Origin of the sequence: Hamadaea sp. NPDC050747, assembly GCF_040654195.1 — a bacterium.
Lineage (GTDB): Bacteria > Actinomycetota > Actinomycetes > Mycobacteriales > Micromonosporaceae > Hamadaea.
On sequence record NZ_JBFAHM010000017.1, the window covers coordinates 106,486 to 160,583 of the forward strand.

General features: G+C 71.5%; 57 protein-coding genes and 2 pseudogenes (1 of these 59 running past the window's edge). 35 read left to right on the top strand and 24 right to left on the bottom strand.

All coding sequences use genetic code 11. The features are described 5' to 3' along the window. Positions 1–101: 101 nt before the first annotated feature. Together AB0H43_RS34085 and AB0H43_RS34090 are read left to right on the top strand one after the other, a co-directional pair. On the top strand, positions 102–833 hold the full coding sequence (locus tag AB0H43_RS34085; RefSeq protein ID WP_360006277.1) for an ABC transporter ATP-binding protein: 732 nt from the start codon (positions 102–104) through the stop codon (positions 831–833). Then, positions 830–1,849, top strand: a complete 1,020-nt coding sequence (locus AB0H43_RS34090; RefSeq protein WP_360006279.1) for an ABC transporter permease subunit — start codon at positions 830–832, stop codon at positions 1,847–1,849. Before AB0H43_RS34085 ends, AB0H43_RS34090 begins: the two co-directional genes overlap by 4 nt. A 32-nt stretch (positions 1,850–1,881) precedes the next feature. Here the strand turns inward: AB0H43_RS34090 and AB0H43_RS34095 are convergent, their stop codons facing one another. Further along, complete coding sequence (locus AB0H43_RS34095) at positions 1,882–2,058, bottom strand: hypothetical protein (protein ID WP_360006281.1); 177 nt, start codon at positions 2,056–2,058, stop codon at positions 1,882–1,884. 125 nt (positions 2,059–2,183) lie between these two features. Between AB0H43_RS34095 and AB0H43_RS34100 the strand changes: the two genes are divergently transcribed. Together AB0H43_RS34100 and AB0H43_RS34105 are read left to right on the top strand one after the other, a co-directional pair. Next, positions 2,184–3,053 carry an SDR family NAD(P)-dependent oxidoreductase gene (locus AB0H43_RS34100; protein ID WP_360006283.1) on the top strand — a complete coding sequence of 290 codons (870 nt, stop codon included), beginning with the start codon at positions 2,184–2,186 and terminating at the stop codon, positions 3,051–3,053. A gap of 23 nt (positions 3,054–3,076) precedes the next feature. Then, complete coding sequence (locus AB0H43_RS34105; RefSeq protein ID WP_360006285.1) at positions 3,077–3,550, top strand: MerR family transcriptional regulator; 474 nt, start codon at positions 3,077–3,079, stop codon at positions 3,548–3,550. Here the strand turns inward: AB0H43_RS34105 and AB0H43_RS34110 are convergent, their stop codons facing one another. Continuing rightward, positions 3,551–4,576: an acyl-CoA desaturase gene (locus AB0H43_RS34110; protein ID WP_360006287.1), complete on the bottom strand. Its 1,026-nt coding sequence runs from the start codon at positions 4,574–4,576 to the stop codon at positions 3,551–3,553. Positions 4,577–4,746: 170 nt separating this feature from the next. On the opposite strand from AB0H43_RS34110, the gene AB0H43_RS34115 reads away from it, so the two are divergent. From AB0H43_RS34115 to AB0H43_RS34130, 4 genes are read left to right on the top strand one after another with little or no spacing between them, the layout of a single operon-like run. Further along, a complete protein-coding gene (locus AB0H43_RS34115) occupies positions 4,747–5,493 on the top strand; it encodes a GvpL/GvpF family gas vesicle protein (RefSeq protein ID WP_360006289.1) in 747 nt (248 codons plus the stop codon). Between the two features lie 15 nt (positions 5,494–5,508). Further along, the gene (locus tag AB0H43_RS34120; protein ID WP_360006291.1) at positions 5,509–6,462 is read left to right on the top strand and encodes a zf-HC2 domain-containing protein; all 954 of its coding nucleotides are present in this window, start codon (positions 5,509–5,511) and stop codon (positions 6,460–6,462) included. A 2-nt stretch (positions 6,463–6,464) separates the two neighbouring features. Continuing rightward, positions 6,465–7,022 carry a sigma-70 family RNA polymerase sigma factor gene (locus tag AB0H43_RS34125; protein WP_360006293.1) on the top strand — a complete coding sequence of 186 codons (558 nt, stop codon included), beginning with the start codon at positions 6,465–6,467 and terminating at the stop codon, positions 7,020–7,022. A 10-nt stretch (positions 7,023–7,032) separates the two neighbouring features. Then, positions 7,033–7,581 (top strand): pyridoxamine 5'-phosphate oxidase family protein, encoded by a 549-nt coding sequence (locus AB0H43_RS34130; protein WP_360006295.1) that lies wholly within the window; start codon positions 7,033–7,035, stop codon positions 7,579–7,581. A 7-nt stretch (positions 7,582–7,588) separates the two neighbouring features. Here the strand turns inward: AB0H43_RS34130 and AB0H43_RS34135 are convergent, their stop codons facing one another. Continuing rightward, entirely contained in the window at positions 7,589–8,080 is a 492-nt protein-coding gene (locus AB0H43_RS34135; RefSeq protein WP_360006297.1) for a GNAT family N-acetyltransferase, read from the bottom strand. Between the two features lie 41 nt (positions 8,081–8,121). On the opposite strand from AB0H43_RS34135, the gene AB0H43_RS34140 reads away from it, so the two are divergent. Then, entirely contained in the window at positions 8,122–8,646 is a 525-nt protein-coding gene (locus AB0H43_RS34140; RefSeq protein WP_360006299.1) for a hypothetical protein, read from the top strand. A gap of 6 nt (positions 8,647–8,652) precedes the next feature. On the opposite strand, the gene AB0H43_RS34145 is transcribed toward AB0H43_RS34140, so the two are convergent. Further along, entirely contained in the window at positions 8,653–9,072 is a 420-nt protein-coding gene (locus tag AB0H43_RS34145; RefSeq protein WP_360006300.1) for a MarR family transcriptional regulator, read from the bottom strand. A gap of 48 nt (positions 9,073–9,120) precedes the next feature. Between AB0H43_RS34145 and AB0H43_RS34150 the strand changes: the two genes are divergently transcribed. Continuing rightward, positions 9,121–9,987: an NAD(P)-dependent oxidoreductase gene (locus AB0H43_RS34150; protein ID WP_360006302.1), complete on the top strand. Its 867-nt coding sequence runs from the start codon at positions 9,121–9,123 to the stop codon at positions 9,985–9,987. Positions 9,988–9,991: 4 nt separating this feature from the next. Here the strand turns inward: AB0H43_RS34150 and AB0H43_RS34155 are convergent, their stop codons facing one another. Beyond that, on the bottom strand, positions 9,992–10,297 hold the full coding sequence (locus AB0H43_RS34155; protein ID WP_360006304.1) for a hypothetical protein: 306 nt from the start codon (positions 10,295–10,297) through the stop codon (positions 9,992–9,994). A 141-nt stretch (positions 10,298–10,438) separates the two neighbouring features. Between AB0H43_RS34155 and AB0H43_RS34160 the strand changes: the two genes are divergently transcribed. Then, on the top strand, positions 10,439–11,098 hold the full coding sequence (locus tag AB0H43_RS34160; RefSeq protein WP_360006305.1) for a DedA family protein: 660 nt from the start codon (positions 10,439–10,441) through the stop codon (positions 11,096–11,098). Here the strand turns inward: AB0H43_RS34160 and AB0H43_RS34165 are convergent. Both AB0H43_RS34165 and AB0H43_RS34170 read right to left on the bottom strand, forming a co-directional pair. Further along, the gene (locus tag AB0H43_RS34165; protein ID WP_360006307.1) at positions 10,983–11,684 is read right to left on the bottom strand and encodes a response regulator transcription factor; all 702 of its coding nucleotides are present in this window, start codon (positions 11,682–11,684) and stop codon (positions 10,983–10,985) included. The two genes, AB0H43_RS34160 and AB0H43_RS34165, sit on opposite strands and share 116 nt — an antisense overlap. Continuing rightward, positions 11,681–13,192, bottom strand: coding sequence for a histidine kinase (locus AB0H43_RS34170; protein WP_360006308.1), 1,512 nt, complete (start codon positions 13,190–13,192; stop codon positions 11,681–11,683). The genes AB0H43_RS34165 and AB0H43_RS34170 overlap by 4 nt, the downstream gene beginning before the upstream one ends. A 146-nt stretch (positions 13,193–13,338) precedes the next feature. Between AB0H43_RS34170 and AB0H43_RS34175 the strand changes: the two genes are divergently transcribed. From AB0H43_RS34175 to AB0H43_RS34185, 3 genes are read left to right on the top strand one after another with little or no spacing between them, the layout of a single operon-like run. Beyond that, complete coding sequence (locus tag AB0H43_RS34175) at positions 13,339–14,304, top strand: MEDS domain-containing protein (protein WP_360006310.1); 966 nt, start codon at positions 13,339–13,341, stop codon at positions 14,302–14,304. Then, the gene (locus AB0H43_RS34180) at positions 14,291–14,719 is read left to right on the top strand and encodes an ATP-binding protein (protein WP_360006312.1); all 429 of its coding nucleotides are present in this window, start codon (positions 14,291–14,293) and stop codon (positions 14,717–14,719) included. Before AB0H43_RS34175 ends, AB0H43_RS34180 begins: the two co-directional genes overlap by 14 nt. A gap of 51 nt (positions 14,720–14,770) precedes the next feature. Continuing rightward, the gene (locus AB0H43_RS34185) at positions 14,771–15,358 is read left to right on the top strand and encodes a TetR/AcrR family transcriptional regulator (protein WP_360006314.1); all 588 of its coding nucleotides are present in this window, start codon (positions 14,771–14,773) and stop codon (positions 15,356–15,358) included. Positions 15,359–15,395: 37 nt separating this feature from the next. Here AB0H43_RS34185 and AB0H43_RS34190 read toward each other — a convergent pair whose 3' ends face one another. Together AB0H43_RS34190 and AB0H43_RS34195 are read right to left on the bottom strand one after the other, a co-directional pair. After that, positions 15,396–16,127 (bottom strand): ABC transporter permease, encoded by a 732-nt coding sequence (locus AB0H43_RS34190; RefSeq protein WP_360006315.1) that lies wholly within the window; start codon positions 16,125–16,127, stop codon positions 15,396–15,398. Further along, positions 16,124–17,077 carry an ABC transporter ATP-binding protein gene (locus AB0H43_RS34195; protein WP_360006317.1) on the bottom strand — a complete coding sequence of 318 codons (954 nt, stop codon included), beginning with the start codon at positions 17,075–17,077 and terminating at the stop codon, positions 16,124–16,126. The genes AB0H43_RS34190 and AB0H43_RS34195 overlap by 4 nt, the downstream gene beginning before the upstream one ends. A 133-nt stretch (positions 17,078–17,210) precedes the next feature. Between AB0H43_RS34195 and AB0H43_RS34200 the strand changes: the two genes are divergently transcribed. Then, entirely contained in the window at positions 17,211–19,181 is a 1,971-nt protein-coding gene (locus AB0H43_RS34200) for a sensor domain-containing protein (RefSeq protein WP_360006319.1), read from the top strand. Beyond that, on the top strand, positions 19,121–19,771 hold the full coding sequence (locus tag AB0H43_RS34205) for a response regulator transcription factor (RefSeq protein WP_360006321.1): 651 nt from the start codon (positions 19,121–19,123) through the stop codon (positions 19,769–19,771). Before AB0H43_RS34200 ends, AB0H43_RS34205 begins: the two co-directional genes overlap by 61 nt. Here AB0H43_RS34205 and AB0H43_RS34210 read toward each other — a convergent pair. Then, a complete protein-coding gene (locus AB0H43_RS34210; RefSeq protein ID WP_360006323.1) occupies positions 19,768–20,550 on the bottom strand; it encodes a methyltransferase domain-containing protein in 783 nt (260 codons plus the stop codon). The genes AB0H43_RS34205 and AB0H43_RS34210 overlap by 4 nt on opposite strands. 146 nt (positions 20,551–20,696) lie before the next feature. On the opposite strand from AB0H43_RS34210, the gene AB0H43_RS34215 reads away from it, so the two are divergent. Genes AB0H43_RS34215 through fxsT form a run of 3 tightly spaced genes read left to right on the top strand, consistent with a single transcriptional unit; the run spans position 20,697 to position 25,173 of the window. After that, the gene (locus tag AB0H43_RS34215; protein WP_360006325.1) at positions 20,697–21,020 is read left to right on the top strand and encodes a CU044_2847 family protein; all 324 of its coding nucleotides are present in this window, start codon (positions 20,697–20,699) and stop codon (positions 21,018–21,020) included. Continuing rightward, positions 21,017–21,937 carry a trypsin-like peptidase domain-containing protein gene (locus AB0H43_RS34220; protein ID WP_360006326.1) on the top strand — a complete coding sequence of 307 codons (921 nt, stop codon included), beginning with the start codon at positions 21,017–21,019 and terminating at the stop codon, positions 21,935–21,937. The genes AB0H43_RS34215 and AB0H43_RS34220 overlap by 4 nt, the downstream gene beginning before the upstream one ends. Before the next feature lie 2 nt (positions 21,938–21,939). Continuing rightward, positions 21,940–25,173: an FxSxx-COOH system tetratricopeptide repeat protein gene (gene fxsT, locus AB0H43_RS34225; protein WP_360006328.1), complete on the top strand. Its 3,234-nt coding sequence runs from the start codon at positions 21,940–21,942 to the stop codon at positions 25,171–25,173. On the opposite strand, the gene AB0H43_RS34230 is transcribed toward fxsT, so the two are convergent. The 5 genes from AB0H43_RS34230 to AB0H43_RS34250 form a co-directional block, all read right to left on the bottom strand. Further along, positions 25,160–26,197 (bottom strand): HEXXH motif-containing putative peptide modification protein, encoded by a 1,038-nt coding sequence (locus tag AB0H43_RS34230; protein WP_360006330.1) that lies wholly within the window; start codon positions 26,195–26,197, stop codon positions 25,160–25,162. The genes fxsT and AB0H43_RS34230 overlap by 14 nt on opposite strands. After that, complete coding sequence (locus AB0H43_RS34235; RefSeq protein ID WP_360006332.1) at positions 26,158–26,355, bottom strand: hypothetical protein; 198 nt, start codon at positions 26,353–26,355, stop codon at positions 26,158–26,160. The genes AB0H43_RS34230 and AB0H43_RS34235 overlap by 40 nt, the downstream gene beginning before the upstream one ends. 120 nt (positions 26,356–26,475) lie before the next feature. Beyond that, the gene (locus tag AB0H43_RS34240; protein WP_360006334.1) at positions 26,476–27,402 is read right to left on the bottom strand and encodes a hypothetical protein; all 927 of its coding nucleotides are present in this window, start codon (positions 27,400–27,402) and stop codon (positions 26,476–26,478) included. Positions 27,403–27,479: 77 nt separating this feature from the next. After that, entirely contained in the window at positions 27,480–28,220 is a 741-nt protein-coding gene (locus AB0H43_RS34245) for an ABC transporter permease (protein ID WP_360006336.1), read from the bottom strand. Further along, positions 28,217–29,044, bottom strand: a complete 828-nt coding sequence (locus tag AB0H43_RS34250) for an ABC transporter ATP-binding protein (RefSeq protein ID WP_360006337.1) — start codon at positions 29,042–29,044, stop codon at positions 28,217–28,219. The genes AB0H43_RS34245 and AB0H43_RS34250 overlap by 4 nt, the downstream gene beginning before the upstream one ends. 48 nt (positions 29,045–29,092) lie before the next feature. Between AB0H43_RS34250 and AB0H43_RS34255 the strand changes: the two genes are divergently transcribed. Beyond that, positions 29,093–29,719, top strand: coding sequence for a TetR family transcriptional regulator (locus AB0H43_RS34255; RefSeq protein WP_360006339.1), 627 nt, complete (start codon positions 29,093–29,095; stop codon positions 29,717–29,719). A 9-nt stretch (positions 29,720–29,728) separates the two neighbouring features. Here the strand turns inward: AB0H43_RS34255 and AB0H43_RS34260 are convergent, their stop codons facing one another. Both AB0H43_RS34260 and AB0H43_RS34265 read right to left on the bottom strand, forming a co-directional pair. Next, complete coding sequence (locus AB0H43_RS34260) at positions 29,729–30,397, bottom strand: O-methyltransferase (RefSeq protein WP_360006341.1); 669 nt, start codon at positions 30,395–30,397, stop codon at positions 29,729–29,731. 141 nt (positions 30,398–30,538) lie between these two features. Next, complete coding sequence (locus AB0H43_RS34265) at positions 30,539–31,366, bottom strand: alpha/beta fold hydrolase (RefSeq protein ID WP_360006343.1); 828 nt, start codon at positions 31,364–31,366, stop codon at positions 30,539–30,541. Between the two features lie 120 nt (positions 31,367–31,486). Here AB0H43_RS34265 and AB0H43_RS34270 point away from each other — a divergent pair, with 120 nt between their 5' ends. Further along, on the top strand, positions 31,487–32,296 hold the full coding sequence (locus AB0H43_RS34270) for an MOSC N-terminal beta barrel domain-containing protein (protein WP_360006346.1): 810 nt from the start codon (positions 31,487–31,489) through the stop codon (positions 32,294–32,296). Here AB0H43_RS34270 and AB0H43_RS34275 read toward each other — a convergent pair. From AB0H43_RS34275 to AB0H43_RS34285, 3 genes are all read right to left on the bottom strand, one after another. Continuing rightward, positions 32,278–32,964, bottom strand: a complete 687-nt coding sequence (locus AB0H43_RS34275; protein WP_360006348.1) for an HAD-IA family hydrolase — start codon at positions 32,962–32,964, stop codon at positions 32,278–32,280. The two genes, AB0H43_RS34270 and AB0H43_RS34275, sit on opposite strands and share 19 nt — an antisense overlap. Positions 32,965–32,969: 5 nt before the next feature. Then, positions 32,970–33,212, bottom strand: a complete 243-nt coding sequence (locus AB0H43_RS34280) for a hypothetical protein (protein WP_360006351.1) — start codon at positions 33,210–33,212, stop codon at positions 32,970–32,972. Positions 33,213–33,298: 86 nt separating this feature from the next. Further along, a complete protein-coding gene (locus AB0H43_RS34285) occupies positions 33,299–33,826 on the bottom strand; it encodes a methyltransferase domain-containing protein (protein ID WP_360006354.1) in 528 nt (175 codons plus the stop codon). Positions 33,827–33,875: 49 nt separating this feature from the next. Between AB0H43_RS34285 and AB0H43_RS34290 the strand changes: the two genes are divergently transcribed. After that, a complete protein-coding gene (locus AB0H43_RS34290) occupies positions 33,876–34,907 on the top strand; it encodes a helix-turn-helix domain-containing protein (RefSeq protein ID WP_360006356.1) in 1,032 nt (343 codons plus the stop codon). Further along, a complete protein-coding gene (locus AB0H43_RS34295) occupies positions 34,904–35,473 on the top strand; it encodes a hypothetical protein (RefSeq protein WP_360006359.1) in 570 nt (189 codons plus the stop codon). The genes AB0H43_RS34290 and AB0H43_RS34295 overlap by 4 nt, the downstream gene beginning before the upstream one ends. Positions 35,474–35,628: 155 nt before the next feature. Here the strand turns inward: AB0H43_RS34295 and AB0H43_RS34300 are convergent, their stop codons facing one another. The 4 genes from AB0H43_RS34300 to AB0H43_RS34315 all read right to left on the bottom strand — a co-directional run bounded on the left by AB0H43_RS34300 (position 35,629) and on the right by AB0H43_RS34315 (position 42,791). Next, positions 35,629–37,725, bottom strand: a complete 2,097-nt coding sequence (locus AB0H43_RS34300) for a trehalase family glycosidase (RefSeq protein WP_360006361.1) — start codon at positions 37,723–37,725, stop codon at positions 35,629–35,631. After that, complete coding sequence (locus tag AB0H43_RS34305; protein WP_360006364.1) at positions 37,722–39,479, bottom strand: beta-L-arabinofuranosidase domain-containing protein; 1,758 nt, start codon at positions 39,477–39,479, stop codon at positions 37,722–37,724. The genes AB0H43_RS34300 and AB0H43_RS34305 overlap by 4 nt, the downstream gene beginning before the upstream one ends. Before the next feature lie 20 nt (positions 39,480–39,499). Continuing rightward, positions 39,500–41,659, bottom strand: a complete 2,160-nt coding sequence (locus AB0H43_RS34310; RefSeq protein ID WP_360006367.1) for an exo-alpha-sialidase — start codon at positions 41,657–41,659, stop codon at positions 39,500–39,502. A 169-nt stretch (positions 41,660–41,828) separates the two neighbouring features. Beyond that, positions 41,829–42,791: a dihydrodipicolinate synthase family protein gene (locus AB0H43_RS34315; RefSeq protein WP_360006370.1), complete on the bottom strand. Its 963-nt coding sequence runs from the start codon at positions 42,789–42,791 to the stop codon at positions 41,829–41,831. A 198-nt stretch (positions 42,792–42,989) separates the two neighbouring features. On the opposite strand from AB0H43_RS34315, the gene AB0H43_RS34320 reads away from it, so the two are divergent. From AB0H43_RS34320 to AB0H43_RS34375, 12 genes and pseudogenes are all read left to right on the top strand, one after another. Further along, positions 42,990–44,093: a LacI family DNA-binding transcriptional regulator gene (locus AB0H43_RS34320; protein ID WP_360006373.1), complete on the top strand. Its 1,104-nt coding sequence runs from the start codon at positions 42,990–42,992 to the stop codon at positions 44,091–44,093. Further along, the gene (locus AB0H43_RS34325; RefSeq protein ID WP_360006376.1) at positions 44,090–45,019 is read left to right on the top strand and encodes an ABC transporter permease; all 930 of its coding nucleotides are present in this window, start codon (positions 44,090–44,092) and stop codon (positions 45,017–45,019) included. The genes AB0H43_RS34320 and AB0H43_RS34325 overlap by 4 nt, the downstream gene beginning before the upstream one ends. Then, positions 45,016–45,900, top strand: coding sequence for an ABC transporter permease (locus AB0H43_RS34330; RefSeq protein WP_360006378.1), 885 nt, complete (start codon positions 45,016–45,018; stop codon positions 45,898–45,900). Before AB0H43_RS34325 ends, AB0H43_RS34330 begins: the two co-directional genes overlap by 4 nt. Positions 45,901–45,932: 32 nt before the next feature. Next, a pseudogene (locus tag AB0H43_RS34335) lies at positions 45,933–46,688 on the top strand (ABC transporter substrate-binding protein); the annotation flags it as partial. A gap of 73 nt (positions 46,689–46,761) precedes the next feature. Next, positions 46,762–47,472 (top strand): annotated as a pseudogene (locus AB0H43_RS34340) (ABC transporter substrate-binding protein); the annotation flags it as partial. Continuing rightward, positions 47,469–48,530: an ABC transporter ATP-binding protein gene (locus AB0H43_RS34345; RefSeq protein ID WP_360006446.1), complete on the top strand. Its 1,062-nt coding sequence runs from the start codon at positions 47,469–47,471 to the stop codon at positions 48,528–48,530. The pseudogene AB0H43_RS34340 and the gene AB0H43_RS34345, both read left to right, overlap by 4 nt. Further along, positions 48,517–49,281 (top strand): ATP-binding cassette domain-containing protein, encoded by a 765-nt coding sequence (locus AB0H43_RS34350; protein WP_360006381.1) that lies wholly within the window; start codon positions 48,517–48,519, stop codon positions 49,279–49,281. The genes AB0H43_RS34345 and AB0H43_RS34350 overlap by 14 nt, the downstream gene beginning before the upstream one ends. Positions 49,282–49,348: 67 nt before the next feature. Further along, entirely contained in the window at positions 49,349–50,926 is a 1,578-nt protein-coding gene (locus AB0H43_RS34355; protein WP_360006384.1) for an FAD-dependent oxidoreductase, read from the top strand. A gap of 188 nt (positions 50,927–51,114) precedes the next feature. Next, positions 51,115–51,900 (top strand): TrmH family RNA methyltransferase, encoded by a 786-nt coding sequence (locus tag AB0H43_RS34360; RefSeq protein ID WP_360006385.1) that lies wholly within the window; start codon positions 51,115–51,117, stop codon positions 51,898–51,900. 79 nt (positions 51,901–51,979) lie between these two features. Next, entirely contained in the window at positions 51,980–52,513 is a 534-nt protein-coding gene (locus AB0H43_RS34365) for a VOC family protein (protein ID WP_360006388.1), read from the top strand. Positions 52,514–52,618: 105 nt separating this feature from the next. Further along, entirely contained in the window at positions 52,619–52,966 is a 348-nt protein-coding gene (locus AB0H43_RS34370) for an Hsp70 family protein (protein WP_360006390.1), read from the top strand. A gap of 45 nt (positions 52,967–53,011) precedes the next feature. Further along, positions 53,012–54,098 carry the 5' portion of a class I SAM-dependent methyltransferase gene (locus AB0H43_RS34375; protein ID WP_360006393.1) on the top strand. Its footprint extends 419 nt past the window's final position, so the window shows 1,087 of its 1,506 coding nt (coding positions 1–1,087); the start codon lies at positions 53,012–53,014; the stop codon falls past the right edge of the window.

A 54,098-nucleotide genomic window follows, 5' to 3' on the forward strand; every position in this document is an offset into this window, starting at 1 on the left:
CGTGAACTGCGCCGTCACCGCCGAAAGTAGGGTTCGCCGCTGGGCGTACCCCTTCTTCGGGCCGATGCGCGCGGACCCGGCGGCGACCCAGGCTGGGCGGCATGTCATCAGCAGCACAGCCCCCCGAGGCATTGCGGGCCACGGCCCTCACCAAACGATACGGCCGGCGAACCGCGCTGGCCGATTGTCACCTGGCCGTCCCGGCGGGCCGCATCGTCGGCCTGGTCGGCCCGAACGGCGCGGGCAAGTCCACGTTGTTGCAGCTCATCTGCGGGTTGATCGAGCCGAGCGCGGGCGAGCTGACGGTGCTCGGCCGCCGTCCGGGCGCGGACCCGGCCGCCGTCGGCTTCGTCGCGCAGGACACGCCGGTCTACGCGGGTCTGACCGTCGGCGAGCACCTGCGGCTCGGCGAGCGGCTCAACCCGCGCTGGGACGCGGCGCTGGCGCGGCGGCGCATCGATCAGCTCGGCCTGAACCCGGCCCAGCGCGCCGGTCGGCTGTCCGGTGGTCAGCGCGCGCAGCTGGCGCTGACCGTGGCCGCCGCCAAACGGCCCGACCTGCTCGTGCTCGACGAACCGGCGGCGGCGTTGGATCCGTTGGCCCGCAACGCGTTCATGGCGAGCCTCGTGGAGTTCGTCGCCGACCTCGGCGCGAGCGCCGTGCTGTCCTCACATCTGATGTCCGATGTGGAGCGCGCTTGCGACTATCTGGTGCTGCTGCGGGACGGCCGGGTCCAGCTCGCGGGCGAGGTTCGCGACATCCTCGCGCAGCACGGCCGCGGCCCCGGCCACCTGGAGGAGATCGCGCTCGGTTACATGGGAGGAACCCGATGATCTGGCTCAGCTGGCGGCAATTCCGGACGTCCGCGCTGGCCGGGCTGATCGCCCTGGTCGCGGCCGTGGTCCCGCTGCTCCTCCTGGGGGTACGCCTTCGGCAGTCCCGTCGTGCGTACCTCGCGACCTGCGCCGACGCGGCCGGATGCGCCGACGCGCTGCGGCAGTACGCCGCCGAGCACATGAACACGTTGCTGTTCGTCGACGCGGGCGTGCTGCTCGTGCCCGCCCTGATCGGCATGTTCTGGGGCGCGCCGCTGATCGCCCGGGAGTTCGAGGCCGGCACGCATCGGCTCGTGTGGAGTCAGAGCATCCGCCGGCGGCGGTGGCTCACGGTCAAGCTGCTGGTGGTCGCGTCGGCCGTCGTCGTCACCGCCGGCCTGCTGACGCTCGCGTTGACCTGGGCGGCGAGCCCGGTCGACACGGCAGCGGGGGACCGGTTCACCACGATCGTCTTCGGGGCGCGAAACCTCGTGCCGATCGCGTACGCCGTCTTCGCCTTCGCCGTCGGAGCGGTTCTCGGGCTGCTCGTGCGGCGTACCGTGCCCGCGATGGCGCTGACCGGGCTGCTGGTGATCGTCACGCAGTTCGTGCTGGCCAACGGCGTACGCCCGCATCTGATGCCGCCCATGACGGAAAGCCGGGCGATGACCGTGCCGGCCATCAACGAACTGCGGGGATTAGGCGGTTTGACCAACCGGCCGTCGGTACGCGGCCTGACGGTGCCGGACGCCTGGGTCACCTCGGTCACCGATCTGCGTACGCCCGACGGCAGCACGCTCGACCCGGGCGTGTTCGGCGACTGCATCGCGCCCGGCAAGGCGGACGCGGTGGGCAGCGGCGGCACCTTCGGTGCGGCGGCCGACTGCCTTGCCGCGCACAACCTGCACGTCGACGTGGCGTACCAGCCCAATCGGCGGTACTGGCCGTTCCAACTGCTGGAGTCGTTGCTCCTGCTGGGACTGGCGGCGCTGACGGCCGCGGTGGGCTGGTGGCGGATCGGCCGCCGCGCCTGACTGCTCTGATGTCGCGCTCCGGCGGCGCCGGGTCAGGTGAGACCGACCTGGTGCCGCCCGGAGCAGTCCTGGTCCGTGTGGTTCAGGGTGTGGCAGGGCGACAGGTGGTCTCCGGCGTCGGCGACCTCGGCGAAGTCACGAGGCCGCTGGTCAGTGGAGTCGTTCCGGGGTCGGTCGGCGACGATGGTCTGGCCAGGCTCGGGGATCATGGCCCGTCCATACCCGGGGCGGGCTTCGCATAATCGTGCAAGATCGCATTTTCGGGTGGTCCTGGTCACAATCGCCCCGCTGGAGGTTTGCGTTCGAGCGCGCTCGAAACCATAGCGTCGCCCTCATGACACAGACGCAGAGCTTGACCTGGATCATCACCGGCGCCTCCCGCGGCTTCGGGCGGTCGCTCGCCGAGAAGGCGTTGGCCGACGGAGACATCGTGGTCGCGGCCGTCCGGCGGCCGGACAGCCTGGCCGACCTGGCGGCGAAGTATCCGGACACGTTCGTGGCCGAGAAGTACGACGCGCGGGACGTCACCGCCGCCGCCGGGCTCGTCCAGGCCGCCGTCGAGCGGTTCGACCGAGTCGACGTGCTCGCCAATAACGCGGGCCGGGCCGTCGTCGGTGCGGTCGAGGAGGTCTCCGACGCCCAGCTGCGCGAGCTGATGGACCTGCACCTGTTCGGCCCGGCCGCCCTCGTCCGGGCGGTGCTGCCGGTCATGCGCCGCCAGGGCTCCGGTGCCATCGTCCAGATGAGCAGCCAGGGCGGCCGGACGTCGTTTCCCGGCGTGGCGGCGTACTCGGCGTCGAAGTTCGCGCTGGAAGGCTGGTCCGAGGCGCTGGCGGGCGAGGTCGCGGCGTTCGGCGTACGCGTGATGATCGTCGAACCGAGCCGGTTCCGGACCGACTTCAATTCCGGCGACACCCTCGAATTCGCCGGCTCCTCCAACGCGTACGCCGAGGTCCTGGCGGCCGTCCGCGCCGACATGGCCGGGGCCGACGGCCGTCAGGAGGGCGACCCGGATCGGGCCGCCGAGATCATCGTGTCGCTCGTGCACGGCGGGCCGCTGCCGCTCCGGCTGCCGCTGGGACGGGAGGCGGTCGAGCGGATCTCCGGCGCCTACCGGCGCGGGCTGGCCGAGGTCGACCGCTGGGCGGACACCGCCCGCAGCGCCGACTTCGCCGACGTCCCGCTGTCGACCCGTCCGGTCTGAGCCGTCGGACTAGGCTTTCGATCATGGCTACCGAAGACCTCATGACGCGGGTGCTGGAGACTTTCGGCGAGGACGACCCGCTGTCGGTCGAGGCCATCCACCGGCTCACCGGCCCCGGTGACGTTCCGGCGGCGATGGCGATCACCGAGGTGGCCGAGTTGCTGGACATCTCGCCGCACACCCTGCGCTACTACGAACGGGCGGGCCTGGTCGAGGTGGCCCGCGACGCGAACGGCTACCGCGTCTACGACGCCGAGGCCGTCCGGCGGCTGGTCTTCCTGACCCGGATGCGGCTGTCCGGCATGCCCATGCGCGACCTGCAGCACTACATCGAGCTGGTCGACGCCGGACCGGACACGGTGCCCGAGCGGCTGGACATGCTGCTCGAGCACCGGGACATCATCCGCCGCCGCATCCGGGAACTGCACCTGTCGCTGGCCGCGACCGAGTACAAGATCGCGACCTACGGCGGTGAGACCGGTCCGGCCGAGGTCTGATCAGGCCTCGCGGAGCGGCCGGCCGACCGCGTGCAGGTGGCGCAGCGCGATCGCGTAGGAGCGGAACAGGCCGCACTCCTCGTAGGGCACGCCGCTCTCGGCGCAGAACCGGCGCACGATCGGCTTGGCGCGCCGCAGGTTCGCCGACGGCATGCTCGGGAACAGGTGGTGCTCGATCTGGTGGTTCAGCCCGCCGAGCACGACGTCGAGCACCGGGCCGCCGGTGACGTTGCGAGAGGTCAGCACCTGCTTGCGCAGGAAGTCGAGGTCGTCGGTCGCCATCGGCATGCCCTTGTGGTTCGGGGCGAACGTGCAGCCGAGGTAGAGCCCGAAGGCGGCCTGGTGGATCGCGATGAAGGCCAGCCCCTTGCCCAGCGGCAGCACGGTGAACACCGCGCCCAGGTACGCCGCGAAGTGCACGACGAACAGCACGATCTCGGCCGCCCGGTGCCGCATGCCGCCCTTACGCAGCGCTCGGGCGCCCGAGACGTGCAGGTTGAGCCCTTCCAGGAGCAGCAGCGGGAAGAACAGGAACCCCTGGATCCGCCCGACGAAGCGGGCCACGCCGCGGGCCGACCGCGCCTGATCGGTGGACCAGATGAGGATGTCGGGGGAGACGTCCGGATCGTGATCCTCGTGGTTCGGGTTGGCGTGGTGGCGGGTGTGCTTGTCCATCCACCAGCCGTAGCTCATGCCGATGCCGAGGTTGCCCGCGAGCAGACCGGCGACCTCGCTCGCCCGCCGGGTGCTGAACACCTGGCGATGGGCCAGATCGTGGGCGACCAGGGCGACCTGGGCGAACACCGCGGCGAGGGCGACCGCGACGAGCAGCTGGAGCCAGGAGTCGCCGAGGACCGCGAAGGCGGCCCAGGCGCCGGCGTACGCCGCGATCACCAGCCCGATGCGCAGGGTGTAGTAGCCGGGTCGCCGATCCAGCAGACCGGCCCGTTTGATCCGGTCGGACAGGCGGGCGAAGTCACTGCCGCGGAAGGTGGCCGGACGGGCGGGGGCCGTCGTGTCAGTCATGATCCCAGCCTCGTGGGCGGGCGCTTCCGGCAGAATCCCGCTGACCCCCGGACCCGGGGTGGGGCTGCCCCCAGTCTGTCTGCTCGTGCTCGCTGCAGCTTCATCCGCTCGCCTGCGGCGTGCGTACCAGGTGTAGGTGGGGCACGGCGGGACGCTGGAGGGGAGCGGTCATGAACGTGGGGTGGTACCTGTACGCATTCGTGAACCCGGCGGACGCCGGTGGCCTGGTGCTGCCGCCGGGCATCGACCGGACGCCGGTGCAGATCGTCCGGGACGGCGAGTACGCGGCGGTGGCGTCCGAGGTGGACACGGCGCCCTTCGACCTGGCGCTGTCCGGCGCCGACTTGACCGAGGACGGCTGGCTCGCCCGCGCCGTGCGTACGCACGACCAGGTCGTGCACGCGGTGTTCAACCGGGCCCCGGTCCTGCCGATGCGCTTCGGCGGGTTGTACGCGACCCGGGCCGGGCTGGTCGGCATGCTCCGGGCCGAACGGGCGTGGCTCGCCGACGCCTTCACCCGGATCCGCGAGGCGACCGAGTGGCAGGTGCGGATCGCCGAGGACCGGCTCTCCTCAGCGGAACCGGTCCGGCCGGTGAACGGACCGGGCCGGCTCTGCCGCCGCCGTCCGGAACGGCCCCGGGGCGAGCTGTGGACCCACATGCACGCGGAGCTGGCTCCGCACGCCGTACGCAGCCATCAGCGCCCGGCCGCCATGGGGCAGGCGTACCTGGTCCGGCGGGAGCGCGAACGCGACTTCATCCGGACCGCGGCCGGGCTCACGCGGCTCGTCACCGGACAGCGGCTGCGGATCGAGATCGTGGGGCCGCTGCCGGCGTACCACTTCGTGGACGTGGACCCGCACCGGTTCGCCTTCGCGACCCGATCGGCGGTTGGCCCCGATCGGGCCGGACGGTAGCCTCCGGGGGTAGCCATGGATGCACATGTAGCTGATTCCCTCGGGGCGTGGGCGCTCGATGCCTGTGACGGCGACGAAGCAGCCGCGATCGAAGCGCACCTCGCCCGGTGCGCCCCTTGTTCGGCGGCGGCCTGGCAGCTGCGCGCCGCCTCGGCCTGGCTGGGAATCGAGCACGTCATGGAGCCACCCCCCGGACTACGTGGACAGATCCTCGACCGTGCGCGCAGCCGCCGCCCGCCGGTGCTCCTGCGGACCCTCGTCGAGGCGTACGCGAGCCAGGTCGCGCTGCTCGACCGGGCGCTGCGCGGGCTGAACCAGGCCGACTGGCGTACGCCCGACCCCCGGCACCACGACCTCGCCGGGCTGATGGTCCACCTGACCCGCAACGACGCCATGCTCGCCACCGATCTCACGCTGCCGGTGACGAAGCTGCCCGAACTGTCTCGCCGCCACGAGACGGCCGCCGGGGCGGCTGTCCACGAAGCTTGGCGGGCCCAGGCCGACACCCTGGTCCGTGGTCTCACCTCCGAGGAGGACCTGGATCGGGACGTCTCCCTCGCCGGGCGGGACGGCCCCGGGCGCGGTCCGCTGCGCGACGCATTGGTGCAGCGCGCCTTCGAGACGTGGATCCACCTCGACGACATCAGCGAGCAGGTCGGCCGCCGGCTCAGCCAGCCGCCGCCCGAGCAGGTCCGGCGGATCGTCTCGCTGGCGGTCGGGCTGCTGCCTGGAGCCCTGGCGGCGCACGGCGTGGACCAGCCGGGAACCGGCCGGCTGGTGCTCACCGGGCCGGCCGGGGGCGAATGGGAGCTGCCGCTGGGTCCGTTCACCGTCCAGGCCGACGCGGTCACCTTCGCCCGGCTCGTCGCCAACCGCCGCCCGCCGGAGACCGTGGCGTCCGCGATCGAGGGCGATCATCGCCTGGCCGGACTGGTCCTGCGAGTCGCCGCCACCCTGGGATGTGACTGACGGTGCGGACGGGGGACTCGGACGCACGACTGCGTGAACGACTCGTCGGCGGGGACGACGACGCGCTCGCCGAGATCTACGACAGCTGGTCGGCGCTGGTGTACTCCATGGCGGTCCGGATCACCGGCGACCGGTCCGGGGCACAGGACGTCACCCAGGACGTCTTCGTCCACCTGTGGGAGCGGCCGGAGGCGTACGACCCCGGGCGCGGATCGCTGCGTACGTGGTTGTGCGTGACCACCCGGGGCCGGGCGCTCGACTGGATTCGGCGTACCGAGACAAGGCGGCGCTACCAGACCGCGGCCGCCTCTCCGGAAATCGCCGAAGCGGCGGTGGACGAGGGCATCCTGTGGCAGACCGAGGTGAAGGCGGTACGCGCTGCAGTCCAGGCGTTACCCGCCCCCCAGCGGGAGGCCGTGACGTTGGCGTACTTCCACGAGCGCACCTACCGCGAGGTGGCCCGCGACCTGAGCATTCCGGAGGGCACTGCCAAGTCACGGCTGCGCGTCGGACTCGCCCACCTCGCCGACCTGCTCAAGGCCGAGGGGATCATCGACTAGCGTCTGGCTCATGAGCAGCCCGGCCATGAACGGTGAACCGGCTCCGGCGGACACCGCCAACCTCGACCGCTACGGCAGCCCGCCGCTGGACTGGGCACGCGCCCGGGACGCATTGGCGGCGGTGCCCGGTCCGGAGATCACCCACTTCCTGGGCACCGCGCGGCCCGACGGTACGCCCCACGCCGCGGGCGTCGGCGCGCAATGGCTCGACGGAGCCATGTACTTCACCAGCAGCCCCGCCGCCCGCAAGGCGCGCGACCTCGCCCGGAACCCGATGTGCACGATCTCGGCCCGGCTACCCGGCATCGACGTCGTCCTCGAAGGCGTCGCCGCCCGGCTGACCGACCCGGAGACGCTGGAGCGGGTCGCCGAGGGCTACCGGGTGGGCGGCTGGCCCTGCGAAGTGGACGGCGACGCGCTGACCGCCGCGTACAGCGCGCCGAGCGCGGGGCCGCCGCCGTGGCACGTGTACAAGTTCACCATCCACACCGTCGTCGGGGTGGCGACCGCCGAACCCTATGGCGCGACGCGGTGGCGTTTCGACCGCCCCCTGGAGTGACGCGTTCCTACTGGAGTGGCCGGTACATCACGTGCAGGCCGACCAGCCCATGCGTCGGATGCCGGAACGCGTCCGGCACGGTGCCGATGATCTGGAAGCCGAGCGCCTGCCACAGGTGGACGGCCGGCTCGTTGGTCGCCACCACGGCGTTGAACTGCATGCCGTGGTAGCCCTGTGCTCGCGCCCAGGCCAGTGCGTACTCGCCGAGCGCCCGGCCGACCCCGCGGCCCTGCGCGGCCGGGTTCACCATGAAGCTCGCGGTCGCGATGTGGGCGCCCCGGCCCGGCCGGTTCGGCCCGAACTTCGCCGAGCCGAGCACCGTGCCGTCCTCGTCGACGGCGACGACCGTCTGCGCGGGCGGCGCCTCCATCCACAGTGGGCGCGCTGACTCCGGCGTCAGATCCTCCGGGTACGCGTACGTCTCCCCGGCGGCGACGATCGCGGAGAAGAACGGCCAGATCTGCGGCCAATCCCCGGCGACGGCATCTCGAATGATCACAGACTGACATTACCGGGGCGGGAACCGTTATCCTTCCGCGCATGTTCGCGCGCATGTTCGACGGCGTACGCCGCTGGTACTGGCTGGCCGGCCTGGGTGTGGTCCTCATCGTGATCGCTGCCGTCGTGCTGTGGCCACGCGCGGAGGAGGAGCCGCGAGCGCGCCAGTACCGAGACGTCAGCGCCTGCCTGCTGACCGACTCGGCCGGGATCACCTCGGCCGCGGTGAAACCGGTGTGGGCGGGGATGCAGGACGCCTCGCTCAAGACGCTCGGCCAGGTCCGCTTCCTGGCCATCGCCGGGCCGCAGGACGTCGCCAACGGGCGTACCTTCGTCAACACGCTGGTGCTCGGCAAGTGCGCGATCATCGTCGCGGCCGGGAAGCTGCCGGTGGAGACGGTCACCACGGTCGCGCGGGAGAGCCCGCACCAGAAGTTCGTCATCGTCGTCTCCGGCGGCGCCACCCCCGCCCCGGGGGCGGGCAACGTGTCGGTGATCTCCGCCTCCGGCGACGACGCGACGCGCGACGCGGTGAGCAGCACCATCGCGCAAGCCCTCAGCGCGTAGGCGAGGTTAGCGGGGTGGGGTGAGGGCGGCGACGATTTTCGTCAAGGCGCTCTCCAGGTGTGAGCGCTCCTCGGCGGTCAAGCCGGCGAGTGCGCGCCCGGCGATCTCCCGCCGGGCTGCGGCGATGGGCTCCTCGGCGGCGCGTGCCTTCGGGGTGAGGTAGAGCCGGACGAGCCGGCGGTCGTCCGGGTCGCGGCGGCGTTCCAGCAGGCCCGCGGCCTCCATCCGGGCGGCCGTGTTGACCACGGTCGGGGTGGCGACGTCCAGCCGGTTGGCCAGGTCGCCCGGGGTCAGCCCGTCGGTCTCCCAGAGCACCTCCAGGACGAGGTTCTGGCCGATGCGTACGCCGTGTTCCTGCATCGCCGCGTCGGTGGCGGCACGCAGCAGCTTCTGGGCGCGGGTGAGCAGCCGGATCACGTCGGTCACCCGCTCAGTGTATGATCGTTAGCAGGCTAACGATGTGGAGCATCCCTCATGATCCTCGTGACCGGCGGCGGCGGATTCATCGGCACGCACGTCACTCAAGCGCTGCGCGACCTCGGCGAGGAGGTCGTCGTCGCCCGGCGGAGCGGGCCGAACCCGGTCGACGTCACCGACCTGGCGACCGTCCAGGCGCTGGGGCGGCGGTATCCGATCACTCGTGTCGTCCACCTCGCCGCCGCCGGTCTCGGCGACGGCTCCACTCTGGACAAGCTCTGGGCCGACACGCTGGCGTTGTTCACCGTGCTGCGGGCGGCGTACGAGTGGAACGTGGACCGCGTCGTGCTCGCCAGCACCATCGGCGTCTATGCGGGCACGACGCCCGGCGACGGGTTCTACCGCGAGGATGTCCCGTTGCCGGTGGCGAGCCCGCACGCCATTCCGGCCGCCAAGAAGATCATGGAGACGGTCGCCGCGGTCCAGCGCGAGGTCCCGGCGGTCACGGCCCGTGTGGGCGCGATCTGGGGACCGCTCGGCCGGGCCGCGTCGCCGTTCTTCGCCGCGCCCCATTTGGTCCACCAAGTCGTACGCGGAGAGCGGCCGACGGCGTCCGCGGACGACGCCATCGACATGTTGTACGCCAAGGACTGCGGCAGCGCCGTGGCCCGGTTGACCCTCGCCGCCGAACTGCGGCATTCGGCGTACAACATCGGCAGCGGTGCCGTGACCTCGAACCGGGAGCTGGCAGCGGCGCTTTCGCGGGTGGTGCCCACGGCCCGGATCGCGCTGGCGGAGGGTGGCCAGGCGCAGGCCGCGTTGGACGTGACGCGATTGCGCGCGGACACCGGCTTCCAGCCCCAGTACGACCTGGATCGCGCAGTGGCCGACTACACCGCGTGGCTCGCTCACCACGAGCGTTGACCTATCAGCTCCGGCGCGGCCAGCCGTGGTCGAAGATCGGATAGCGCTCCGGCGGCGTCGCCGACCCGTGGAACGTCGCGGCGTCGGGACTGCCCAGATCGTCGTCGGTGTCGTCCTGCCACAGCGGCGACCACTCGATGCGGAAGGCGCGCTGGGCGCGGCGGGCGATGGCGTAGGCGATCTCCGGGATGTCGGCCTGATCGAGGTGGTCCTGGCGCAGCGAGAACTGGTCGTAGAGCTCGCAGGAGATGAGGTTGCGCAGCCGGGCGAGGTCGGCCGGCATGTCTTCGTCGAGATCCGGCGTGGTCATGTCCTCACGGTCGGCCCGCCGTCGTGCCCCGGTCAAGCACGCGAGACTCTTCCCACAGGGTCGGCGACCCTGACGAAGCTCAGGGTCGCGGCCGACCTTCGGCAGGGGATTCCGGCCGCCAAGATCCATAACGTCGACGGCATGATGCACATCCTGGAGTCGGCGGTCTCCTCGCCCTGGGTCTACCTGGTGCTGTTCGCGGTCGCCGTGCTGGACGCGTTCTTCCCGGTGGTGCCGGCCGAGACGATGGTGATCACCGCCGGCGTCCTCGCCGCCGGGGGACAGCCGAACCTCGCGCTGGTGATCGGCGTGGCCGCGCTCGGCGCGTTCGCCGGAGACCACATCTCCTACCAGATCGGCCGGACCGCCGGGCAGGGCCTGCTGCGCCGGATGCCGCCCGGCAGCAAGCGGCGGGCAGCGTACGACTGGGCGTCGAACGCGCTGCAGGAACGCGGGGGCCTGCTGCTGGTCGTCGCCCGATACATCCCCGGCGGCCGGACGGCGGCCACGATGACGACCGGGGCGGCGGCGTACCCGCGCCGGAGGTTCGCCCTGTTCGACGCGCTCGCCGCGTCGTCCTGGGCGCTCTACTCGGGACTGATCGGATATCTGGGCGGGCGGGCGTTCGAGGACGACCCGCTGCGCGGACTGCTGCTGGGCCTCGGGATCGCGGTGTCGATCACGATCACCGTGGAGGTGGTGCGGTTCCTCCGTCGTCGAGCGGCGACAACCCCGCCTCGTACGCCAGAATCGCGGCCTGCACCCGGTTACGCAGACCGAGCCGGGTCAAGATCGAGCTGACGTGGGTCTTGACGGTGCCCGCCCCGACGAAGAGCCGCTCGCCGATCTCCTGATTGGACAGTCCGGCGCCGATCAGGGCGAGCACCTCCCGTTCGCGCTCGGACAACTGGCCGATGCGGGCGCGGGCGTCGGTGACCCGGCCGAGCTGATCGCCGCCCAGATGGGCGATGACCCGCTGGGCCACCCGGGGCGACAGGAAGGCCGCGCCCTCCGCCGCCGCGCGTACGCCCGCGGACAGCTCCCGGGGATCGCCGGACTTGAGCAGGAAGCCGGCGGCGCCCGCCGACAGCGCCCCGGAGATGTAGTCGTCCTCGCCGAACGTGGTCAACATCAGGACGGCGGTCTGCGGCAGCACGCGGCGGATCTCGCGGGCCGCGGCCAGTCCGTCGAGCTTGGGCATGCGGATGTCCAGCAGCGCCACGTCCGGCCGATGCCGGGTGGCCAGCTCGACGGCTTCGCGCCCGTCGGACGCCTCGGCGACGATCTCGATGCCCGGATCGGCGGCCAGGATCGCGCGTACGCCGGACCGGAACATCGGCTCGTCGTCGGCGACCAGCAATCGAATCGGCGCGTCGGGGTTGTTCACTGCGCACGGCCGGGGACGAGGTCCTTGCCGACGAGCCGCCCGTCGCGAAAACACAGGCGGTAGACGTCGATCGGCCCGCCGAACAGGTCGTTGCTCACGCGGTAATACTCGCATTCCGCGCCGGCCGGGATCGGCGGCTCGGGAACGTCGGGCCGCCCGTCGACCTCGTGCGCGGGCAGCTCCAGGTCGGCCCGCGGCTGCCCGAGCTGGAACGTTCGGTAATCCCCGGCGTCGACGATGGAGGTCGTGACCTCATGCACCCGCAGGCCCAGCACGATGACGCCGATCACGGCGAACGCCGCGAGCTGCACGGCTACACCGCCCCAGAGCGTACGGCGGACGGAGCGTCGCGCGGACTCACGGGCGGGCGGCAGCGGCTCCGGCAGTGGCGGGCCGCCGCGTACCGGCAGCTCGGCGACTACCTCGAAACCGCCGTCCCGCGGCTCGGCGCGGAGCGTGCCGCCCGCCAGCCGCGCACGTTCCCGCAGGCCGACCAGGCCCCGGCCGCCCGGCTCGACCGCCGCCGGGCCGCCCGGCCCGTTGCGCACGGTCACCCTGACGAGGTCATCGTCGCGCCGCACGTCGACGGTCACGTCCGCGCCCGGCGCGTGCTTGGCCGCGTTGGTCAAGGCCTCCTGCACGATGCGATACGCCGAAAGCCGTCCCATGGCCGGCAGGTCGTCGACCGCACTGCCACTGAGCGACACGGCCATCCCGGATTCCCGCGTACGCCGGACGAGGTCGGCCAGATCGGGCACGTGCGGCTCGGTCGGCGCGGGTTCGGGGCCGGCGGTTCCGCCGCCGAGCACCCCGATGATCTCGCGGAGCCGGTCGGTGGCGTCGGCGGCGGCGATGCGGACCTCGGCGGCGGCGGTCCGGTGACCGTCCGACAGCCGGGGATCGACCTCGAGGGCGCCCGCGCGCATGGCGATGAGGCTGAGGTCGTGACCGAGTGAGTCGTGCATGTCCCGCGCGATCCGGGCCCGTTCCCGCAGCCGGGCCTCCTCGGCGACCAGCCGCCGTTCGCGCTCCAGGTGTTCGGCCCGCTGCCACCCGGCTTCCACGAGCGCGGCTCGCTGCCGGGCGTACTGCCCGGCCCACCAGGGCAGCACCGCGAACACCATCAGCGGCACGAGCACGTCGAACCAGGCCCACAAGTCGCCCAGGCCGGCGGCGAGCGCCAACCCGGCCAGCGCGACCAGGCCGAACACGGCTGCGGCCGGGACGGTCCGGCTCATCCGGCGCCCCGCTACCAGCGCGGCGAGGACCGACAGCACCACCGGCCAGGCCGGCAGCTCCGTGGCGCCCATCGGGATCGCGAGGTTCGCCGCCGCGCCCGCCGCCAGCGTCCACACCGGGGCGCGCCGGGCCGCGGCGTACGCGATCGCGGTCAGCCCGAGCCCGAGCAGCAGCTGCGCCCAGTCGTCCCACCCGCCGACCAGCACGAGGACGGCGACGACGAGAGCGCCGACGCCGTCACGCAAGCGGGCGCGCCCCGGGCTGAGCATGATCCCACCGTAGCGGGCAGGAGGCTAGGGTGAGACGGACCCGCATGCCTCGTGCGGCCCCCTGGGGAATGTGCCATTCCGGTTTTGGGGTGGGTGGTCGGGGCGGTAGCTGGGGTATGGGAGGGTGCGGTGGCGAAGGGAGAAACGTGTCGGATCCGATCACGGTCGACGAGCTGCGTCCAGGCGATCACGCATGCCTGACGTACTCCGACCGCGACGAGCGGCTGGACATTGTGGCCGCGTTCGTCGCCGACGGCCTGGATCGGGGTGACAAGATCATCTGCTACACCGAGGACCTGTCCGCCGAACAGCTGGCGGCCGAACTGGTCAGCCGGGAGGTGACCGGCGCCCGGGACGGGCAGCTGGTGATCGCCCCGAGCCGCGACGTCGGCCTGACGGGCGTCGGCGCGCAGCCCGTCGTCGACGTCCTGGGTGCGGAGCTGGCCGTCTCGGTCGAGCAGGGCTATCCGGGGCTGCGTGTCTCGGCCGACATGTGCTGGGCGGTCGCCCCGACGCCGGCGGTCGAACGGCTGGCCGAGTTCGAGACCGCGCTGGGCAGCCTGTTCACCTCCGGCAAGCTCACCGCGATCTGCGAATACGACCGGGACCGGTTCGATCCGGTGACGCTGGCCTTCGCCGCCCGGTCGCACGCCAAGACCGTCGCGGCGTTGGCGTACCACGACGATCCGGTGCTGCGGATCTGCCGTCAGCACCGGCCGCCCGGCGTACGCATCGCCGGCGAACTCGACTTCACCCACCGCGACGCGCTGGAACAGGCGCTCTCCGAGGCCGTCCGGCTGGACCGCCACCTCTACCTGAACCTGGCCAAGCTGCACTTCGTCGACGTCGCCTGCGCGACGCTCATCGCGAAGACCGCGTTCTCGCTGCCGCCCGGTCGCACCATGACGATCGTGGCCTCGCCGATGGCGGCCTCGGTGTTGCGCCTACTCGGAGTGGAGGACTCCGGCGCCGCGCTGTCTGGCGGCTCCTCGTCCGGCGGTGTGGTCTCCGGACGTGGGCCGGTAGGCGACGCCTTGTCCGCCCGGCCAGGCGGCTCCTTTCCGGGCGGCGACGTCCGGCTCAGATTGATCGAAGCCGATGAGCTCCCCTGACCTGCGCCCACCCGATCGCGACCGGCCCGCCGTCGCGGTCGACCTGCTCGAGCAGCAGTTCGACGCGGCCGGCCTCTACGCCCTGCGCTCGGCGATCGCCGCGCACGCCTCGGAGCTGGGCGCGGACGCCCGGCGGGCCGGTGAGATCGTGCTGGCCTGCCACGAACTGGCGATCAACGCCGTCCGGCACGGCGGCGGCCGGGGGCGGCTGCGGCTGTGGCGCTCCGGCGACCTGCTCTACTGCGAGGTGGCCGACGACGGCCCCGGGCTCGCCGACCCGGACGCCGGATCGCAGCGCGTTCCGCTGGCCGAACCGGGCGGTCGCGGACTCTGGATCGTCCGGCGGCTCGCCGACAGCATCGAGATCGCCAACCATCACGGCACCACGATCACCGCCGCGTTCGCCCTCGGCTGACCCGGGCCGCTGCGCCGGGTGGGATCCGGGTTCGGCGGTACGATCATGGCGATGTCCATGCCCTATGAGGCGACCGGCCGGGTCGGCCAGAAGGCCCGGACCCGGCAGGCCCTCGTCGACGCGACCCGGCGGCTGCTCGCCGAGGGCCAGACGCCGCAGGTCGAGGAGGCGGCGGAGGCGGCCGGCATCTCGCGGACCACGGCGTACCGCTACTTCCCGAACCAGCGCGTGCTGCTGATGGCGGCGCACCCCGAGATCTCGCCCGACACGTTGCTCGGCCCGGACGCGCCGGCCACCCTGCCCGACCGGCTCGACGCGTTCGTCATGGCGTTCTGCGAGTACAACTTCACCTGGGAACATCAACTTCGCGCTGCGTTGCGCGTATCCCTGGGGCCGGAAGCGGAACGGCCGACACTGCGGCAGGGCCGCGCGGTGGCCTGGGTCGAGGACGCGCTGGCGCCCTTGCGCACGACGCACCCGGCGGTCGACGTGCACGCTCTGGCGATCGCCATCCGCTCGGCGATCGGCATCGAGGCGTTGGTCTGGCTGCTCGACGTCGCCGGATACGACCACGCCGACGCCGCGCGGACCGTCCGCGACACCGCCCGCGCCCTGCTCGACGCGGCCACCGTTCGGTAGCGGCGCGGGGCAGGGCGCGGGCGGGCTCGGACCTCGGTCACGACCAGCGGAAGAACCGGGCGGCCGCGGTCCACGCCACCCCGGCGTACGCGCACAGCACCACGACGTGGAGCAGCTGCGGCCAGTGACCGACCGTGGCGTCCTGCATGACCTGGACGCCCGCGCCGAGCGGGGTGTATTCGCCGATGCGCTGGAGCGTCTCGGGCATCACCTCCCGGGGCACCCACAGTCCCGCGAAGAACATGAGCGGGAAGAAGGTCAGCGACCCGAGGCCCTGCGCCATCTTCGCGGAGCCCGCCGTGGCCAGCAGCAGCCCGATGCCGAACAAGGTGGCCGCGACGAGCAGGAAACCAAGGACGAACGCGGCCGCGTTGCCCGGCAGGTCGACCCCGTACGCCAGCCAGCCCACCCCGAGCACGAGCACCACGCCGATGGCCAGCACGGTGAGCTGCACCAGCGCCTGCGCGGTGAGCAGGTCACGGGGCTTGGCCGGAGTGGTCGCCAGGCGGCGCAGAATTCCCCGTTCCCGGTACGCCGCCAGTTGCGCCGGCAGCATGCTCAGCGCGATCATCGCGACCGCCATGGTGAGCATGATCGGGACGTAGATCGAGATGGTCGTCCGCCCGCCGAGCGCGGGGTCGGCCGCCCGGAACGCCGGTACGCTCCCCAGCACCGCCAGGATCGCCGGGGCGAGCAGGATGCCGAAGATGACGGCCGCGACGTCGCGGAAGTAGAGCCGCAGTTCGGTGCGGAAGATGGTCGGGTTCATCGGATCGCTCCCTCAGCGGCGGAATCGGCAGTGGACGAATCGGCAGTGGACGAATCAGCGGTGAGCTGGACGAACGCGTCGTCGAGTGTGGACTGTTCGACGCGCAGGCCGATCGGGGCCAAGCCCTGGCGGGCCAGTTCGGCGACCACGGCCGGCAAGGCCTCCTCGCCGCCCCGCACGGTGACCTGCTCCCCGTCCGTGGTGACCGCCTCGACGCCGGGCAGCCCGTCGAGGGAGACCGGCCGGGCGACGCGGAAGGTCAGCACCTGTCCGGTGGCGACTCGGGCGGTGAGCCCGGCCGGGGTGTCGAGCGCGGCGACGCGCCCGTCATGGATGACCGCGACCCGGTCGCAGAGCCGTTCGGCCTCGTCCATGAAGTGCGTCACCAGCAGGATCGTCACGCCCCGGGCACGGACGTCGGAGATGAGCTGCCACGTGTCGCGCCGAGCCTGCGGGTCGAGACCGGTCGTCAGCTCGTCCAGGATGGCCAGGCGCGGGTTGCCGACCAGGGCCAGCGCGATCGACAACCGCTGCTTCTGCCCACCGGACAGCTTCGCGTACGCCGTCTTCGCCGAGCCGGCCAGTCCGAGGTCGTCGAGCAGCTGCTCCGGCCGGGCCGGGTTCGGGTAGAACGAGGCGAACAACTGCAGCGCCTCGCGTACCGTGATGCGGTCCTGCAGGCTGGACTCCTGGAGCTGCATGCCGAGGATCCGGCGCAGCCGGTCGCGGTCGCGCTGCGGATCGAGGCCCAGCACCCGGATGTCGCCGCGGTCCGGCGTACGCAGCCCGCCGACGCATTCGACGGTGGTGGTCTTGCCGGCGCCGTTGCGCCCGAGGATGCCGAAGATCTCACCGCGCTCGACGGAGAAGGTCACGTCGTCGACGGCGACCCGTTCGCCGTAACGCTTGTGCAGGTTCGTGACTTCGAGGACTTTCGGGGTGGCTGTCATGCCTGAAGACGTTAGGAATCCGCGGCGCCGCCCAGTATCCGGTCAGCTCTCCGCTTGGGGTGGGGCTAGGTCTACCCCACCGGGGACCCAGCCCCCGTGCGGATCGGCGGGCCGACCGGCCAGACTGTGGGGCATGACGGCACAGTGGCGCGCGTTCGTGGCAGGTCTGGAGCTCTACGCTCTGAGCCTGTTCGGTCTGCTGTGCCTCGTTCCGGTGCTGGCCGTCTTCGTGCCCGGGTTCCTGCTCGGCCTGGTCTTCCTCATTCCCGGCCCGGTGCTGGCGGTGCGCCGGCTGACGGGCCGCGTCCGGCGGCGTACCCGGGAGCTGACCGGCATCGAGATCCGCGAGCCCTATGCGCCCGAGCCGCCGCTGCCGCAGCCGCAGGCGGACGGCTGGTATGAGCGGGACCGCCAGCTGTACAAGCGTCTGTGGTGGCCGCGGCAGGCCGACCGGATCGACTGGGTGCTGGGCGACAACGCGAGCTGGCGGGACCTCGGCTGGCTGGCCGCCGCGCCGATCGTCGGCCTGCTCGGCGTGCTGCCGCTGGCACTGCCGATCGCCGTCGTGCTGGTCGCGCCGCCGGCATCGGTCGGCACGTCCGTGCTGGCCACGATCGCCGTGGTCGCCGGCCTCGCGCTCGCGCCGCCGGCACTGCGGGTGACCGCGAGGTTCCACCGGCGCATGCTCGGTGGTCCGGTGCTGCGGTCCGACGTCCACGACGTCCGAGCCGACCATCGGGTACGCGATTGGGCCGCCAAGGCGTTCGCCCCGGTGCTGCGGCTGGCCCTGCTGCTGCTGACGAGCGCGATCGCGATCCCGGTGTTCGTGGCGACCGTGGCCGCCCTGGTCCTCGGCTACGGCCTGGGCCTGATCTTCCTCGTCCCGTGGGCGCAGGCCGACCTGCGCTGGCTGGCGGACTGGCGGCGATCGCTGGCGCACTGGTCGGGCGTGACCATCGCCAGTCCCTATCGGCCGTTGCCGCCGTTGGTGCAGCGCCCCGACGGCCTGTACCGGGTGGGCAAGCATCTCTACAAGACGCCGCGGCTGGCGCTGTGGACCCAGCGGTTCCACTGGATGCAGACCGACCCGGCGACCTGGCGTGAGCTGCTGTGGCGAGGCATCGACCCCGTGGTCGGCGGGCTGATCGCCGGAATCCCGGTGCTGTTGGTCGGCTACGGCATCTGGGGTGTGGCCCTGCCGCGTACCGTGCACCTGTTCGTCAGCGACTCCCCGGCGACCTTCTGGTACGGCACCTTCTTCGGTCATCCCGCCGCCGCGATCCCAGCCGGGCTGGCGCTGGCGGCCCTCGGCGTCGCGCTCGCGCCCGCCGCGTTGCGGCTGCACGGCCGCTGGACCCGGCTGCTGCTCCAACCGGCCGGCGACACCGCCCTCGCCCAGCGAGTCGAGCAGCTGACCCTGTCGCGCGCCGACGCCAGCGACGCCGCCGCCCGCGAGCTGCGGCGTATCGAACGGGACCTGCACGACGGCACCCAGGCCCGGCTCGTCTCGCTGGGCCTGCGCCTGGGCGCGATCGAGGCGCTCATCGACGACAACCCGGCCGCCGCGAAGGAGCTGACCGCGAAGACCCGCGAGTCGGCCGAGCTGGCGCTACGCGAACTCCGTGAGGTCGTCCGCGGCATCCATCCGCCGGTGCTCGCCGAACGCGGCCTCGCCGACGCCGTACGCGCGCTGGCGCTCGACAGCCCGCTCGTGGTGAGCGTCGACATCGACCTGCCGGTGCGGCTGCCCGAACCGATCGAGGCGGCGGCGTACTTCTCGTTGGCCGAGGCACTGGGCAACGCGGCGAAGCATGCCCGCGCGCGTACGGTCCAGGTCCGGCTCGATCTGCTCCCCGCCGACGGCGGCGCGGCCGGGGACGGCGACGTGCTGCGCATGACGGTGCGCGACGACGGTCGCGGCGGCGCCGATCCCGACCGGGGCAGTGGCCTGCGCGGCCTGGCGCGCCGGCTCGGTATCTTCGACGGGACCGTGTCGCTGTCGAGCCCGCCCGGCGGCCCCACCGAGCTGATCATGGAGCTGCCATGCGCGTCGTCCTCGCCGAGGACCTCTACCTCCTCCGGGAAGGACTGGTTCAGCTTCTGACGGCGCACGGGTTCACCGTCGTCGCCGCGGCGGAGACGGGCCCCGAACTGGCGGCGGCCCTGGCCGAGCACCAGCCCGACGTGGCGATCGTCGACGTACGCCTGCCGCCGACCAACACCGACGAAGGTCTCCGGATCGCGCTGGAGGCCCGGCGGCGCACACCCGGACTGCCGGTCCTGGTGCTGTCCCAGCACGTCGAGCAGCTGTACGCCCGGGAGCTGCTGGAGGACGGCTCGGGCGGCGTCGGCTACCTGCTGAAGGACCGGGTGCTCAACGCGGCTCAGTTCGTCGACGCGATCCGGCGCGTGGCGGCCGGCGGCACCGCGATGGACCCCGACGTCATCGCGAAGCTGCTCACGCGGGCGCTGCCGGACAGCCCGGTCGACCAGTTGACGCCCCGGGAGAAGGAGGTCCTCGGGCTGATGGCCGAAGGACGGTCCAACGCGGCGATCGCCCAACGGCTGTTCATGAGTGAAGGCGCGGTCGGCAAGCACACGGCGGCCATCTTCGGCAAGCTCGGGCTCGGCCCGTCCGACGACGACAACCGGCGGGTGCTCGCCGTGCTGGCCTACTTGAACAGCGGCCGTTAAGCGGGTTTGTGCGCCACCACGAGCATCCGCTGGGCGTGCGACTCGAAGCGGCCGTGCCGCTGGATGTGCTCGTGCATCGCCAGCAGCGTGTCGTGGTACTTCTCGACGGTGAAGTCGGGCACCGCCCAGATCACCTTGCGGATGAAGTAGACCACCGCGCCCACGTCGGCGAAGGTGACCAGCAGCGACTCGGCCTGCAGGTCGTCGAGGACGAGACCGGCGGCGGCGAGTTCCCGCCGGGCCGTCGCCGGATCCCGTTCCGGACCGTAGGTCTGCGGCCCCAGGAAGAACTCGGTCAGCTCCCGGTTGGACCCGGGACCGATCTGCTGGCTGAAGTAGACCCCGCCCGGTTGCAGCACCCGGGCCAGCTCACCCCAGCCGACCACATTCGGATGACGGCTGACCACCAGGTCGAACGTCTCGTCGGGGAAGGGGAGCGGGCCGTCCTCGGCCGCCTCCACGACCGCCACGCCCAGCGGCTGCAGCGTACGCCGCGCCAGCGCGAGGTTCGGCGGCCAGCCCTCGGTCGCATACGTGGTGGGGGCGAGCCGGGGCACCTCCGCCAGCACCTCGCCGCCGCCGGTCTGGACGTCGACGGCCACCCGCGCGCGAGCCATCAGCTCCGACATCCGCCGGAGGTAACCCCACGACGGCCGCTGCTCGGTGGCCCGGCCGTCCAGCCAGGAGAAGTCCCAGCCGTCCACGTCGGCCGCGGCCGCCTCGGCGATCAGGTCGTCGAACGTCCGGCCGGACGGCGGCTCAACGGGTGCGGCGGTCATGCGCCCAGCCTCCCAAGCGGTCGCCGTCCCGGGCAAGTGATCCACTCCGGCGAGTGGAAACCCGTGCCGTATCAGGTTTCCGACAGACGGCGAACGTCGGGCGAACGGCGGTTGGTCTCATGTCGACGGTGATCTACTCTTCGGGCGTGGGTGAACTGCTGCGCTTCGAGTCCGACTTCGGGACCGTCTACGTCGAGGAACGCGACGACAGCGGGCTGGAGCGCGTCGGCGTGTTCAGCCGGGCCAAGCCGGCCAAGGAGAAACTCGAGGTCGCCCTCGCCCAGGTCCGCCCGGCGTTCGAGGCGGCGATCGCGGCGCTGGCCGACCTGCCCCGTGCGCCGGAGGAGTTCGAGATCGAGGTGGGTCTGACGCTGACCGCCGAAGCCGGCGCGCTCATCGCGCGTACCACCGCCGAGGGACATCTGGTCGTGCGGGCGGTGTGGCGTAACCCGGTGGCGGGACGCGATTGACCGGGCAGCCGACGCTGCCGGGCCGGGTCCGGGTGCTGGCCGGTGACCCGGAGCGGATCGTCGGCGCGGGCGTGGCGCTGTCCGCGCGACGGGTGCTGACCTGCTGGCACGTCGTGTCCGAGCAGGCGGCCGACGGCCTGGCCGTGGCCGAGCCGTCCGGCGTGCCTGTCGAGGTGGACGTCACCTGGTCGGTGCCGATCGGCCCGCACGGCGAAGGCGACCTGGCGCTGCTCACCACGCGGGCGCCGCTGGCAGGGCCGCCCGCCCGCCTGGCCGACTGCGGCGACGCCGAACTCGACGTACGCCTCATCGGCCACCCCGCGCAGTCTCCCGCGCAGGTCCTGGCCCGTGCACGGCTGATCGGCCCGGCCGATCCGGTCACCGGCTGGCGGCAACTGGACCGGCTGTCGACCGCCACCGTCGCCGTCGACCGCGGCTTCAGCGGAGCCGGCGTGTTCGACGCCGCCGGCCGCATCGTCGGTCTGACCGTCGCCCGTTCCCAGCTCGGCCAGCAAACCGTCGGCTGGATGATCCCAGTCGCGGCCTGGCGCCGCCAGCTGCCGCGCGACCTCGTCCCGGCGGTGGCCGCCGCACCCCGCACCGAGCCGCTCAGCGCCGCCGACCGCAGTACGCTCGCCCGCGCGCTCGCCGCCGTCCCCACGATGCTGGACCCGCTGGCCCGAGCGGAACTGATCGCCGCCCTGCCCGACGCCATCCGGCTCCGCGTACGCGTGACGCACCGCCTGCTGCTCGACTGCCGGGAACTCATCGCCACCACCCTCGACACGGACGGCGGATTCGCGGCCCTCCATCGGCGACTGTCCGAGCGGGAGGATCCCGATAGCATCTCCTTGCGGGAGTTTCGTGCGCTCGCGGTCTCGATGCGGCTGCTGCCGCCACCGGACGAAGAGGACTGATCATGCCCCGCCTGCTGATCCGGCAAGCCACCGAGCTGCGGGACGCACTCCTGACGGTGGGAGTGCTGAAGAACGCGGACGAACGCCTGATGTGCCTCGAAGCCGTGCACGGCGAACTCGGTCACCAGGTCGTGGGCGACAACCGGCGGAACGTGTCGAACAAGGCCGAGCTCATGTTCATCGTCCAGGCGCTGGCGGCCGTGCCGGAGGGCCTGCCGACGCTGCTGCGGGCGGCGGCCGCGTTCGGCGAGGAGAGTGCCGTCCTGCCCGCGTGGCAGATCCTCGCGCGCGTCGAACTGGCCGCGCTGCTCGCCGAGGTCCGGCCCGACGTGGTCGCCGAGGTCGCCGGTCAGGTGATGGACGCCCGCGTCGAGATCGACGAGCCGGATGTCGTCCTGCAGCAGGTCGGCTGGCAGCGCGCCGACGCGTGGGGCGCGCCGGCGATGATCGCCTTCGCGGCGCTGCTCCTGGAGCGGCTGCCGGGGAGGGCCGACGAGACACCGGCCGCGGCCGGGGTCGCCGGTCGGGAAGGCAACAGCACCGGGATCGAGGCTTGGCTCACCGGTGGACGGTATGATTTGGGGTTGACCGGGGCTGACCTGGACAACGCTCGCCGCGTGGCGCGATTGATCAGCGCGGCCGCGGGACCGGGCTCGAACACAGGTTTGCCGGCGCATGAGGAAGGTCCCGACGTGGGTACCACGACGATCATCAAGGTCACCGACTCGGGGACGACGCAACCGCCTGCGCTGGTCTGGGGTGGCGTTCCCGCCCGCAACCAGTACTTCGTGGGCCGCCGCGAGAGCCTCGCCACGCTCGACGCCGCGCTGAGCCATCAAGCACGGGCCTCGGTCCTGCCGAAGGCGAGCGTGCGCGGCGCCGGTGGCGTCGGCAAGACGCAGCTCGCCGTCGAGTACACCTACCTTCATCAGAGCCGTTACCAGATCATCTGGTGGATCAACGCGGAGAACATCGCGACCGTGCGGGCCTCGCTCTCCGCGCTGGCCGATCGGGCCGGCATCCCGCCCAATCCCAGCATGGAACAACGGATCCGCGCTCTGCTGGACCACCTGGCGACCACGTCGCAAAACTGGCTGCTGGTCTACGACAACGCGACCGATCCCGCCGAACTGGCCCCGCTCATGCCGACCGCGAACGTCGTCGGCGAACTCGGCCACGTGATCGTGACGACCCGCAACACCGCGTGGGCCGCCGAAGGCGCCACTCTGGAACTGGACGTGTTCAGCCGTTCGGAGTCCCTGGAGTTGCTCCAGGCGCGCGTGCCCGACACATCCGACCGGGAGGCCCACGACCTCGCCGAGAAGCTCGACGATCTGCCGCTGGCGCTGGAGCAGGCCGCGAGCTGGCTGCTGACCATGCCGTCCTCGGTGGACGAATATCTGGAGGACCTGGAAAGCCGGGCCACCACGCTGCTCGCCGAAGGGCGGCCGCGTGAGTACAACGGCACCGTGCTGACCGTCGTCTCGCTGGCGCTGCCTGAGCTGGCCGAACGGTCCGCCGCCGCCGTCCAGCTCCTCGAGCTGCTGGTCCACCTCGCGCCCGAGCCGATCTCGACGCGGCTGCTCTGGGAGGGCCGCCGCGCCGCCGGTCTCCCGGAACCGCTGCGATCGGTGCTGCAGGAACGCAACGACATCTCCCGCGCGGTACGCCACCTCGGCGCGCTCGGCCTGGCCCGGATCGACAACGCGAACAAGCGGGTCCAGATCCACCGGCTCGTCCACCTCGTCGTCCGGGAGGGCCTGACCTCCGCCGAACCGCTGCTGAACGCGCAGCGCCTGCTCTCCGCGGCCAACCCCGGCTTCCCCGACGACCGGGGGACCTGGCCCCGGCACTCGGAGATCGCGCCACACCTGCACGCCGCCCGGCTGATCCACGGCGACGTCGACGCCCGCCGGACAGTGCTGGACCAGGTGCGTTACCTCTACAACACCGGGGATTACGAGAGCTGCCGCGCACTGGTCGAGGAGGCGCTGGCCTTCTGGGACATTCCCGGCGAGGACGGCGAGCCCAGCACCGACGCGCTGACCCTGCTGGCGTTGCGCCGTTACGGCGACGCGCTGCGGCAGCTGAACGATCCGCAGGCGGCGGCCGTCACCCTGGCGGCGTACGAGCGCATGGTCGTGGCGCTCGGCGAGGAGCACGAGTACACGATGGGCGCCGCGAACAGCGTCGGCGCCGATCTGCGCCGGGCCGGCCGCGTGACCGAGGCCCGGGAGCTGGACGCCCGCACCCTGGAGACGCAGCGCCGGGTGCTCGGCGACGCCGATCCCAGCACGCTGCGCATCATGAACTCGCTGGCCATGGACTTGCGGCTGACCGGCGACTTCGCCGCCTCTTACGCGTTGAACGTCGAAGTCGAGGAGCACGCCCGCACCTTGGAGGACGGTGCGATCCCGATCGTCCTCGCCCAGGAGGCCCAGGCGCGCGACCTCTACCTCCTCGGCCGGTACGCCGACGCCGCCGCGCTGCTGGAGGGTTCGCTGCCGATCCAGCGCAGCCTGCTCGGCGCGGATCACCTGACCGTGCTCCGGGCGACCTGCGTCTACGTGGCGAGCCTGCGTAAGCTCGGCCGGCTCGACGAGGCGGTGGCCGAGGGCCGGGCCAACCACCTCCTGGCCACCCGCCGGTTCGGTCCCGACCATCTGATGACCGCCGAATGCGGAATGACGACCGCGAACGCGCTCCGGGCGCGGGGCGACGCCCGGGACGCCCACACCTACGCGATGCGCAGTCTCCACCTGTTCCGCGAGATCTACGGAGAGGACCACCCGCTGGTGTGGTGCGCGTCCGTCAACGTCGCGGCCATCCTGCGCGCCCGTGACCTCGACCAGGAGGCGGAGGCCCTGAGCCTTCGCACGCTCGACGGCCTGCGCCGCAGCCTCCCAGCCGAGCACCCGTATCTGCTCAGCGCCCGCAGCGGTGTGGTGATGAACCTGGTTCGGGCCCACCGGGTTTCCGAGGCCCAGCCGTTGTCGGCCGAGATCCTCGCCGACTCGCAACGCATCCGCGGTCCCCAGCACGCGTACACCTACTACTGCATGGTCAACGCCGCGGTCGACCTGATCCAGACCGACCAGGCGGAGACGGGGCTGCCGATGCTCGCGGAGGCGACGCGGCTGCTGACCGAGAAGTTCGGCGCGGAGCACCCCGAGGTGGAGGCCGCCCGGAACCGGCGCCGCATCGAGTGCGACATCGAGACGATCAGCTTGATCTGACGGTGCGCGCGGCCAGCGTCGCGCACAACAACCGGCCCGCGTCGGTCAGGCTCGTGGCCCGGTCCAGCTCCGCGAACGCCTGGTCCAGCTGTCGGCGTACCTCGGCCAGGCGCGCCTCGGCCCGCTCCGCGAACTCAGCTTGTACGCACAGCGCAGCCCACAGATCCGCCACGGCGGTGAAGGCGTACGCCCCGTGCAGAAGTCCCGTGATGGGCCGGGGGTCGGCGCGCCACGGTGACGCGTACCAGCCCTGGTCGGCGGGATCGAACAGGTCGGCCAGGTGCATGACGACGCTGAGCTTGCTGTGCTGGAACTCGTGCACCATCGCGATGGCGAGCTCGACCGGGCTCAACCCGGGTTCGCTGGCGAACGCGCCGAACGCGTCGGAGTTCGTGACGCTGTGATTGCCCGCCCCGGCGTCGCCCAGCGGGACGAACGTCGTCAACCCGTACGCCAGCTCGTCGGCGTACGCGGGGGCGCAGTCGGCGAGCAGCCGCCAAGCGGCGTCGAATGTGGACTTCGCGGCGGCGTGCGCGGCGTCGGTCAGGCGACTGGCGAGGGCCAAACCAAAGCAGTCCCGCATAGGGTCGGCGTCGTCCACCGTGAGCCGCAGACTGCGCCCGTTATGCCGAAGGCTGTAGCGCGTCAGGGCCGGCCAGTCGTCCATCGAGTCCGATTCGATCCCGACTCCATTCGCCGCCCGCCGCGCGACGGCGTCCAGATAACCGGCGGGAGCCGACGCCAACCCGCGCGTCCGATGCGTCGCCCAGACTCCGAGCCATGGCAGCCGCAAGACCTCCAGCACCGCGCCCGAATCCACTTCGTACGCCCGCCCGATCACCGTCGCCGCCGGAATCAGCTCCGGATCGGTGCTGACCAGATGCCGGATCAGCAACAGCGTCCGAGTCAACTGAGCGTCGCGCAGCTTCTCGATCTGCCCCCGCCCGGCGGCGCTCCGGGCGAACTCCCGCAACTCGCCAGGGGTCAGTCCGAGACGGGGCGCGTCTCGAGAAAGCTGTTCCATCCCGCGAGCGTCCTCTCCGGGTGCGTGTGCACCAGCGCGACCAGATCCGCGACGGCTGCCGTCAACGCTGGATCATCGCCCAGCAGCAGGCGGTTCAGGCGATCGCCGGAGATGTCGGGCAACGGCGCCCGGCTCGGCAGGGGTCTTTCGTCATCCATCGGTTTCCCGCAAGCGACGGCGAAGTAAGTCCTGTCCAGTCTCTCACAACGCCGCACCGCGAATGCCCTATGTGACCGGTGGTTGTCACACTGCACCCGGCGGAATGGCGGAATGCTTGGCTACGCGGCGGGGGAGAGGCGTTCGTGGCGTTCGACCAGCAGCCGGATGCCGGCCGGCTCCAGCGCCACCAGGCTCGGCACGATCTCGCCGGCGGCGTACGGGGAGTCGAGCACGCAGCGTTCGAGGTACTCCACCCAGCCGGAGTCCTGGCGGGTCACGAGGATCGTGTCCGGGTCGGGGAGTGCGACGACGAGGTGGTCGGCGCCGAGCGTACGGCTCATCTGGTCGTGGAAGTCGGGCAGCGCCAGGGCGGATGAGGCGAAGGCGCCTTCGCGGCGCAGCGTCAGGAAACGGCCCCGATCCGGGCGCTCGCGATCTTCGCCGACGTCGACGCGCAGGCCCGAGACGAGCGCGCCGTACGCCGTCGCGAGAACCTCTTCGAACGGCTGCGTGCCGAGTTTGGCGTGGGTGAGGTGGTTCATGCCGATGCGGCCCTGCGGCGTGGTGGCGACCGCGGCGACGGTGACGTGCAGCCGCCCTGGGACGACATCGCGATGGGGGAGATGCTGCAGGAGGTCGATCGTGGGCGACGACCAGCTCCACAGGATCGGCAGGAGCTGGCCGTTCTCGGCGACGTGCTCCATGTTGTCCACCGCCTGCGCCGCCGCGTGCTGCCGTTCCGCCTGCTCCATGGTCTGGCGGACCTCGGCGTACGCCGCCTCCCAGCCGCCGGGGCCGGGCCGGTCGAAGCTGTAGGTGACCGCGGCCCGGGGGAACGTCCGTCCGATGAAGTCCTCGTCCACCGCCGACGGCTGCCACTCCGAGTAGATGCGGCTCACGTCGGCTGCCGCGCGCCGTTCGACCGGCACCGCGAACCACGCCTGCTGCACGCAGTCGTCGGCTTGGGTCGGCCCGCTGGAGATGAACGGCTCGGGGTAGCCCGGAATCTCGAAGACCACCATGTTGGTCGAGGGGTCGGTGTTCACGCGTCCTCCCAAAGGCACGTCCTCAAGCAAGATCGTCAGGCACGGTACCACCGCCCGGCCAACCCGCCGTCGTCCGGTCACAGTAGACGGTTGCGGCCCCATCCGCGCGCCATCCGCCAGGCGGCGAACGCGCCAAGCACGACGGCGACCGCCAGCAAGACGCCTGCGGCTCGGACGGTCGCGCCCGCGTCGCCGTCGAGGGCGGCGGTCAGCGCGTGCAGCGCCCAATATCCCGGCGACGCGGGGGCGGCGGCGCGCAGCCACGCCGGCATCAGGGTCAAGGGCACCATCGCACCGCCGAGCACGGTGAAGAACATCCCGCCCAGGTCGTTGACCGCGCTCAGCTCGCTCTGGCTGCGTACCACTGTGGCGAGAGCGGCCCCCGCGCACAGCAAGGTCACCGCCCAGCTCACGCCCGCGACCAGCAGGAGGTCCGGTCGCGGCACGCGCAACCCCAGGAAGATCATCGAGTACGCGATGAGCGCGCCCTGTTGCGCGAGCAGCACCGTGCCGAGCGGGACGGCCTTGCCCACCAGGATCTGCGCGGGCCGGGCGGGGGTGGCGCGGAGCCGGTCGAGGGTGTGCCACGAGCGTTCGGTGAGGATGCCCCCGGCGATGATGTTCAGCCCGAGCAGCGAGAAGAGCACGAGCATCCCGGTGACCGCCTGAGTGAGTCCGGCCGACCCGAGGGCGGCCGAGTAGAGCGGGCGTAGCGCGGTGATCAGCACCAGCGGCATGCCGACGCGGCTGAGCGCCGGGCCGGGTTCGGCGAGCAACAGCGCGAAGTTGTGCCGGATCAGCACGGCGGCGGCGCTCATCGGGCCACCGCCAGGCGGTGGTAGAGGTCGTCGAGGGTGGCCGGCCGGATGTCCACAGCCGACGGCCGTACGCCTTCGGTCAGCAGCCGGGCCAGTGCCGCAGTCGGATCCGGGGTGGTGATCTGCTCGACGCTGCCGTCGGCCCGGGTGATGTCGAGATGGCCGGGCAGCCCCGCGAGCAGGCTCTCCTGATCGCCCCGGGCGATGACCCGACCGGCCGAGCACAGCGCGAGGGTGGCGCCCAGCTCGACCAGTTCGGGCAGGTAGTGGGTGGTGTAGCAGACGGCCGTGCCGGTCGCCGCGACCTCTTTGATCAGATCGAGCAAGGCGGCCCTCGTCTCGGGATCGGCGCCGACGGTCGGCTCGTCGAGCAGCAGCAGGCGGGGGCGGTGGAGCAACGCGGTCGCGGCCTGCGCCCGGCGACGCTGCCCGCCCGACAGCAACCCGATCGGGCGGTCGAGGCAGTCGGTCAGCAGCAGACGGTCGGCGGTCTCCGTGATCGCCTGACGGAGCGCCCGCCCGCGGAGCCCGGCGAGTCCGCCGAACAGGCGCAGGTTCTGCCGAAGGCTCGCCGAGAGGTAGAGCGCCAGTTCCTGGGGCGCCACCCCGATGCGGTCCCGGGCCTGCGCGGGCGTCCGCCCGTCGATCGTGACGTCCCCGGCGTCGGGGCGGACGAGGCCGGTGACGATCTCGACGAAAGTCGTCTTGCCGGCGCCGTTGTGGCCGATGAGCCCACAGATCTCGCCGGGGGCGATCGAGAGAGTGAAGCCGTCCAGCGCGCGGCGGTCACCGTACTGCTTGACCAGGTCGTTCGCGGAGAGCATGGGCTGACCTCCTTTGTGATCTACGGTGTATAGATCTACACTGTAGAGGTGGCTCAGGATGATCGCAAGCGCCAGATTCTCGACGCCGCGCTGGAGCTGGCCGACGAACGCGGCCTGACCGGCGTGACCATGCGCGCGTTGGCGCAGAAGCTCGGCGTGACCGCGATGGCGCTCTACCCGCACATCGGGGACAAGGACGGCCTGCTCGACGGGCTCGTCGACCGGATGCTCGCCGAGCTGCTGCCCGCCGTGCCCGTCGACGGCACCCCGGAGGAGCGGCTGCTGGCGGTGGGCCGCGCCGCGCGCGAGCTGTCGCGGCGGCACCCCTCGGCGTACGCGTTGCTTCTGGCCCGGCCGGCGGTCACGCCCGACGCCGTGCGCCTGGTCGACGCCGTCTACGGCGCTCTGCTGGACCTCGGCGTACCGGAGGCCGAAGTGCCGCGCGTCGAGCGGCTCATCACGACCTTCGCCCTCGGGTACGCCGCCAGCGAGGCCAGCGGGCGATTCTCGGCGGGCACGATCAACCCCCGAGGCCGGCGAGCGCAGTTCCCGGCCGACGAAGTTCCCGCCCATCGCCGGCTCAGCGAGGTGCTCGACCGCTTGCCGGACTGGGACGCGGAGTACGAAGCCGATCTGCAGGACCTGTTGTCGCTGGTCCGAGTGCGATGGTCGTGAGCCCTCGGCTCAGTCGGTGACCACGGCGAGGACGAAGCCGTCGTGCCCCTTCACACCGACCGTCTGCACCGCTGTGGCGGCGAGGCGGGGCTCCGCGGCGATCAGCTCGGTGAATCGGCGTACGCCGACGACCCGGGGATCGTCCTCGGTCGGGTCGGTGACGGCGCCCTCGCGGACCACATTGTCGCCGACGATGACGCTGCCGGGCCGGGTGAGCTTGAGTGACCACGCCAGATAGTCGGGATTGGACGGCTTGTCGGCGTCGATGAACACGAGGTCGAACGGGCCGGCGCCCTCGGCTTCGAGCGTGGGCAGCGTCTCCAGGGCCTTGCCGACCCGGATGTCGACGAGATGCCCGACGCCGGCCCGTTCGACGTTGGCCCCGGCGACGGCCGCGGCGTGCTCGTCGACCTCCAGCGTCACGAGGCGACCGTCGTCCGGGAGGGCGCGGGCGAGCCAGATCGTGCTGTAGCCGCCGAGCGTGCCGATTTCGAGAATGGTCCGCGCACCTTGGATCCGGGCCAGCAGGTTCAGCAGTTTCCCCTGGTTGGGGGCCACCTGAAGGGGGCTCAGACCGGCCGCGTCACTGTCTTCGATCGCTGCGGCGAGCGCGGAGTCCTCTTTCACGAGCAGATCCGCGAAGTAGCCGTCGACCGCAGTCCAGGTGCTCTGCATCATGCGGGTTCCTTCCGGAGACTGAGCAGCGTGGAGGACGTTACCACTGGTCGTCGCCGAGGAGACGCAGCTGGAAGCCCGTGTTCCGGGGAAACTCGACGGCCCGCCGCCGGAGGGCAGCGGGCCGTGGTGTCGTGGACCCGATCAGCTCTTCTGCTCGTCCAGGAAGTCGATGGCGACGGCGGCGAACAGCGGCGACTGGAACAGGTTGTAGTGCGTCAGGCCGGGCAGGATCGCCAGCGCGTGCCCGCCCGCCGGGCGGCCCTCGGCCATCCAGCCGCCGTCGCGCTGCCCGCCGTCGAGCAGGCCGAAGACCTCGACGTAGTGGCTCGGGGGAGCCATGTCGGCGTCGGCCGCGACGACGAGCGTGGGCACCTGGATGGCGCGCACCTCCTCGGTGAAGTCGAAGTCCTTCGCCATCGCCGCGCCGATCTTGTCGAGCAGGCGCGGGAAGTCCTCGGGGCGCGGGGCGACCCGCTGGTAGAGCTGGTACATCGGGGTGTCCTTCATGAACTCGGCCGCCGCCGCGCCGACCTGCCCCTGCTGGCCGAGCATCTCCGGGTAGATCGCGCTGCGCTTGATGTTCGCGGAGGCGGCGACGAGACGGCCGATCTTCTCCGGGTGGCGGAACCCGACGTGCCACGCGACGCCGCCGCCGAGCGAGTAACCCACCACGTCGGGCCGGTCCAGGCCCAGGTGGTCGATCAGCGCGGCGATGTCGTCGGCCATCAGCGCCACGTCCAGCGGCCGGTCGATGTCGGCGGTCCGCCCGTGGCCCTGCAGGTCCACCAGGATCACCTGGTGGTGATCGGCGAACGGAGCCAGGGCCGGGCCGAACATCTCGCCGGACCCGAGCCCGCCGTGCAGCAGGATCAGCGGGCGGCCCTCGCCGTAGGTCTCGTAGTACAGGTTGATCCCGTTGACCTCGGCGTACTGGCCGGTGCCCGCGGTTTCGGTGGTCCAGGTGGTCATGATCGGCTCCTTGAGGTTTCCTTCAACGTCATCTGACACCACCTATGACGGTCTCGGCCGGCGAAACTCATCGCGCCCCGGGAAGAATTTTTCGCCGGGCCCCACGATAGGTTGATCATCATGGTGGGCACGGTCGCGCAACTCTGGCGTCATCCGATCAAGTCGATGCTGGGCGAGCAGGTCAGCGAGGCGGAAGTGACCGAGTGTGGGCTGGCCGGCGACCGTCGCTGGGCCGTCGTCGACCAAGTCACCGGCAAGATCGCCAGCGCGAAGACCCCCCGCCTGTGGCGGGCGCTGCTCACGTGCCGGGGGACGGCCGGGCCGGACGGCGTGGTCATCCTCGGGCCGGGCGGTCGCCCGCTGGACGACGCCAGACTGGCCGAGGTGGTCGGGCGGCCGGTGCGCCTGGCCGACACGCCCCCGCCCGGGGCGTCGCTGGATCGGTCGAAACCGGATCAGGTGCTGGCACGGGGGCTCGACGCCGAGGTCGACGCCGACGTCGTCCACTTCGGCTCAGCCGCACCCAGCGGCACCTTCTTCGACTTCGCGCCGATTCACCTGCTCACCACGTCGACCCTGCGGAGCGTCGCCGCGCTGAGTCCGCGTACGGCGATCGAGGTCGAGCGCTATCGGCCCAACATCGTCGTGGACACGACCGGACCCGGCTTTCCCGAGCACGCCTGGGTGGGTGGAGACTTGCGGATCGGCGACGAGGTGGTGCTGCGCGTCATCGCTTCCACCCCACGCTGCGCCATCCCGACGCTCGCCCATGGCGAGTTGCCCCGCGACACCTCTGCGTTGCGCGTACTCGCTGAGCACAACCGGGTGCCAGCGCTGCCGGGACGGGACCCCGAGCCGTGCGCCGGGGTGTACGCGCAAGTGGTGGTCCCAGGGTGGGTGCGACCGGGCGATCACGTCGTGGTGGCGTGAAGCTCCAGGTCGGCGACGGCGGACACGATGTCCGGGAAGGCCGGGATGTACGCGTCGACCGCGCGGCCGGCGAAGTCCGACCGGTCCCGCACGCCGCTCTGAAGACAGGCGATGAAGCGCAGGCCTGCGCCGACCGCGGCGTCCGCGTCGCCCGGTGAGTCTCCGACGTAGACACACTGCGCGGGCGCGAAGCCGGTCTCGGCCAGGAACTCGTCGAAGGCCCGCGGATCGGGCTTGCCGAAGCTGGTGTTGCCGGCGTGGAAGGCCCCCTTCAGCCGGCCCGCGAGCGCGTGGCCAGGTGCGAGCAGATGCCGCATCTCCTCCTCGGTCCGGGAGGTGAGCACGTAGACGGCCCGCCCGGCGGCGGCGAGGTCGTCGAGCGCGCGCAGGTTCTCCGGCACGATCGCGTCCAGAAGTCCCTCGGCGACGTAGCGGCCCAGCACCGACGGGTACGCGGCGACGAACCGGTCGAGGTCGACCCCGGGCGACCGGGTCGGCAACGCCGTGAGCAGCGGCTGGCCCCAGGTCGCCCGATGGACGGCCCGCTCGATCGGCGTCGCGCCGATGCGGGAGAGGACCTCGTTCTCCAAGGCGAAACAGGCGGCCTCGGTGAGGCAGAGGGTGTCGTCGACGTCGAGGACCACCGCCCGGATCGCCGCGTCGTCCATGTGCGTCATCGTTTCAGGTCGGCGAGAGCGCCGGGCTGCTCAGCAGTACGCGTTCGCCCCCGGGCGGTACGCGGGCGGGCGAACGCGATCAGCGCCACGAGCGGGATCACCAGCATCGACTCGGCGAGCAGCACGGTGCCGAGGGTGACGAGCGTCCAGCCGAGCGCCCGCACCAGGGCCACCGCGATGCCGATGCCGCCGACCGTTCCGACGAAGATGCCGTACCACGCTGGCAGGTGCCGAGTCACTACGTTCCTCCCCAGGTCCGGGAAAGATCCTTTCAGATCCGCCACCGTGACGCCAGGGCCACTGTACGTAATTGAGTAATGCTCGGTCAGCCCGCCGGTCGGGCGGTCAGGCAGACCAACGCCGAACGATGAGTCGCGCCGTAGGTCGTCGTGACGTCGAAGCGCTGCTCGGTGAGGAACGTGGCGACCCGGTCGGCGATCGCCTCGGCGCGCGCGATCGCCGGCGGCTCGTAAGTCAGGAACATCGCCCCGGACGGTTTGAGCAGCCGCCGGATGATGTCGAGGTCGCTCGCCGAGGAACGGACCCAGAACAGGTTCACGTTGACCGCGAAGACCTTGTCGAACCGCCGCCGCGGCAGATCCGCGCCGTCCAGCGGGGCGGTCTGGAACACCGCCCGGCCGGCCGCGACATGCTCGGCGTTGCGCTGCTCGGCGTACTTCACCATGGTGAGCGACCGGTCGATCGCGGTGATCTGCCCACTGCGCAGACGGTCGCAGACAAGGGAGACGGCCGCCCCCCGGCCGCACCCGATCTCCAGGAGGCGGTCGCCGGGGCGTACCGCCATCTTCTCCACGGTCCAGCGGACCCGTTCCGGAATTGCACCCACCGCCATCCGTCTGTCATACCAAACGGACGCTTGCGACCGCGCATATGGTGGGGTGATGCCGGAGCGCGTGATCCTGGTCGTCGGCTACGACGGCGCCGAGCTGCTCGACATCGCCTGCGTGACGTCCAGTCTGGACATCGCCAACCGCATCGGCGCGAGCCCGCCGTACCGGAGCGTGCTGGCCACGCCGGGCGGCCGGCCGATCATCTGCGACTCCGGGTTGCAGCTCGCCGGGCAGGCCGCGCTGGAACAGTTCCGCGGACCGATCGACACGCTGCTGGTCAGCGGCGGCCTCGGGCACCGGGACGCGGCCGAGGATCCCGTCGTGGTCGGCCATGTACGCCGGCTCGCCGCGCTGTCCCGCCGAGTGGCCTCGGTCTGCACCGGCGCCACCGTGCTCGCCGAGGCGGGACTCCTGACCAACAAGCGCGTCACCACCCACTGGATGTACGCCGAACAACTGGCCCGGACCTATCCGGAGATCATCGTCGACCCCGATCCGATCTACGTCCGCGACGGCGACGTGGCCACCTCCGGCGGCGTCACCAGCGCGCTCGACCTGACCCTCGCCTTCGTCGAGGACGACCACGGGATGGCGCTCGCGCGGGGCGTCGCGCTCGGCGTGGTGGCGTACCTGCAACGGCCGGGCGCGCAGGCGCAGCTGAGCATGTTCCTGACCCGGCGCGACGGTGACGACCTCGTGGTACGCCGGGCGACCAGCCACATCGTCAGCAACCTCGCCGACGACCTGACTGCCGGGGCGCTCGCCAAACTGGCCGGGGTGAGCGAACGGCACCTGTCCCGGCTGTTCCTCACCTACGTGCGAGAGACCCCGGCGCAGTACGTGCGGCGGGCGCGTACGGAGGCGGCGGCACACCTGCTCACCTCGACCGGCCTTCCGCTGCCCGCCGTCGCCCGCCGATGCGGGTTCGGCAGTACGGAGACGATGCGGCAGGCGTTCGTGACGCACTACGGGGTGCCGCCTTCGGCGTACCGCAGGAATCCCGTCGCCCCGCCCATGGAATCGGACCCGTTAGGCCTGGATCCGGGCTTCGCCGCCGCCGGTGCGGCACGATCGGGCTCGTGAGTCGCATTCTGTCCCTCGGGGATCTCCGGGATCGCTGGCCTACCGCGTTAGGCCTGGTCTCCATCGCCGGCGCGGTGGCCGTCCTGCTGCTCAGCTCACGAGACGAGCTGCTGTTCGGCCCGGCCATCGCCACCATGGCGGGGATCTACCTGATGGCGTACGCCCTCGGCCGGCCGTGGACCGCGTGGCCCGCCTTCGTCGTGCTGAGCATCGTGGTCACCGTCTTCCAGATCCTCTACCTGCGCTCGGGTGGCCCGCACCCCGCCGTCGGGATGTCGGCCGTCCTCGTCGTGCTGTGGATCTGGGTGCTCGCCGCCCGGCGGTTCCGCGATCTCACCGTACAGACGGGCGGCATGGCGTTCTTCGGCGCGCTCAGCCTGCTGTGCGCCGTGGTGGAGCCCCGCCTCGCGGTGGCGGTCGCCGGGGTCGGCTTCCTCTTCCACGGCGCTTGGGACGCGTACCACTTCAAGGTGGACCGGGTGGTCAACCGGCCGTGGTCGGAGTTCTGCGGCGTGGTGGACCTCGGAGTGGGGCTGGCGCTGCTCGTCGCGGCCGCGGCCGGCTGACCCGGCGCTTGACCGTCGCGGGATCCTTGGTGCTTGCTCCGTCGTGCTGATCCGGCGCGTGACCGTCGCGGGATCCCGGGATAACGCGGCTTTGCGAACGATCTTAGCCGCGTTATCCGGCATCCCGCGATGATCAAGTAGGTCAAGAGTGCGTGTCAGGCGGTGAGGGTCACCGGCGTACCGGGGGAGGAGACGGTCACCGCAACGGTGCGGTCGTCGCCGACGGCGACGGACGACTCGGGAGCAGAACCGACCTGGACGCGTACCGTGTCGCCGGCTGACGCAGGGACGCCGAGGCGTACCGGACCGTCGGAGGCGACGACCGCCGACACCACCGTCGAGCTACGCGAATAGTCCGACACGACGGTGGACGAATCCGCGTCGACCAGCACGGCGGAGTCCAGCAGTACACGCAGCCGGTCGTCGGCGTACAGGTTGAGGCGGCCTTCGCGCAGGTTGAGGTTGGTCAGTGTGGCCGTACGCCCGGGGCGGGCGAACCGCCAGCCGCCGGGCCGGGCGTCGGCCAGCTGCTGCATCGCCAGGTACGCCAGCAGGTTGCCCCAGCTGAGCAGGAAGTCCGAGCGCGCCTCGAACGGGTGGATGTCCTCGTCCGGGCTGGAGAAGTAGTTCTCGTGGACGTGGCTGTGCTCCTCCCATTCGACCCGGAACATGCCGAGCAGCTCGTCGACGATCCGGTCGACGTGCTCGTCCAGTCCGTACCGGCGCAGCCCTTCGACGGCGAGGAAGGCGACCGGCCCCCAGACGCGGCCGCGCATGTAGTGCCGGTTGTAGCCGGGGTCGCTGCGCGACACGCTCGGCAGCGGCGGCGAACCGCCGAGGAGCGAAGGCGTCAGCAGGGTCTCGACCGCGCGCTGTGCCCGTGCCGGTGAGGATGCTCCGGCCAGCAGCGGATACAGCATGCTGGGCGCGAGGTGGATGTCGAACGAGCCGTCGGCCCGCAGGTTCCGGTAGTGGCCCGCGTCCTCGTCCCAGAAGCGTTCCTCCACCGCGGTCCGCGCGTCGGTCAGTTCGCCGCGCAAGCGGGCCGCGACGTCGGTGAAACCCAGCCGGTCGGCGATGAACGTCAGCGCCTCGGCGTCGACCGCGTGCAGTGCCGTGAGCGCCACGTCGGTCAGGTCCATCGTGTGCGTCTTCGGGTCGTACTGGATCTCGTCGAACATCGGGGAGTCATCCATCCCCGACTCGCGCCGCGTACTGTCCACAGTGGCCGACTTCGGATCGCCGGTCGGGTCGGAGCCCCAGGTGAGCAGGCCCAACGGGCCGACCCGATCCCGAGTCCACCAGTCGTGCCAGCCGAGCAGCGCGTCATACGCTCCGCTCAGCAGCGACAGGTCGCGCGTCTCGTCCGACAACCCGGTGCTCAGGTACGACTTGACAACCGTATACGCCCCGACCGGCGGTTGCGACCGGTCGTCGGTGCGCCCGCGTTCGTCGGAGACGCGGTTGGGCACCATGCCCCGGTCGGTGGCCTGCTCCAGCATCTGGTCGTAGATGCCCCGCGCGAAGTCGTGGTCGATCCAGGTCGCGGTGAGCCCGCAGAAGAACGTGTCCCAGCCGTGCAGCGCCCAGGTGCCGTAGAACCCGCGCCGCCCGGCGTGCACGAAGTCCCGGGAGGTGGGCGTGATGACCCGGGCGAGATCGGTCCGGATCACGGTGTTCCAGGTGAGCGCACGCTGGTAGCCCTCGGCCGCCCGGCCCAGCCAGCCTGAGCTGCCGATCGCCTTCGCCTCGGCGGCGACCTTCGCCGCCTCGAAGTCGACGGCCGGAGCGGTCACGCCGACCGGCGCCCAGGTGAACACGCCACCGCGTCCGGGCAGCGTGACGACGCCGTCGCGGACGTCCGAACCTTCCGGCAGCGTCGCGTGCCAGCGGGTGAGATCCACCGGGCCTGCCTCGGGCAGCTTGTCGACGATCAAGCGGACGCTGTGGCCGGGCGGCGTACCGGGGAGCAGCTCGGCCAGTCCCGCCAGGACGTCCGTCGCCGGGTTGGTGAAGACCAGGCGCAGCAGCGCTTCCCCGGCGCGGACGGTGACCTCGGCGTACTCGCCGTCGACGGTGTGGTGGCCCAGCCGTGCCAAGCCCTCCCGCCAGGTGAAGCCGTCGGTCACGGTGCCGTCCGGCGCCACGATCGCGGCACGGATCCGCAGGCCGGAGGGCAGATGGGCGGCGGCCGTGTGGTACTGCGTGTCCCAGGTGTTCCAGTCCCTCGGGACGGGATGGTGCTCGGTCATCGGTGGTTCTCCAGGGTCGGTATCCAGATCCGCATGGCGTGCGGGCCGCGGTTGGCCCACGCGTAGTACGGGATGAGCGTCAGTTCTTGTGGGCCGTCGGCGTCGCTGCGCAGCAAGGTCACGCCGCCGAGCAGATCGGGCCGGGGTTCGGCGTGGATCGTCGCCGCCGGGTCGAGCCGCAGGTCCTCCAGCACCGCGTCCGGGTGTTCGGGCTGCTCCAGCGCGTACACCAGGGGTCCGCGCGTCACCGCCAGGCAGCCGCGCGTCGCGTCCACCCGCTCGTCCGGCACGATCAGCCTCGGCGTCAGGTCCAGCTCCAGCACGACCTGGTCACCCGGCTGGAAGACGCGCGAGGTCCGCGAATACTCACCACCAAGTGGTACGCGTAGAGCCAGCTCGACGGGGTGCGCCGGAGCCTCCAGCACGGTCACCACCACCCGGCCGTCCCAGGGGTACGCCGTTTCGACGTCGACCGCGAAGTCCCCGGATCGGAGGGTGCCCTGGGCGTACTGGTGGATCTGGAGACCGTCCTCGGTCCCCGTCGCCAGATATCCCGGCAGGCTGGCGAGCGTACGCATGACGTTGGGCGGGCAGCAGGCGCAGTTGAACCACGGCCGGCGGCCGTTGGCGGGGGAGCGCTGCACGTCGGCGCGTGCCCCCGTTCGCCGGTGCAACGTGTTGACGTAGAAGTACTCCGGCTCGGTCAGCGACACCGCTGGGAGCACCGCGTTGTACAGGATGCGCTCCATCTGGTCGGCGTACCGGGGATCGCCGGTGGCGAGCAGCAGCCGCCAGGCCCACTGCAGGACGCCGATGGCCGCGCACGTCTCGGCGTACGCCCGATCCGGCGGCAGCTCGTAGTCGTCCCCGAACGCCTCGCCGTCCCAGCGCGACCCGACGCCCCCGGTGACGTGCTGTTGACGGGCGCTCATCGCGTCGAACAACCGGCGTACGGCCGCCAGCAGCTCGGCGTCGCCGGTCTCGATCGCGACGTCGGTCGCGCCGAGGGCGAAGTAGACCGCCCGGACGGCATGACCCTCCAAATTGGCGGCTTCCCGGATGGGCACCCGGTCGGCGTAGTGCGCCGGATCGGCATAGTGCGACGGGTCGAAGCCCGGCTTGGTGGCCCGGCCGTGCCCGCGCGCGTCGACGAAGTACGCCGCCAGGTCGAGATAGCGCCGTTCGCCGGTCTCCCGGAACAGCTCGACCAGGGCGGTCTCGATCCCGGGATGCCCCTCCAGCTCACCGCGCTTGCCGGGACCGAAGTTCTCGGCCAGGTGGTCGGCGAAGCGTACGGCGACCTCGAGCAACGTGCGGTCGCCGGTGGCGCGGGTCGCCGCCACGGCCGCCTGAAACAGGTGACCCGCGTTGTACAGCTCGTGGCTCATCCAGAGCTGGGCATACCGCGGTTCGCCGCGCAGGCGCATCACGGAGTTGAGGTAGCCGTCGCTCTCTTGGGCCGCCTCGACCGTCGTGGTCAGGTCGCGGAGGTGGCCCAGCAGCTCCGGGTCTTCGCTGCGGGCGTACTCCCAGGCGGCTGCCTCCATCCATTTGAAGACGTCCGAATCCCAGAAGACCGCCCCGCGCGCCGCGCCGGTCTGTTCCCCGGCGGCGATCCGGAGGTTGCCGATGTTCCCGGCCTCGATCAGGCGCTCACGGCCGACCGGGATCGCCGCGGAGTTGGCGGCGATCCGGCCGGCCCAGAACCCGCCGGTGATCCGGCTGTCCGGCAAGCCCAGGGGATGCAACCTCACCCCCGACGTCGGTGCGGCGATCACGCCGGAGCCTGCCGCCGGAACCGTACGCCGTCGGCGATCACCACGCCGTCAGCCGCGTCGGTCAGCTCCACGTAACCGTCGAGTCCGGCCCGCAACGGGAAGGTGCCCAGCGAGACCCATTCGCCCATGCGTACGTCGGCGACGCCGTGGAGCTTCTGGTTGACGGTCACGGTGGACGCGCCCTCCGCGTGATGCACCGTGTAGGGCGCGTTACTCGCCCGGTTCGGGTCGGCGGCGTACGAGATGAGCACCTCGTAGCGGTCGTCCCCGGGGAGCGCGGGCCGCCAGCGGGCGCTGTTGGCCCCGGTGCCCTTCGCGTGGGTGAGGTAGTTGAAGCCGTAGTAGCCGAAGACGCCCCTGCTGCTCGGCCAGGAGCCGGTGGTGGCGAAGCCGAGGCCGCCGTTGTCGACGGCGAAGTCCTCGCGGACGTCCGGCGCATGCGCCGCCTCGACCAGGCTGAGCTGATCGAGCGAGACGGCCGTGCCACCGCCGCGACCGGGACCGGCGAGGGTGAAGCGGATCGTGTGCCGCCCGGCCCCCAGCCGTCCGGTACGCAGCAGCGCCGTGTCGTAGCCGTCCCCGCGATACGAGGTGAGATCCAGTGTGGACGTACGCGGAGTCTCGCCGTCCACGGTGACGGTGATCAGCCCGCCGTCGGCGGACCGGAAGTAGCGCAACCACAGCTCGTAGTCGTCACCCGGAGCCACCGTGAACGGATACTCGACGTAGTCGCCTTCGGCCTCCGGAGTCCAGGCCGCGCGGGAGCCGTCCCGAGCCGTCGCCTCCACGACGACGGTGAGCGTGCCACCGGAGACGGTCGCGTGCTTGGCGGTCTTGCCCAAGTCGTGCGTGAGTTTCTCGGTCACCTCCGGGCCGGTCGCGAGGCTGTCGCGACCCTGAGTGAGCCATTCGAGGTTGAACCGGGCGAACGCCACTCGGCGAGGGCTGCCGTCGAGGTCGCCGTCGCAGCCGTAGAGCAGCACGATCGTGCCGTCCGACAGCCGCGCGAGGTCGGAGTAGAACGCCCGGATCGGGCTGAGCGACCGGCTGTAGCGAAACGACTGGCCCTCGTCGTAGCTGACCGCGACCGTCATGTTCCACCGCATCGGCGAGTCCGGGAAGCTGAACAGCATCCGGTTCGGCTCCGGGCTGTGCGGTCCGCCCGTGTACCGGATCAGGCTCGTGTCGCAGCCGTTGAACAGCCCGGCGTTGAAGTCCATCCGGGGCTTCGACCAGGTCACGCCACCATCGTGACTGACCGCGATCGCCCGCGGCCAGTCGTTGCCGGAACCAGGCCGGGTGTTCATGACCACCGCGCCGTCGGCCCGTTGCACCAGCCGGGCCTCGCCCGCGACCGGCAGCCCGGCCTCCATCGGGATCTCGCCTCCGGCCAGCCAGGTACGCCCATGGTCGTCGCTGTAGATCGTCGACGCGCCATAGTTCCGGTCGGCCGTGGGTACGCCGGTGATGACCGTCCGGTGCGAGCAGGACAGGATGAGCCGCCCGGAGTCGAGCTGGATGCCGTGACCCGGACCCGGCCCGTGCATCGCCCAGCCGTACGGGAAGTGGTCGAACAGCCCGGCCAGGCTGCGGCGTTCGCTCCAGGTCTGCCCGCCGTCGGTGCTGGAGACCAGGTAAACCGTGCTGGAGTCGGCCGAGCAGCTCGTGTTCTCCGGCAGCTGCTCGCAGAGGTTGTGGAAGAGGAAGACCTCACCGGTGATCTTGTCCACGACGAACGTCGGGTTCGCCCAGATCTGACCGTCGACCGCCTGCTCGACCACCTGGGTGGGGCTCCAGGTCCGGCCGCCGTCGGTGCTGCGGCGTACGAGGATGTCGTGCGGTCCGGCGTCACAGGTCTCGTGGCGGCCCTCGGTGCAGGCCAGGATCGTGTCGTCGGGCAGGACGGCCAGGGCGTGCACGTGATAGCTCGACAGCCCGTCGACGGTGTTGTCCCACAGGGTCGTCTCAGTGAAGAACGGCGCCTGCGGTTCGGACTCCTCCCAGGCTACGGCATTCTCAGTGGAGGCGGTGGCGGTGGCGGTGGCGTTGGCGGTGGCGTTGGCGTTGGCGTTGGCGGGGGAGGCGGGCAGGGCGAGCGCGGAAGCGCCGGCGACGGCGCCGAGGGTGAACGCTCGCCGGCTGATGCGGTGGGACATGCGGCTCTCCTTGACTGTCTTCGAGGCGGGACTGTCTTCGGGGCGGGACTGTCTTTAGAGCGGGACTGCTTCCTGCCGGCTGGTCTTCTCGCGCTGGATCAGGGTTCTCGGCCGGATCTTGAGCCAAGATTCGACCCGGAACCCTGATCCAGCGCTGGGGGCTGTCGGGTCAGGCCCGGCGCAGGATGTCGCTGAGCCCGTCGAGCGCGGTACGCAGTGCGGCGAGTTCGTCGTCGGTGCACGGGAGGAACGGCTCGGCGGCCGTCGCGGGAGCCAGCCCGAGCAGGTGCAAGGCGGTCTTCATGATCACGACGCCGCTGGCCCCGGGCCGGATGGCGAAGAGGGCGGCCAGCCGGTTGACGTCCTGCTGGAGCGCGGTCGCGGTGGCGTCGTCGCCACTGCTGCCGGCGCGGAACAGGTTGACGCAGAGGGCGGGGGCGAGCATGCCGACCCCCGGGACGGTGCCGGACGCGCCGAGGCGCAGCGCGACATCCAGTTGCCGTTCGATGCCCTGGGCGACGCCGAATCCGGGTCGCTCACCGGCCACCTCGCAGAACTGGCCGAATTGCGTGGCATCACCAGAGTTGTCCTTCAAGCCCACGATCCCGGGTTCGTCGAGCAGGCGGCGGATGAGGCTGACCGGGACGGGGTTGCCCGTGTAGGCGGGGCTGTTGTAGACGACGATCGGGCGGCCGAGCGCGGCCGCCGCCTGGAAGTGCGCCAGCAGTTCCCGCTCGGTGTGCTTGAAGTAGAACGGGGCCAGTACGACGACCGCGTCGAGGTCGACGTCGTCCAGCGCCTCGATGCGACGGCGGGTCTCCTCCGTGCCCGGGCCGGTGGCGGCCACCATGACGGTGGCGGCGTCGCCGACGAGCGCCCGCCATCGGGCGGTCACGTCGGTGGCGTACCGCTGGACGGCGTCACCGGACAGCAACGGGCCCTCGCCGTTCGTCCCGGCCACCAGCAGCGACGTCACGCCGCCCTCCGCCAGGTACGCCAGCAGCGGCTCGACGGCCTCGGCGTCCGGCCGTCCGTGGGAGTCCAGTGCGGTGATCAACGGGATGACCGTGCCGCTGACCAGCGGCTTTACCGCGTCGTCGGTGGCCGGACCGCTGTTGTGCCTGGTAGACATGGGACCTCCTGAACGAGTGCTTCCGGACGGTACCGGCGATCTCCACCGGACGCCAGACGCTAATAGGTATTAGTATTTCGCCTTCGCCCATCGGGATCGCGTTGTGGATCACCTCTTGACATCCCGCCGTAGCCGGTGTGAAACTTTGCGACCACCGAATACCCCCCGTTAGTAGGGCGCATTAGCAGGAGGCACACAGTGTCCCGAAGCCCCGTGCCACGCGGACCGGCCCGGCGGCCCACGCAGGCCGACATCGCCCGGCTCGCCGGCGTCAGCCAGGCCACCGTCTCGCTCGTGCTGAACGAGCGGGAGTCGGAGGTGCGCATCAGCCCGGCGACCCGGGACCGGGTGCTGGCCGCCATGCGCGAGTGGGGTTACGTCGCGAACCCCTCGGCCCGGTCGCTGGCCGGCGGGCGCAATCGCATCCTGGGCGTCCACACCTTCGAGCCGGTGTTCCCGACCAACAGCGTGGACTTCTACTTCCCGTTCCTCGTCGGCATCGAGCAGGAAGCCGCCGACCTCGGTCACGACCTGCTGCTCTTCACCAGCGCAGGTGGCGAGCGGCAGATCTTCCGCGACGGATCCAGCCGGTTGTCACTGGCCGACGGCGCCCTGCTGCTCGGCCGCAACCCCAATGTCGAGGAGATCGAGCGGCTGCGCGACTCCGGCTACCCCTTCGTCTACATCGGGCATCGTGAGGTGTCCGGCCCGCCGATCCCGTACGTCGCCGCCGACTACGCCACCGCCACGCAGCAGCTCACGGAGCGGCTGTTCGCACTGGGTCACCGTCGCGTCGCGTACGCCCGGATCGGCGACGGCGACGCACAACCCAGCCGCGATCGGGAGAAGGGCTTCCGCCGGGCGGCGTCGTCGGGTGAGACGCGCCGGCTGACCGGTCCGGTGTGGACGCTCGAATCCGGCGAGGACGTGCCCGGACTGCTCGCCGAGATCCGCCACGGCGGCATCACGGCCATCGTCGCCGAGCAGCAGGTGCTGGCCGAGCAGATCCTCGCGTACGCCCGGGAGCAGGGCCTGTCGATCCCCGGCGACCTCAGTGTCGTGGTCCTCGGTGACTCGGCCGGGGCTCCGCCGACCGGCACCGACTGGACCGGCCTCGTCGTACCCCGGGAACAGATGGGCCGGCAGGCCACCCGCCTGCTCGTCCAGCTGCTCGAGGATCCGGAGCTGCTCGACGATTCCGGCGCGGCCGACGACTCGGCTCCGCGAGTCGGCGCGCCACACCAGAGCGTGGAGTGTGTGCTCGCCGACGGCGCGACGGTCGGACCGGTGACGCCGTCATGATCCGGCTGATCGTGAAGCGCCTGCTGATCGGCGTACTCGTGATGTGGGGCGCGGCCTCGCTCATCTTCCTCATCGTCCGGGTCGCGCCGGGTGACCCGGCCAGCATCATGCTCGGCCCGGACGCCGGCAGCGACCAGGTCGCGGAGCTGACCGCCCGGCTCGGCCTCGACAAGCCGCTGTACGCCCAGTACCTGAGCTACCTCGGCGACGTCGTGCGGCTGAATTTCGGCGACTCCTACCGCCTCGGGACCGCTGCGATGCCGACGGTGTTCGAACGCCTGCCCGCCACCGCCGAACTGATGCTCGCCTCGACGGCGATCGCCGTGGTCGTCGGGCTGACCCTCGGCCTGCTGGCCGGCGCACGGCCGGGTTCGATCGCCGACCGGGTCGTCTCGGCGGTGTCGATCGCGTTGCAGTCGTTCCCGACGTTCTGGGTCGGCATCATGCTGATCCTGGTCTTCGCTCAGGCGCTGCGGCTGCTGCCCAGTGCGGGGGCAGGCAGCCCGCTGCACCTCATCCTCCCGGCGGTCACGCTGGCGTTGCCGTTCACCGCGGTGGTCGCCCGGCTCACCCGGACCAACGTCGCGGAGACGATGCGGGAGGCGTACATCCAGACCGCTCGCTCGAAGGGGCTGTCGGAGCGGCAGGTGCTGCTCGGCCATGCCCTGCGCAACTCGCTGATCCCCGTCGTCACCGTGGTCGGCCTGCACATGGGCGGCCTGATGGGCGGCGCGGTCGTCGTCGAGAACGTCTTCGCCTGGCCAGGTGCGGGCACCCTGGTCGTCGACGCGGTGTCCAACCGCGACTACGGCCTGGTCCAGGCGGCCACCTTCCTCATCGCCGGGATCGTCATGCTCTTCAACCTGCTCACCGACCTCGTCTACTCGCGGCTCGACCCGCGCATCCGCCTGGACGGTGCGGCATGACAGTTGTGCTGGAGAGCGTTCCGGAGACCACTGCCGCGGTGCGCCGGCGTCGTCCCCGTCGCCGGTGGGCGCGGTGGATCCCGTACGCGATCCTGGCGGTCTACGCCCTGGTCGGCGGGGTCGGCCCGCTGCTCATCGACTACAACCCGGTCTACACCTCGTTGCCGGACCGCCTGCTGCCACCGGGGTCGCACGTCTCGTCGGGCGCGACCGCCTGGTTCGGCACCGACGGCACCGGCCGGGACGTCCTGGCCCAGGTGGTCTACGGCGCGCGTACGTCGGTGCTGATCGGCCTGGCGACGGTCGTCGTCTCCTGCGTCGTCGGCGTCGCGATCGGCACCGTCGCCGGATACTTCCGGGGCTGGCTGGACACCATCCTCGCCCGGGGCATCGACATCCTGCTCGCATTCCCGGCGATCCTGCTCACCATCGTGATCGCCGGAGCCTTCGAACGCAGCGTGCTCGTCGTGGTGGTCGCGCTGTCGGCGACCGCGTGGATCTCGTTCGCCCGGGTCACCCGGGGAGTCGCGCTGACCATCCGGGAACGGGCCTGGGTGGACGCGGCGCGGGTGCTCGGCGTACGCCCGCTGTCGATCCTGTGGCGGCACATCATCCCGTTCACCGCCGGTCCCGTCGTCGCCCTCGCGACCCTCGAATTCGCCCTCGTCGTCCTGGCCGAGGCCGGGCTGAGCTTCCTCGGCATCGGCCTGCCCACCTCGGCGGTGTCGTGGGGCCAGATCATCGCCAACGGCAAGCAGTACCTGGCGACCGCCTGGTGGATCTCGGCGATCCCCGGAGTCGCGCTGTCCCTGCTGATCATCACGATCGGCATCCTCGGGGACCAGCTCACCGCCCGCTACGGACGCGGGCACGTCCGATGAACCGCTCACCCCTCCCCTTTTGGAAGGCATCGATGACCAGATATCGTGCCCCGCGCGGAACCCGGCGTACGGCGCTGGCCGTGCTCGGCGCCGCGCTGACCGCCTCGCTGGCCCTGAGCGCTTGCGGTACCACCAGCGGCGGCTCCGCCGGCGGCGGCAAGGAGATCACCGTCGCCGGGACCTATTCGATCGAGAGCCTCGACCCGGCCAGCCCTTCGGGCGGCGGGGCGACCGGCACCCAGCTCACCTCGAAGGCGCTGTTCAGCCGGCTGGTCCGGCCCAAGGCGGACGGCAGCCTCGAGGGCGACCTGGCCACCGAGTGGACGCCCGACGGCACCGCCGCGCAGTGGACCTTCAAACTGCGCTCGGGCGTGAAGTTCAGCGACGGCTCGGCCGTCACCGCCGACGACGTGGTCGCCTCGTTCCAGCGGTTCATCGAGCTCAAGAGCACGAACGCCGCGAACTTCACCGGCTACACGATGACGGCGACCTCGCCGTCCGAGGTCGTGCTGAAGGCGACCAAGCCCGACGCCGCCATCCCGTACAAGCTGGCCGTCTTCTTCGTGATGCCCAAGAGCGTGCAGGGCGAGGACAAGGAGTTCTTCCAGCACCCGGTCGGCTCCGGCCCGTTCAAGCTGGAGAAGTTCGACTCGGCGGGCACCGTCGTGTTCACCCCGAACAGCGGCTACTACGCCGGCGCGCCCAAGGTCACGAAGGTGACCATCAAGAAGATGCCGGAGCTCGCCGCCCGGCTGACCGCGCTGAGGACCGGTGAGGCCGACCTGATCTGGGGAATCCCCGACGACCAGCTGCCGCAGCTGCAGAGCGACAGCAACCTGACCATCCAGACGGGTCCCCAGCACCGCGGTCTTCACGATGTGGTTCAACTCGTCGATCCCGGCGCTCTCCGAAGCCGCCGTACGCCGTGCGCTGTGGCAGGCGGTGGACTTCGCGACCATCATCAAGACCCTGTATCCGCAGACGGGGACGCTGTCGGACGCGCCGGTCTCGCCGGTGACGCTCGGCTACTCGTCGCAGGAGGCCCAGAAGTACGACCCGGCGGCGGCCAAGGCGGCCCTGCAGGCGGCCGGCTTCGACTTCGGCAAGAAGCTGCGGCTCCAGTTCGCCAACGCCGAGTTCCGCCAGTTCAACCAGGCGGTCGTCTCCGACCTGGCGAAGATCGGCGTCCAGGTGGACCTGCTGGAGAAGGAGCAGGCGGTGTTCACCAAGGACCTGCTGGCCCTGAACTGGGACATCAACTTCCAGCAGCTGTCCAACCCGACCTTCGACGGGGCGAACACCCTCGGCCGGCTCTACACCTGCGCCGCCAAGCGCAACGGCTACTGCAACCCGGACCTGGACAAGCTGCTCGCCGCGGCCGGGGCCAGCCCGGACAAGAACGAGCGTGTACGCCTCTACGGCGAGGCCAGCAAGATCATCTGGTCGGACGCGGTCGGCATGTTCCCGATGGCCGTGAAGTTCGCGTACGCCTGGAACAAGAACCTGACCGGCGTCGTGCCGGACCCGAACGGGCTGCCGGACTTCTCCACGATCGGCGTCAGCGGATCATGACAAGTCTGCTGGAGGTGTCCGGGCTGGTCGTCGACCTGCCCGGCCCCGCCGGTGGCCGTGTTGATCGTCGCCGACCCTCCGTCCTCACTCCCGGCTCGAGCGTTCGGGCCGGCGCAGAGACTGTGCGCGTCGTCGACGGGGTGTCGTTCGACGTCCCGGCGGCGACGACCGTGGGACTGATCGGCGAGTCGGGCAGCGGCAAGACGATGACGGCCAACGCCCTCATCGGCCTGCTGCCCGACGGCGCCGAGACCGGCGGCGAGCTGCGCTGGCGTGGGGAGGACCTGCTCCAGGCCACGCCGGCTCGGCGACGCGCTCTGCGCGGGCACGAGATCGCGATGATCTTCCAGGATCCGCTCGCCGCCCTCAATCCGACCCAGACGATCGCCCGGCAGGTCGGCGAGATCCTGCGCCGGTCGGGCCGCCCGCGCGACGAGGTGCGCCGCCGCGTGGTCGAACTGCTCGACCGGGCGGGTGTGCCCGACCCGGCGACCCGCGCGGACAGCTACCCGCACGAGTTCTCCGGCGGTCTTCGGCAGCGCGCCGTCATCGCGATGGCCCTGGCGGGCAGTCCCGCGCTGGTGCTGGCCGACGAGCCGACGACCGCCTTGGACGTGACCGTGCAGTCGCGCATCCTGCGGCTGCTGCGGTCCCTTCAGGACGACGACGGGCTCGCCATGGTCCTGGTCAGCCACGATCTCCGGGTCGTTGCGCACGTCGCGCAGCAGACCGTCGTCATGTACGCCGGGCGCGTGGCCGAACGAGGCCCGACCAAGGAGGTCCTGCACCGCCCGGCCCATCCCTACACCCGGGCACTCGTGCAGAGCGTGCCCGCTGTCCGGACGCGTACGGCGATCGCGTCGCCGTTGCCGGGCACGCCCGCGACCCCGGCCAACCGGCCGTCCGGGTGCGCCTTCCATCCGCGCTGCCCGCTGGCCCGCGAACGGTGCAAGGTCGAGCAACCCGTCGTCCGGGAGGTCGCCCCCGGCCAGTGGGCCGCCTGCCACTTCTCCGAAGAAGTCCAGCGTGCCGAGGAGGTGCGGCATGACGCTGCTTGACGTACGCGACCTCCGGGTCAGCTTCGGGCGGCGTACCAAGGTCGTCGCGGTCGACGGCGTGAGCTTGTCGGTCGCGCCGGAGGAGACGGTCGGGCTCGTGGGCGAGTCCGGCTCCGGCAAGACGACGGTGGCCCGGGCGGTCGTCGGCCTCGTCCGGCCCGACGCGGGCATCATCGTCCTAGATGGACATCCACTGGGCCGGCTGGGCCGACGCTCCGCCGCGTTGCACCGGGCGGTCCAGATGGTCTTCCAGGACCCGCGGTCCTCGCTGAACCCGCGCATGACGGTCGCGGCGGTGATCGAGGAGGTGTGGCGTACGCACCCGGTGACCGCACCCGAGGGTGACCGCACGGCCGCCCTCCACGGGCTGCTCGACGACGTCGGGCTGGACGCCGGCGTCGCCCGGCAACGGCCCGGCGAGCTGTCCGGCGGCCAGTGCCAGCGGGTCAGCATCGCCCGCGCGCTGGCCGCCAAGCCCCGGCTGCTCGTCTGCGACGAGGCGGTCTCCGCGCTCGACGTCTCGGTGCAGGCGCAGGTCCTGCGGCTGCTCGTGGACCTGCGGGAGAAGCACCACCTGTCGATGCTGTTCATCTCGCACGACCTCGGCGTCGTGCACCAGATCGCCGATCGGATCGCCGTCATGCGGCGCGGCGAACTCGTCGAGGAGGGCCCGGCCGCCGACGTCCTGGGCGCGCCGCGACACGAGTACACCCAGAGCCTGCTCGACGCGGCGCTCGAACTGAACGAATGAACCTGGGGAGGAAACACCAATGACGGACGGCTCATCCCGCGTACCAGCTCGAAACGCTGATGTGCTGGTGGTAGGCGGGGGCCTGGGGGGAGTCGCCGCCGCGCTCGCCGCACTGCGCCGTGGCCGCACGGTCCTGCTGACCGAGCCCACCGACTGGCTGGGCGGCCAGCTGACCAGCCAGGGCGTGCCACCGGACGAGCATCCTTGGATCGAGCAGTTCGGCGCGACGCGCTCGTACCGCGCGCTCCGCGAGGCGATCCGCGACCACTACCGCCGCTGGTATCCGCTCACCTCCGTCGCGCACGCCACGACCGACCTCAACCCCGGTCTCGGCCGGGTCAGCCGGCTCTGTCACGAGCCGCGCGTGGCCGCCACCGTGCTCGCGGCGATGGTCGGGCCGCATCTGGCCGCGGGCCGGTTGACCATCTGGTACGCACACCGCCCGATCGCCGTCGAGAGCGACGGGGACCGGGTCACGTCGGTGCTGTTCGAGGGGCCCGACGGTACCCGGGTCGAGGCGAGCGCGCCGTTCGTCCTCGACGCCACCGAATTGGGCGATCTGCTGCCGATGGCCGGCGTGGAGCACGTGACCGGCTTCGAGTCCCGGGACGAGACCGGCGAGCCGAGCGCGCCGGCGGTGGCGCAGCCGGACAACATGCAGGCGTTCTCCTGGGTGTTCGCGGTCGAGCACCGCGACGGCGAGGACCACACGATCGACCGTCCCGACCAGTACGGCTTCTGGCGCGAGTACCAGCCGCCGTTCTGGCCGGACCGGCTGCTGAGCCTGGTCGCGCCCGATCCGCGGACGCTCGAACCGGTCGCGCGCACCTTCGTCCCGCACGGCTCGTCCGGCCCGGTCGTGGCCGACCAGAGCCGCGACCCGGGGGACAAGGACCTGTGGATCTTCCGGCGCATCCTCGCCCGGGAGCAGTTCCAGCCCGGGTTCCTCGCCAGCGACGTCACCATCGTGAACTGGCCGATGATCGACTACCTGCCGGGACCGCTGATCGGAGTGTCCGACGAGGAGCGCGACAAGCACCTCGACGGCTCCCGGCAGCTGGCCCTGAGCATGTTCTACTGGCTCCAGACCGAGGCGCCGCGCCCGGACGGAGGTACGGGCTGGCACGGGCTGCGCCTGCGGCCCGACGTGATGGGCACCGCCGACGGTCTGGCCAAGACGCCCTACATCCGCGAATCGCGGCGCATCCGGGCCCGCCGGACCGTCGTCGAGCAGGACCTGTCGCTGGCCGTACGCGGTGAGCACGGCGCAGTGTCCTATCCGGACAGCGTCGGCGTCGGCATGTACCGCATCGACCTGCACCCGTCGACCGGCGGCGACAACTACATCGACGTCGGCAGCAGCCCGTTCCAGATCCCGCTCGGCGCCCTGCTGCCCGTACGCATCCGCAACCTGCTGGCGGCGGGCAAGAACATGGGCACCACGCACATCACCAACGGCTGCTATCGGCTGCATCCGGTGGAGTGGAACGCCGGGGAGGCGGCCGGGGCTCTGGCGGCGCACTGCCTGGCGAACGGACTCGAACCGGCTCAGGTGCATGAGACCCCGGCGTTGCTCGAACGCTTCCAGAACGAGTTGGTCGCCGACGGCTTCGAACTCGCCTGGCCGGCGATCCGGGGCTACTGAATATTCGGTTCCACCCATGCGCCGCAGGGACTACCCTGCGGCGCATGACCATGGCCGTGTTCGGCCAGGGCACCCGGTAGACCGCGCGTACACCGGCGCGCCGCTTCCCGGCGCACACATGCCCTGACGCAGGTAAGTCCTTCAGACGACGCGCCTGCCTTCGCCGTACCCTCCACTCGGAGACCGCCATGGCCGCCGTGCCCGTCAGCGCACGCGATCCGCGCATCAGCGCCTTCCTGTCCGCCCGGACCCCGTCCGGATCCGTCGTCGCCGAAGGCGTCTGGGCGCACCAGTGCCTGCTCCAGGCCGACGCCGACATCGACGTCCTCGTCCTCTGCCCCGATCTGCTGGAACCCTCGACCCGGCGGCTCGCCCGCGACCTGACCGGGCGGGCGCGTACCGCGGTCGAGGTGTCCGCCAAGACCTACGCCCGCATCAGCCGCCGCACGAAGCCGTCCGGCCTGGCCTCCCTGGTACGCCTGCCGGACTGGCCGCTCGGCGACGGCCACATCGACGGCGTCCCCCTCGGCGTGAGTGCCAAGATCCTCGTCGCCGACGGCATCGAGTACGCCACCAACTTGGGCGCGCTGATCCGCATCGTCGACGCCAGCGGTACGCGGGCCCTGCTGCTCACGAATCGTCAGGCGCGCCTGGAACACCCCGACGTGTTCACCGCCAGCCGTGGCACGCTGCTGACCACGCCCGTCGTCGACTTCGGCGAACCGGCGGCGGCCGCGGACTGGCTGCTCCGCGCGGGGTTCACGATCCGGCTGGCGTTGCCCGGCGCGCCCGGCGGTTTCCGTACGCCCGGCGGTGAGCTGCCCGGCCCGACCGCGTTCGTCGTCGGTTCCGAAGGCCGGGGAGTGTCCCCGCAGTGGCGGTCGGTGCCGCACGAACCCGTCTCCATCCCGATGCGAGGCCGGGCCGATTCGCTCAACGTCGCCGTCGCGGCGGGGGTGCTGCTGTTTGGTTGACCCAATTAGGAACGGAGCTCGCCTAAAGCGGATCTAGAGTCGAAGCGTGAAGCAAGATCGCACCCAAGGGAGTACCGCAATGAGCACCAACGCGCCAGCCGGCTACACGACCGCCGCGCCGTGGATCGTAACCCCCGACACCGGCCGCCTGCTCGACTTCGTCACCACAGTGTTCGACGGAGTGGAGCAGGGCCGGGTGCCGTTGGCGGATGGCAGCATCGGCCACGCCGAGATCCGCGTCGGCGACACCGTCCTGCTCGCCTTCGACCAGCGACCGGGCTGGCCGTCGATGCCGTCGCTGCTCCGGGTGTTCGTCCCGGACGCCGACCTCGCGATGGAACGGGCGGTCGCGGCCGGTGCGCGCGTGGTCACGACGTCGGCCACGCACGCCTTCGGTCAGCGCGGCGGACGCGTACGCGACCCCTTCGGCAACATCTGGTGGATCAGCGCGATCGTCGAAGACGTGCCGGTGGAGGAGGGGCTGCGCCGCCTGTCGGAGCCCCAGTACGCCGACGCGATGCGCGACGCGCAGGAGACGCTGGATCGTGAGCTGAGCGGGGGCGTGGACCGGGAGGTCAGCGCCGTCAGCCTGCCGTCGCCGGCACAAGGCTGAGCCACTCCGGCGCCTGCTTCAGCTCCTCGTGAGTTCCGCCGACGGGGCGCGCCCGCAGCCGGGCCTCGACGGCCGACGGCACCGCGGGGGCATACGATGCGAGCTGTGGACATTCCGCTTCGCGATGGTGCGACGACGGTCGGGGTCGGGCTGGAGACACGCGGCGGGGTATTCACCACGCTGATACCGGAGGGCGCCCGCGTGCCGTGCCGGCAGTCGGCTGTCTTCACCACGGCCGCCGACGCCCAGCGCAGCATCAAGGTCGGCGTGCTGCGGGGCGGCGAGGACGGGCCGGTCGTCGTGGGCCGGTACGAACTCCTGCTGCCCGGCGACGCCCCGCGGGGCGCTCCGCAGATCCGGGTGACCTTCGCGATCGGGGAGGACGGGTCGTTCCGTCTCAGCGCGGTCGACGGCGAAGGCGCCGATCTGGAGGTCGTCAGCGCGGCCGCCTGAACCCCGACGCCGGGCGGAACCCGGCGTATGAGGTATCACTTGCTCATGAAGTTCGTGCTGTTCCCCGGCCGCCACCACGTCCTGACCCGCTTCCAGGCGGAGTACCTGAGCCGCCTGACGGTGAACGGCGGCCCCGGCCTCTGGACCGTCGTCTGGGCGGTGACGTCGGCGAACCACGCGAACACCCGGCGCAACCCGGTGGCGTACCACCGGCGCGAGGCGGCCATCGAGCGGTTCAGCGTCCTGACCGGGCTCCGGTCCCTGGTGGTGCCGGTGTTCGACACCGCGCCGACGGATCGGTTCGCCGAGGTGACGATCAAGAACATCGCGACGGAGACGGGGATCGTCCTGACTCCGGAGAACACGGTCGTCGCGTGTTCGACGCCGGAAGTGGCGGCGCTCTACGCGAGGCTCGGCTACGAGATCGCGACCGTGGAACAGGAGACCGGGGCCGAACGCCCATGGGATGTGCTGACGCGGCTGGCGCGCGGCGACGAGACGTGGCGGGATCTGGCGCATCCGGCGACGGTCGACGTCTTCGACCGGTATCAGCTGACCGAGGCTGTGCGTACCGTCGTGAACGATCCGGTCGTCGGCGACGAGGGCGGCCTGACCGCGACGCGGGACTACCGCAGCTACGCCGAGTCGTTCGCCGACAGTGCCGCCCGCAAATGGTCGGCCGTACGCGAATACGTCCGTCCCGGCCGCATCGTCGACATCGGCTGCGGCGCGGGCGCGGTGCTCGAACTGGCCGACCGGGAGCCCGCCTTGCGGGAGAGCGATCTGGTCGGGGTGGAGGTCGCCCGGCACTTGTTCGACGAGTGCGTGCACAAGAAGGCGCAGGGCGTCTTCACCAATCCGAACGTGTTCTTCTACCGCCGCAACGTGCTCGGCGGTGCGGTCTTCCCACCCCGCTCGGTCGACACCACGCTGACCTTCGCGCTCACCCACGAAATCTGGTCCTACGGGGAGCAGGCGACCTCGCTGCGCGCCTTCGTCCAGGCGATCTACGACCACACCGTGCCGGGCGGAGTGTGGATCAACAGCGACGTCTGCGGCCCCGACGACCGTGGGCGCCCGGTACTGCTGCGCCTCGACCGCACCGACGGCGAGAACCCCGTCGAACCCCGGC

Coding starts and splice junctions, on each gene's coding strand:
- AB0H43_RS34195 (WP_360006317.1), bottom strand. CDS start 17,077: ATGACAGCCACCCCGAAAGTCCTCGAAGTCACGAACCTGCACAAGCGT.
- AB0H43_RS34250 (WP_360006337.1), bottom strand. CDS start 29,044: ATGCTCTCCGCGAACGACCTGGTCAAGCAGTACGGTGACCGCCGCGCG.
- AB0H43_RS34110 (WP_360006287.1), bottom strand. CDS start 4,576: ATGACTGACACGACGGCCCCCGCCCGTCCGGCCACCTTCCGCGGCAGT.
- AB0H43_RS34330 (WP_360006378.1), top strand. CDS start 45,016: ATGACAGTTGTGCTGGAGAGCGTTCCGGAGACCACTGCCGCGGTGCGC.
- AB0H43_RS34190 (WP_360006315.1), bottom strand. CDS start 16,127: ATGAACCCGACCATCTTCCGCACCGAACTGCGGCTCTACTTCCGCGAC.
- AB0H43_RS34300 (WP_360006361.1), bottom strand. CDS start 37,725: ATGACCGAGCACCATCCCGTCCCGAGGGACTGGAACACCTGGGACACG.
- AB0H43_RS34290 (WP_360006356.1), top strand. CDS start 33,876: ATGCCGGAGCGCGTGATCCTGGTCGTCGGCTACGACGGCGCCGAGCTG.
- AB0H43_RS34155 (WP_360006304.1), bottom strand. CDS start 10,297: ATGACCACGCCGGATCTCGACGAAGACATGCCGGCCGACCTCGCCCGG.
- AB0H43_RS34285 (WP_360006354.1), bottom strand. CDS start 33,826: ATGGCGGTGGGTGCAATTCCGGAACGGGTCCGCTGGACCGTGGAGAAG.
- AB0H43_RS34105 (WP_360006285.1), top strand. CDS start 3,077: ATGGCTACCGAAGACCTCATGACGCGGGTGCTGGAGACTTTCGGCGAG.
- AB0H43_RS34185 (WP_360006314.1), top strand. CDS start 14,771: ATGTCCATGCCCTATGAGGCGACCGGCCGGGTCGGCCAGAAGGCCCGG.
- AB0H43_RS34235 (WP_360006332.1), bottom strand. CDS start 26,355: ATGGATGACGAAAGACCCCTGCCGAGCCGGGCGCCGTTGCCCGACATC.
- AB0H43_RS34315 (WP_360006370.1), bottom strand. CDS start 42,791: ATGTCTACCAGGCACAACAGCGGTCCGGCCACCGACGACGCGGTAAAG.
- AB0H43_RS34265 (WP_360006343.1), bottom strand. CDS start 31,366: ATGACCACCTGGACCACCGAAACCGCGGGCACCGGCCAGTACGCCGAG.
- AB0H43_RS34350 (WP_360006381.1), top strand. CDS start 48,517: ATGACGCTGCTTGACGTACGCGACCTCCGGGTCAGCTTCGGGCGGCGT.
- AB0H43_RS34150 (WP_360006302.1), top strand. CDS start 9,121: ATGATCCTCGTGACCGGCGGCGGCGGATTCATCGGCACGCACGTCACT.
- AB0H43_RS34100 (WP_360006283.1), top strand. CDS start 2,184: ATGACACAGACGCAGAGCTTGACCTGGATCATCACCGGCGCCTCCCGC.
- AB0H43_RS34180 (WP_360006312.1), top strand. CDS start 14,291: ATGAGCTCCCCTGACCTGCGCCCACCCGATCGCGACCGGCCCGCCGTC.
- AB0H43_RS34210 (WP_360006323.1), bottom strand. CDS start 20,550: ATGACCGCCGCACCCGTTGAGCCGCCGTCCGGCCGGACGTTCGACGAC.
- AB0H43_RS34260 (WP_360006341.1), bottom strand. CDS start 30,397: ATGATGCAGAGCACCTGGACTGCGGTCGACGGCTACTTCGCGGATCTG.
- AB0H43_RS34160 (WP_360006305.1), top strand. CDS start 10,439: ATGATGCACATCCTGGAGTCGGCGGTCTCCTCGCCCTGGGTCTACCTG.
- AB0H43_RS34090 (WP_360006279.1), top strand. CDS start 830: ATGATCTGGCTCAGCTGGCGGCAATTCCGGACGTCCGCGCTGGCCGGG.
- AB0H43_RS34230 (WP_360006330.1), bottom strand. CDS start 26,197: ATGGAACAGCTTTCTCGAGACGCGCCCCGTCTCGGACTGACCCCTGGC.
- AB0H43_RS34270 (WP_360006346.1), top strand. CDS start 31,487: ATGGTGGGCACGGTCGCGCAACTCTGGCGTCATCCGATCAAGTCGATG.
- AB0H43_RS34245 (WP_360006336.1), bottom strand. CDS start 28,220: ATGAGCGCCGCCGCCGTGCTGATCCGGCACAACTTCGCGCTGTTGCTC.
- AB0H43_RS34345 (WP_360006446.1), top strand. CDS start 47,469: ATGACAAGTCTGCTGGAGGTGTCCGGGCTGGTCGTCGACCTGCCCGGC.
- AB0H43_RS34360 (WP_360006385.1), top strand. CDS start 51,115: ATGGCCGCCGTGCCCGTCAGCGCACGCGATCCGCGCATCAGCGCCTTC.
- AB0H43_RS34275 (WP_360006348.1), bottom strand. CDS start 32,964: ATGGACGACGCGGCGATCCGGGCGGTGGTCCTCGACGTCGACGACACC.
- AB0H43_RS34310 (WP_360006367.1), bottom strand. CDS start 41,659: ATGTCCCACCGCATCAGCCGGCGAGCGTTCACCCTCGGCGCCGTCGCC.
- AB0H43_RS34130 (WP_360006295.1), top strand. CDS start 7,033: ATGAGCAGCCCGGCCATGAACGGTGAACCGGCTCCGGCGGACACCGCC.
- AB0H43_RS34170 (WP_360006308.1), bottom strand. CDS start 13,192: ATGCTCAGCCCGGGGCGCGCCCGCTTGCGTGACGGCGTCGGCGCTCTC.
- AB0H43_RS34200 (WP_360006319.1), top strand. CDS start 17,211: ATGACGGCACAGTGGCGCGCGTTCGTGGCAGGTCTGGAGCTCTACGCT.
- AB0H43_RS34085 (WP_360006277.1), top strand. CDS start 102: ATGTCATCAGCAGCACAGCCCCCCGAGGCATTGCGGGCCACGGCCCTC.
- AB0H43_RS34205 (WP_360006321.1), top strand. CDS start 19,121: ATGCGCGTCGTCCTCGCCGAGGACCTCTACCTCCTCCGGGAAGGACTG.
- AB0H43_RS34120 (WP_360006291.1), top strand. CDS start 5,509: ATGGATGCACATGTAGCTGATTCCCTCGGGGCGTGGGCGCTCGATGCC.
- AB0H43_RS34095 (WP_360006281.1), bottom strand. CDS start 2,058: ATGATCCCCGAGCCTGGCCAGACCATCGTCGCCGACCGACCCCGGAAC.
- AB0H43_RS34325 (WP_360006376.1), top strand. CDS start 44,090: ATGATCCGGCTGATCGTGAAGCGCCTGCTGATCGGCGTACTCGTGATG.
- AB0H43_RS34140 (WP_360006299.1), top strand. CDS start 8,122: ATGTTCGCGCGCATGTTCGACGGCGTACGCCGCTGGTACTGGCTGGCC.
- AB0H43_RS34365 (WP_360006388.1), top strand. CDS start 51,980: ATGAGCACCAACGCGCCAGCCGGCTACACGACCGCCGCGCCGTGGATC.
- fxsT (WP_360006328.1), top strand. CDS start 21,940: ATGCCCCGCCTGCTGATCCGGCAAGCCACCGAGCTGCGGGACGCACTC.
- AB0H43_RS34115 (WP_360006289.1), top strand. CDS start 4,747: ATGAACGTGGGGTGGTACCTGTACGCATTCGTGAACCCGGCGGACGCC.